General features: G+C 62.9%; 62 protein-coding genes (2 of these 62 only partly in view). 33 read left to right on the top strand and 29 right to left on the bottom strand.

Going from position 1 to position 53,474, the window contains the following annotated elements; all coding sequences use genetic code 11:
- Positions 1–488: the 5' portion of a class I SAM-dependent methyltransferase gene (locus WBQ96_RS24415; RefSeq protein WP_337035936.1), read on the bottom strand. 112 nt of this gene lie to the left of the window's left edge; 488 of the gene's 600 nt are visible here — the first part of the coding sequence; it begins with the start codon at positions 486–488; its stop codon lies beyond the left edge, outside the window.
- 317 nt (positions 489–805) lie between these two features.
- On the opposite strand from WBQ96_RS24415, the gene WBQ96_RS24410 reads away from it, so the two are divergent.
- Genes WBQ96_RS24410 through WBQ96_RS24395 form a run of 4 tightly spaced genes read left to right on the top strand, consistent with a single transcriptional unit; the run spans position 806 to position 4,247 of the window.
- A complete protein-coding gene (locus WBQ96_RS24410) occupies positions 806–1,480 on the top strand; it encodes a response regulator transcription factor (protein ID WP_165120536.1) in 675 nt (224 codons plus the stop codon).
- Positions 1,477–2,853 carry a sensor histidine kinase gene (locus WBQ96_RS24405; protein WP_336554494.1) on the top strand — a complete coding sequence of 459 codons (1,377 nt, stop codon included), beginning with the start codon at positions 1,477–1,479 and terminating at the stop codon, positions 2,851–2,853. The genes WBQ96_RS24410 and WBQ96_RS24405 overlap by 4 nt, the downstream gene beginning before the upstream one ends.
- Before the next feature lie 58 nt (positions 2,854–2,911).
- Positions 2,912–3,361, top strand: coding sequence for an RrF2 family transcriptional regulator (locus WBQ96_RS24400; RefSeq protein WP_336554496.1), 450 nt, complete (start codon positions 2,912–2,914; stop codon positions 3,359–3,361).
- Complete coding sequence (locus WBQ96_RS24395) at positions 3,351–4,247, top strand: NAD(P)/FAD-dependent oxidoreductase (protein ID WP_336554498.1); 897 nt, start codon at positions 3,351–3,353, stop codon at positions 4,245–4,247. The genes WBQ96_RS24400 and WBQ96_RS24395 overlap by 11 nt, the downstream gene beginning before the upstream one ends.
- Positions 4,248–4,252: 5 nt before the next feature.
- On the opposite strand, the gene WBQ96_RS24390 is transcribed toward WBQ96_RS24395, so the two are convergent.
- The gene (locus tag WBQ96_RS24390; protein WP_336554499.1) at positions 4,253–5,032 is read right to left on the bottom strand and encodes a DeoR/GlpR family DNA-binding transcription regulator; all 780 of its coding nucleotides are present in this window, start codon (positions 5,030–5,032) and stop codon (positions 4,253–4,255) included.
- A 242-nt stretch (positions 5,033–5,274) separates the two neighbouring features.
- On the opposite strand from WBQ96_RS24390, the gene WBQ96_RS24385 reads away from it, so the two are divergent.
- From WBQ96_RS24385 to WBQ96_RS24365, 5 genes are all read left to right on the top strand, one after another.
- Positions 5,275–6,249, top strand: a complete 975-nt coding sequence (locus tag WBQ96_RS24385; RefSeq protein WP_336554501.1) for an ABC transporter substrate-binding protein — start codon at positions 5,275–5,277, stop codon at positions 6,247–6,249.
- 79 nt (positions 6,250–6,328) lie between these two features.
- On the top strand, positions 6,329–7,348 hold the full coding sequence (locus tag WBQ96_RS24380; RefSeq protein ID WP_336554503.1) for a quaternary amine ABC transporter ATP-binding protein: 1,020 nt from the start codon (positions 6,329–6,331) through the stop codon (positions 7,346–7,348).
- A gap of 66 nt (positions 7,349–7,414) precedes the next feature.
- Complete coding sequence (locus WBQ96_RS24375; RefSeq protein WP_442920883.1) at positions 7,415–9,385, top strand: ABC transporter permease; 1,971 nt, start codon at positions 7,415–7,417, stop codon at positions 9,383–9,385.
- The gene (locus WBQ96_RS24370) at positions 9,385–10,278 is read left to right on the top strand and encodes a phosphotransferase family protein (protein ID WP_336554507.1); all 894 of its coding nucleotides are present in this window, start codon (positions 9,385–9,387) and stop codon (positions 10,276–10,278) included. The genes WBQ96_RS24375 and WBQ96_RS24370 overlap by 1 nt, the downstream gene beginning before the upstream one ends.
- Entirely contained in the window at positions 10,275–12,716 is a 2,442-nt protein-coding gene (locus tag WBQ96_RS24365; RefSeq protein WP_336554509.1) for a GcvT family protein, read from the top strand. The genes WBQ96_RS24370 and WBQ96_RS24365 overlap by 4 nt, the downstream gene beginning before the upstream one ends.
- Positions 12,717–12,719: 3 nt before the next feature.
- Here WBQ96_RS24365 and WBQ96_RS24360 read toward each other — a convergent pair whose 3' ends face one another.
- From WBQ96_RS24360 to WBQ96_RS24350, 3 genes are read right to left on the bottom strand one after another with little or no spacing between them, the layout of a single operon-like run.
- On the bottom strand, positions 12,720–13,571 hold the full coding sequence (locus tag WBQ96_RS24360; RefSeq protein ID WP_336554511.1) for a lipo-like protein: 852 nt from the start codon (positions 13,569–13,571) through the stop codon (positions 12,720–12,722).
- Positions 13,568–14,500 (bottom strand): CHAD domain-containing protein, encoded by a 933-nt coding sequence (locus tag WBQ96_RS24355; RefSeq protein ID WP_336554513.1) that lies wholly within the window; start codon positions 14,498–14,500, stop codon positions 13,568–13,570. The genes WBQ96_RS24360 and WBQ96_RS24355 overlap by 4 nt, the downstream gene beginning before the upstream one ends.
- Positions 14,497–14,967: a CYTH domain-containing protein gene (locus WBQ96_RS24350; RefSeq protein ID WP_336554515.1), complete on the bottom strand. Its 471-nt coding sequence runs from the start codon at positions 14,965–14,967 to the stop codon at positions 14,497–14,499. Before WBQ96_RS24350 ends, WBQ96_RS24355 begins: the two co-directional genes overlap by 4 nt.
- Positions 14,968–15,045: 78 nt before the next feature.
- On the opposite strand from WBQ96_RS24350, the gene WBQ96_RS24345 reads away from it, so the two are divergent.
- The 4 genes from WBQ96_RS24345 to WBQ96_RS24330 all read left to right on the top strand — a co-directional run bounded on the left by WBQ96_RS24345 (position 15,046) and on the right by WBQ96_RS24330 (position 18,884).
- Positions 15,046–15,744, top strand: a complete 699-nt coding sequence (locus WBQ96_RS24345; RefSeq protein ID WP_336554517.1) for a CerR family C-terminal domain-containing protein — start codon at positions 15,046–15,048, stop codon at positions 15,742–15,744.
- Positions 15,741–16,685, top strand: coding sequence for an HlyD family secretion protein (locus WBQ96_RS24340; protein WP_336554519.1), 945 nt, complete (start codon positions 15,741–15,743; stop codon positions 16,683–16,685). Before WBQ96_RS24345 ends, WBQ96_RS24340 begins: the two co-directional genes overlap by 4 nt.
- Positions 16,686–16,833: 148 nt before the next feature.
- Positions 16,834–17,751, top strand: a complete 918-nt coding sequence (locus WBQ96_RS24335; RefSeq protein WP_336554520.1) for an ABC transporter ATP-binding protein — start codon at positions 16,834–16,836, stop codon at positions 17,749–17,751.
- Positions 17,748–18,884: an ABC transporter permease gene (locus tag WBQ96_RS24330; RefSeq protein ID WP_336554522.1), complete on the top strand. Its 1,137-nt coding sequence runs from the start codon at positions 17,748–17,750 to the stop codon at positions 18,882–18,884. The genes WBQ96_RS24335 and WBQ96_RS24330 overlap by 4 nt, the downstream gene beginning before the upstream one ends.
- Before the next feature lie 12 nt (positions 18,885–18,896).
- Here WBQ96_RS24330 and WBQ96_RS24325 read toward each other — a convergent pair whose 3' ends face one another.
- A complete protein-coding gene (locus tag WBQ96_RS24325) occupies positions 18,897–19,214 on the bottom strand; it encodes a hypothetical protein (protein WP_336554525.1) in 318 nt (105 codons plus the stop codon).
- A gap of 165 nt (positions 19,215–19,379) precedes the next feature.
- On the opposite strand from WBQ96_RS24325, the gene mbfA reads away from it, so the two are divergent.
- Positions 19,380–20,363, top strand: a complete 984-nt coding sequence (mbfA, locus tag WBQ96_RS24320; protein ID WP_336554526.1) for an iron exporter MbfA — start codon at positions 19,380–19,382, stop codon at positions 20,361–20,363.
- A gap of 228 nt (positions 20,364–20,591) precedes the next feature.
- Here the strand turns inward: mbfA and WBQ96_RS24315 are convergent, their stop codons facing one another.
- From WBQ96_RS24315 to WBQ96_RS24305, 3 genes are all read right to left on the bottom strand, one after another.
- Complete coding sequence (locus tag WBQ96_RS24315; RefSeq protein WP_336554528.1) at positions 20,592–20,936, bottom strand: antibiotic biosynthesis monooxygenase family protein; 345 nt, start codon at positions 20,934–20,936, stop codon at positions 20,592–20,594.
- On the bottom strand, positions 20,933–21,265 hold the full coding sequence (locus WBQ96_RS24310; RefSeq protein ID WP_091917302.1) for an NIPSNAP family protein: 333 nt from the start codon (positions 21,263–21,265) through the stop codon (positions 20,933–20,935). The genes WBQ96_RS24315 and WBQ96_RS24310 overlap by 4 nt, the downstream gene beginning before the upstream one ends.
- 75 nt (positions 21,266–21,340) lie before the next feature.
- Positions 21,341–21,565: a DUF1127 domain-containing protein gene (locus tag WBQ96_RS24305; RefSeq protein ID WP_336554532.1), complete on the bottom strand. Its 225-nt coding sequence runs from the start codon at positions 21,563–21,565 to the stop codon at positions 21,341–21,343.
- A gap of 70 nt (positions 21,566–21,635) precedes the next feature.
- Here WBQ96_RS24305 and WBQ96_RS24300 point away from each other — a divergent pair, with 70 nt between their 5' ends.
- Positions 21,636–22,316: an ArsR/SmtB family transcription factor gene (locus WBQ96_RS24300; RefSeq protein WP_336554534.1), complete on the top strand. Its 681-nt coding sequence runs from the start codon at positions 21,636–21,638 to the stop codon at positions 22,314–22,316.
- A 66-nt stretch (positions 22,317–22,382) separates the two neighbouring features.
- On the opposite strand, the gene WBQ96_RS24295 is transcribed toward WBQ96_RS24300, so the two are convergent.
- Positions 22,383–22,889, bottom strand: a complete 507-nt coding sequence (locus WBQ96_RS24295; RefSeq protein WP_336554535.1) for a YciE/YciF ferroxidase family protein — start codon at positions 22,887–22,889, stop codon at positions 22,383–22,385.
- Between the two features lie 429 nt (positions 22,890–23,318).
- Between WBQ96_RS24295 and WBQ96_RS24290 the strand changes: the two genes are divergently transcribed.
- Positions 23,319–23,450: a hypothetical protein gene (locus WBQ96_RS24290; RefSeq protein ID WP_336554538.1), complete on the top strand. Its 132-nt coding sequence runs from the start codon at positions 23,319–23,321 to the stop codon at positions 23,448–23,450.
- On the opposite strand, the gene WBQ96_RS24285 is transcribed toward WBQ96_RS24290, so the two are convergent.
- From WBQ96_RS24285 to WBQ96_RS24270, 4 genes are all read right to left on the bottom strand, one after another.
- The gene (locus tag WBQ96_RS24285; RefSeq protein WP_336554540.1) at positions 23,444–23,815 is read right to left on the bottom strand and encodes a DUF1850 domain-containing protein; all 372 of its coding nucleotides are present in this window, start codon (positions 23,813–23,815) and stop codon (positions 23,444–23,446) included. The two genes, WBQ96_RS24290 and WBQ96_RS24285, sit on opposite strands and share 7 nt — an antisense overlap.
- Complete coding sequence (locus WBQ96_RS24280) at positions 23,812–25,923, bottom strand: TRAP transporter permease (RefSeq protein ID WP_336554541.1); 2,112 nt, start codon at positions 25,921–25,923, stop codon at positions 23,812–23,814. The genes WBQ96_RS24285 and WBQ96_RS24280 overlap by 4 nt, the downstream gene beginning before the upstream one ends.
- A gap of 216 nt (positions 25,924–26,139) precedes the next feature.
- A complete protein-coding gene (locus WBQ96_RS24275) occupies positions 26,140–27,099 on the bottom strand; it encodes a TAXI family TRAP transporter solute-binding subunit (protein WP_336554543.1) in 960 nt (319 codons plus the stop codon).
- A gap of 153 nt (positions 27,100–27,252) precedes the next feature.
- Positions 27,253–28,542, bottom strand: coding sequence for an MFS transporter (locus WBQ96_RS24270; RefSeq protein ID WP_336554545.1), 1,290 nt, complete (start codon positions 28,540–28,542; stop codon positions 27,253–27,255).
- 92 nt (positions 28,543–28,634) lie between these two features.
- On the opposite strand from WBQ96_RS24270, the gene WBQ96_RS24265 reads away from it, so the two are divergent.
- The 4 genes from WBQ96_RS24265 (at position 28,635) to WBQ96_RS24250 (ending at position 31,400) form a co-directional block, all read left to right on the top strand.
- Positions 28,635–29,093: a winged helix-turn-helix transcriptional regulator gene (locus tag WBQ96_RS24265; RefSeq protein WP_336554547.1), complete on the top strand. Its 459-nt coding sequence runs from the start codon at positions 28,635–28,637 to the stop codon at positions 29,091–29,093.
- Positions 29,094–29,233: 140 nt separating this feature from the next.
- Positions 29,234–29,596, top strand: a complete 363-nt coding sequence (locus WBQ96_RS24260; protein WP_336554549.1) for a YciI family protein — start codon at positions 29,234–29,236, stop codon at positions 29,594–29,596.
- On the top strand, positions 29,569–30,843 hold the full coding sequence (locus tag WBQ96_RS24255) for an RNA polymerase sigma factor (RefSeq protein WP_336554551.1): 1,275 nt from the start codon (positions 29,569–29,571) through the stop codon (positions 30,841–30,843). The genes WBQ96_RS24260 and WBQ96_RS24255 overlap by 28 nt, the downstream gene beginning before the upstream one ends.
- Positions 30,844–30,923: 80 nt before the next feature.
- Positions 30,924–31,400, top strand: coding sequence for a thiol-disulfide oxidoreductase DCC family protein (locus tag WBQ96_RS24250; RefSeq protein ID WP_336554553.1), 477 nt, complete (start codon positions 30,924–30,926; stop codon positions 31,398–31,400).
- A 28-nt stretch (positions 31,401–31,428) separates the two neighbouring features.
- On the opposite strand, the gene WBQ96_RS24245 is transcribed toward WBQ96_RS24250, so the two are convergent.
- The 3 genes from WBQ96_RS24245 to WBQ96_RS24235 all read right to left on the bottom strand — a co-directional run bounded on the left by WBQ96_RS24245 (position 31,429) and on the right by WBQ96_RS24235 (position 33,951).
- The gene (locus tag WBQ96_RS24245; RefSeq protein ID WP_336554554.1) at positions 31,429–32,049 is read right to left on the bottom strand and encodes a glutathione S-transferase family protein; all 621 of its coding nucleotides are present in this window, start codon (positions 32,047–32,049) and stop codon (positions 31,429–31,431) included.
- Between the two features lie 157 nt (positions 32,050–32,206).
- Positions 32,207–33,187, bottom strand: a complete 981-nt coding sequence (gene cysK / locus WBQ96_RS24240) for a cysteine synthase A (protein WP_336554555.1) — start codon at positions 33,185–33,187, stop codon at positions 32,207–32,209.
- 149 nt (positions 33,188–33,336) lie between these two features.
- A complete protein-coding gene (locus WBQ96_RS24235; RefSeq protein WP_119820984.1) occupies positions 33,337–33,951 on the bottom strand; it encodes a LysE family translocator in 615 nt (204 codons plus the stop codon).
- 160 nt (positions 33,952–34,111) lie between these two features.
- Here WBQ96_RS24235 and WBQ96_RS24230 point away from each other — a divergent pair, with 160 nt between their 5' ends.
- Together WBQ96_RS24230 and WBQ96_RS24225 are read left to right on the top strand one after the other, a co-directional pair.
- Entirely contained in the window at positions 34,112–34,714 is a 603-nt protein-coding gene (locus WBQ96_RS24230) for a cytochrome b (protein ID WP_336554558.1), read from the top strand.
- 2 nt (positions 34,715–34,716) lie between these two features.
- Positions 34,717–35,313, top strand: coding sequence for a YceI family protein (locus tag WBQ96_RS24225; protein ID WP_336554560.1), 597 nt, complete (start codon positions 34,717–34,719; stop codon positions 35,311–35,313).
- A gap of 13 nt (positions 35,314–35,326) precedes the next feature.
- Here the strand turns inward: WBQ96_RS24225 and WBQ96_RS24220 are convergent, their stop codons facing one another.
- The 3 genes from WBQ96_RS24220 to hrcA form a co-directional block, all read right to left on the bottom strand.
- Positions 35,327–35,524, bottom strand: coding sequence for a hypothetical protein (locus tag WBQ96_RS24220; protein WP_336554562.1), 198 nt, complete (start codon positions 35,522–35,524; stop codon positions 35,327–35,329).
- Between the two features lie 51 nt (positions 35,525–35,575).
- Positions 35,576–36,439, bottom strand: coding sequence for a DUF2189 domain-containing protein (locus WBQ96_RS24215; protein WP_336554564.1), 864 nt, complete (start codon positions 36,437–36,439; stop codon positions 35,576–35,578).
- 175 nt (positions 36,440–36,614) lie between these two features.
- Entirely contained in the window at positions 36,615–37,691 is a 1,077-nt protein-coding gene (gene hrcA, locus WBQ96_RS24210; RefSeq protein ID WP_165120497.1) for a heat-inducible transcriptional repressor HrcA, read from the bottom strand.
- Positions 37,692–37,841: 150 nt separating this feature from the next.
- On the opposite strand from hrcA, the gene rph reads away from it, so the two are divergent.
- The 6 genes from rph to WBQ96_RS24180 are packed head-to-tail and all read left to right on the top strand — an operon-like array spanning position 37,842 to position 41,575.
- Positions 37,842–38,558, top strand: a complete 717-nt coding sequence (gene rph / locus WBQ96_RS24205) for a ribonuclease PH (protein ID WP_091917344.1) — start codon at positions 37,842–37,844, stop codon at positions 38,556–38,558.
- Positions 38,559–38,566: 8 nt separating this feature from the next.
- Positions 38,567–38,977 carry a VOC family protein gene (locus WBQ96_RS24200; protein WP_336554567.1) on the top strand — a complete coding sequence of 137 codons (411 nt, stop codon included), beginning with the start codon at positions 38,567–38,569 and terminating at the stop codon, positions 38,975–38,977.
- Positions 38,978–39,625, top strand: coding sequence for an RdgB/HAM1 family non-canonical purine NTP pyrophosphatase (gene rdgB / locus WBQ96_RS24195; RefSeq protein WP_336554569.1), 648 nt, complete (start codon positions 38,978–38,980; stop codon positions 39,623–39,625).
- Between the two features lie 11 nt (positions 39,626–39,636).
- Complete coding sequence (hemW, locus tag WBQ96_RS24190; RefSeq protein WP_336554571.1) at positions 39,637–40,791, top strand: radical SAM family heme chaperone HemW; 1,155 nt, start codon at positions 39,637–39,639, stop codon at positions 40,789–40,791.
- A gap of 5 nt (positions 40,792–40,796) precedes the next feature.
- Positions 40,797–41,120, top strand: a complete 324-nt coding sequence (locus WBQ96_RS24185) for a low molecular weight protein tyrosine phosphatase family protein (protein WP_165120492.1) — start codon at positions 40,797–40,799, stop codon at positions 41,118–41,120.
- A gap of 17 nt (positions 41,121–41,137) precedes the next feature.
- Entirely contained in the window at positions 41,138–41,575 is a 438-nt protein-coding gene (locus WBQ96_RS24180) for an EamA family transporter (RefSeq protein ID WP_336554574.1), read from the top strand.
- Between the two features lie 70 nt (positions 41,576–41,645).
- On the opposite strand, the gene WBQ96_RS24175 is transcribed toward WBQ96_RS24180, so the two are convergent.
- Complete coding sequence (locus WBQ96_RS24175; RefSeq protein ID WP_336554575.1) at positions 41,646–41,813, bottom strand: hypothetical protein; 168 nt, start codon at positions 41,811–41,813, stop codon at positions 41,646–41,648.
- A gap of 166 nt (positions 41,814–41,979) precedes the next feature.
- On the opposite strand from WBQ96_RS24175, the gene rsmI reads away from it, so the two are divergent.
- The 3 genes from rsmI (at position 41,980) to WBQ96_RS24160 (ending at position 44,123) form a co-directional block, all read left to right on the top strand.
- Complete coding sequence (rsmI, locus tag WBQ96_RS24170; RefSeq protein WP_336554576.1) at positions 41,980–42,852, top strand: 16S rRNA (cytidine(1402)-2'-O)-methyltransferase; 873 nt, start codon at positions 41,980–41,982, stop codon at positions 42,850–42,852.
- The gene (locus tag WBQ96_RS24165; RefSeq protein WP_336554578.1) at positions 42,845–43,216 is read left to right on the top strand and encodes a YraN family protein; all 372 of its coding nucleotides are present in this window, start codon (positions 42,845–42,847) and stop codon (positions 43,214–43,216) included. The genes rsmI and WBQ96_RS24165 overlap by 8 nt, the downstream gene beginning before the upstream one ends.
- A gap of 79 nt (positions 43,217–43,295) precedes the next feature.
- Positions 43,296–44,123: a cyclase family protein gene (locus WBQ96_RS24160; RefSeq protein ID WP_336554579.1), complete on the top strand. Its 828-nt coding sequence runs from the start codon at positions 43,296–43,298 to the stop codon at positions 44,121–44,123.
- Here WBQ96_RS24160 and WBQ96_RS24155 read toward each other — a convergent pair.
- Entirely contained in the window at positions 44,120–44,404 is a 285-nt protein-coding gene (locus WBQ96_RS24155; protein ID WP_336554581.1) for an acylphosphatase, read from the bottom strand. The genes WBQ96_RS24160 and WBQ96_RS24155 overlap by 4 nt on opposite strands.
- Positions 44,405–44,415: 11 nt before the next feature.
- The gene (locus WBQ96_RS24150; RefSeq protein WP_336554681.1) at positions 44,416–45,786 is read right to left on the bottom strand and encodes a cytochrome P450; all 1,371 of its coding nucleotides are present in this window, start codon (positions 45,784–45,786) and stop codon (positions 44,416–44,418) included.
- A gap of 205 nt (positions 45,787–45,991) precedes the next feature.
- On the opposite strand from WBQ96_RS24150, the gene WBQ96_RS24145 reads away from it, so the two are divergent.
- Both WBQ96_RS24145 and gyrB read left to right on the top strand, forming a co-directional pair.
- The gene (locus WBQ96_RS24145) at positions 45,992–46,582 is read left to right on the top strand and encodes an NADPH-dependent FMN reductase (RefSeq protein WP_336554583.1); all 591 of its coding nucleotides are present in this window, start codon (positions 45,992–45,994) and stop codon (positions 46,580–46,582) included.
- A 197-nt stretch (positions 46,583–46,779) separates the two neighbouring features.
- On the top strand, positions 46,780–49,254 hold the full coding sequence (gene gyrB, locus WBQ96_RS24140) for a DNA topoisomerase (ATP-hydrolyzing) subunit B (protein ID WP_336554584.1): 2,475 nt from the start codon (positions 46,780–46,782) through the stop codon (positions 49,252–49,254).
- 108 nt (positions 49,255–49,362) lie between these two features.
- Here the strand turns inward: gyrB and WBQ96_RS24135 are convergent, their stop codons facing one another.
- The 6 genes from WBQ96_RS24135 to ubiB all read right to left on the bottom strand — a co-directional run.
- Positions 49,363–49,620: a hypothetical protein gene (locus WBQ96_RS24135; protein ID WP_336554586.1), complete on the bottom strand. Its 258-nt coding sequence runs from the start codon at positions 49,618–49,620 to the stop codon at positions 49,363–49,365.
- Between the two features lie 232 nt (positions 49,621–49,852).
- Complete coding sequence (locus WBQ96_RS24130) at positions 49,853–51,145, bottom strand: ArgE/DapE family deacylase (protein WP_336554588.1); 1,293 nt, start codon at positions 51,143–51,145, stop codon at positions 49,853–49,855.
- Positions 51,146–51,150: 5 nt separating this feature from the next.
- The gene (gene coaBC / locus WBQ96_RS24125) at positions 51,151–52,368 is read right to left on the bottom strand and encodes a bifunctional phosphopantothenoylcysteine decarboxylase/phosphopantothenate--cysteine ligase CoaBC (protein ID WP_336554590.1); all 1,218 of its coding nucleotides are present in this window, start codon (positions 52,366–52,368) and stop codon (positions 51,151–51,153) included.
- Positions 52,365–52,793 (bottom strand): type II toxin-antitoxin system VapC family toxin, encoded by a 429-nt coding sequence (locus tag WBQ96_RS24120; RefSeq protein WP_336554594.1) that lies wholly within the window; start codon positions 52,791–52,793, stop codon positions 52,365–52,367. The genes coaBC and WBQ96_RS24120 overlap by 4 nt, the downstream gene beginning before the upstream one ends.
- Positions 52,790–53,029, bottom strand: coding sequence for a FitA-like ribbon-helix-helix domain-containing protein (locus WBQ96_RS24115; protein WP_091917269.1), 240 nt, complete (start codon positions 53,027–53,029; stop codon positions 52,790–52,792). The genes WBQ96_RS24120 and WBQ96_RS24115 overlap by 4 nt, the downstream gene beginning before the upstream one ends.
- Positions 53,030–53,111: 82 nt before the next feature.
- Positions 53,112–53,474 carry the end of a 2-polyprenylphenol 6-hydroxylase gene (gene ubiB / locus WBQ96_RS24110; protein ID WP_336554597.1) on the bottom strand. 1,212 nt of this gene lie beyond the right edge of the window, so only the last 363 of its 1,575 coding nucleotides appear in the window; its start codon lies off the right edge, out of view; it ends in the stop codon at positions 53,112–53,114.

Genomic DNA, 53,474 nt, shown 5'->3' with positions numbered 1-53,474 from the left:
AGATGGTCAAGCATCGTCTGCTCGATCGGGCAGCGCCAGCTATAGGTGAACTGATAGAGCGCCCCACCGGGGCGAAGATTGGCAAAAACGCCTTCGAGGATGGCCTGCGTCTTTCGCGGCGGTATCGACAGGAAGGGCAGTCCGCTGATGGCAGCACCCAGTACCGGCCCCTCGAACAGGGCCAGATGACGCAAGCCCACGGCATCCATCTCGAAGACCCGCGCCTCGGGAAAGCGATGCCGAAGCATTCCGGCAAAGTCGGCACCTGCCTCGATCAGGGTAAGGTCCTCTTCCTTCACCCCGCGCGCCAGCAGCGCCCGGGTGAACGGACCGGTGCCGGGACCGAGTTCCAGCACAGGGCCGGTCGCAGCGTCTATCTCGCGCGTCATCAGCGCCGCGAGGCTGGGGCTCGACGGCGTGACCGAGGCGACCTGCAACGGCGCCGCAGCCCAGGCCATAAGAAAGGACAAAGTATCACTCGCAGGCATATCGACCCTCAATCCACATGTCGGCAGCAAGGCGAATCGACCGCCAGCTTTAATGAGGGCTGTTTGCGACGACTGGATTACACCGGCATTGCATGGCGCGATAGTGCGCCAAAAAAGCTGGGAATCCGGTGCCGGCGTCGCCATTTCAAATTCGCAATGTTTCTGCAATGTTGGCGCATTAGATCGCCATGCGTCCGCTCGGACGCATAAAGGACGATCTAACACTTTGAAGGAGCATCGGAATATTCCGAAAACCGGATTCCACTTTTCGGTCCGATGCTCTAGCGGGCAGGGTTTAGCCGTCGCAAGGATGTCGAATGCGCATATTACTGGTCGAAGACGAGCCGGAGATGGTTTCGGCTTTGCGCGCAGCTTTGAAGCGGCATGACATGGTCATGGACCATGCCGGTTCGCTCAAGGCGGCGGAAGGCTTCGTCGCCATCGATACCTATGACGCGATCCTGCTCGACCGGCGGTTGCCGGACGGAGACGGCCTGTCGCTGGTGTCGAAATTGCGTGCCGAGAAGAATGCCACGCCGGTTCTCGTTCTGACCGCGCTTGGCGACCTTGCAGACAAGGTCGCCGGCCTCGATCTCGGTGCCGACGACTATCTGGCGAAACCCTTTGCCTTCGAGGAGCTTCTGGCACGCCTGCGGGCCTTGCTGCGCCGCCCGGCAACCGTGCAGGCACAAACCTTCCGTGCCGGCCACGTCGCCTTTGACGTCGGGCATCGCGAGGCTTCCATTCGTGGCGAGCCGCTGACCTTGCCGCGGCGCGAATTGCTGGTGCTGGAGACCTTGATGCGGCGCACCGGCCGCATGGTTCAACGCTCCTCGCTCATGGAAGCGGTGTTCGGCATGGACGACGAGATCCAGTCCAACGCACTCGACACCCACATCTCCCGCCTGCGCCGCAAGCTGGCGGATGCCGAAGGCGGCGTGACGATCAACGGCATTCGCGGCGTCGGCTATCTGCTGCGCGAGACGCCATGACCAAACGCTGTCATTATTCGCTGAAGTGGCGTCTCATTTTTCGCATCGCGCTGTTGCAGGGCGTGATGGTGACGCTGTTCATCCTGCTCATATTCGCGGCCATGATCGTTACCGGCGCCATTCCGCATGAATATGAGGGCGGGACGATGGATGTCCTCGTTGATGCCATGGACCGTGATGCGAACGGCAACCTTGTGCTCAAGGAGACGCACGAACTCACCAATTTACGGTCAAAAGTGCCTGACCTCTGGTTCATAGCCCGAGACAAGGATGGACACAGACTGGAGGAAGGCACCGTGCCGCCGGAATTCAGGCAGTTCGTGCCATTGCTCGACAATCTCAGCGACGCGCGCATCGACAGAACCCCTGGCGAGGGATCGCCACCCGCGGTCAGGATACGCTGGACGGATACCGCTGCCGGCAATGTCCAGATCATGACCGGAACAAAGGGCGAGCTTTCGCTTCTGCGCCTGTTGATGGAAGCGCCGCACTTCTTCCTCAAGGGTATCCTGCCGATCACCGGCCTGATGGGGCTGGCCACCCTGTTTGCCACGCCCTGGGTCGTGCGCGGGGCGCTTTCGGGACTTGGACTTGTCGCTGCCGAAGCCGAGCGCATCGACATCCACAAGCGTGGCGTGCAATTGCCGGTGAAGGATATTCCGCAGGAAATCGTTCCGCTGGTCAACGCCGTCAACGACGCCTTGTTGCGGCTGGACAGCGGCTATGAGCGCCACAAGCGTTTCCTGTCCGACGCAGCCCATGAACTGCGCACGCCCGTCGCCATCCTCAGCACGCGCATCGCCTCGCTTCCGCCGACGCCGGAACGCGCGAGGCTGCTGCAGGACACGGCGAGACTCGCAACACTGACCGACCAGCTTCTCGACCTGCGCCGTCTCGACCAGCATCGGCCCAAGAGTTTCTCGCCCATCGATCTGGTCGAGATCGCGCGCAATGTCGTCATGGACCTTGCGCCAATCGGGTTCGCCGCCGGCTACGAAATAACATTCGAGCCATCTGCCAAGACGCTCTTCATCCACGGTGACAGCGTTGCGGTAGAGCGGGCCGTGACCAACCTCGTGCAGAACGCGATCGAACATGGCGGCAATTCCGGCAAGATCAGCGTCGCCGTGTCGGCACCCGCGATCATCGAGGTTTCCGACGAAGGCACAGGCGTGCCGGAGAACGAAAGAGAGCGTATCTTCGAGCCTTTCTATCGCTCCGTCCCGCAAAACCGCGGCGCGGGTCTCGGCCTGACACTGGTTCGGGAAATCATGGAACTGCACGACGGGCATATCGAACTGGCCGCGGCGAGCAGGGTCGGCGCCTGCTTCCGCATGATCTTTTCGCCGAGCGCCCTTCCCGCCCAGGCTTGAAAACCGGCGTGTTTCGACGGCCATTGACGACGGTCAGATTCGTAACTAAATAAGTTACATGAAACGAAACAGCAAACTTTCCTCGACCCTGCACATCCTCGTTCACATGGCCGAGGCGCGGGAAGGCGTTCAAACCTCCGAGCAACTCGCCTCCTTCATCCACACCAATCCGGTCGTCGTGCGCCGCACCATCGCGGGCCTGCGCGAAGCCGGCATCGTCGCCTCGGCGCGCGGCCATGGCGGCGGCTGGCAGCTTGCGCGGGCACCGGAGACGATCTCGCTGGCCGAGATCTGCTCAGCACTTGGCGAAACGCTGCTGCCTTTCAGTACGGAGCCGGAAAGCCCCGGCTGCCTGGTCGAGCAGGCGGTGATTGCAGTGCTCGACGACTTTCGCGCCGAGGCGGAGCGCCTGCTTCTGCAAAAGCTCGCCCGCGTAACGCTTGCCGACATCGCCGCAGATTTCCGCCGCCGCTATGCCGCACTTGGAGTGACCGAACATGCCATATGACATCATCATCGTTGGCGGAAGCTTTGCCGGATTGGCCGCAGCCACCCAGATCGCACGGGCGCGGCGGCGGGTTCTGGTGATCGACGCCGGCCTGCCGCGCAATCGTTTCGCCGAGCATTCGCACGGTTTTCTTGGGCAGGATGGGCGAGCGCCGGCAGAAATACTCGGAGACGCGCTCAGGCAGCTTCTTGCCTATCCGACGGCAGAAATCGTCGATGGCATGGCAGACAATGCGGAAGCGACGGATTCAGGCTTTCGCGTCGGGATCGGAAGCGGCGAAACGTTCGAAGCATCACGGCTGATCCTGGCCACCGGCGTGCTCGACACACTGCCGGACATTCCCGGCCTTGCCGAGCAGTGGGGCAAGACGGTGCTGCACTGCCCCTATTGCCACGGTTACGAAGTAGCCGGCGGCACGCTCGGGGTTCTTGCAACCGGCCCGATGGCCATTCATCAGGCGCAGATGATTGCCGACTGGGGCGATGTGACGTTGTTCACCAACGGCGTTTTCGTGCCGAATGCGGAACAATTGCAGGCGTTGAAAGCACGCAATGTGGTGGTCGAGCCTGCCAGCGTGATCCATGTCGAGGGCGACACCGCCAGCGGTCTCCTCCTCAGGCTTGACGATGGCAGCACGCGAAAGATCAAGGCGCTGTTCACCGCCCCGCGCACCAGTATGGTGAGCCCGCTCGCCGAACAGCTGGGCTGCGAATTCATCGATGGTATCTTCGGGCCGGTCATCAAGGTCGACGAGCGGCAGCAGACGACGGTGCACGGCGTCTATGCCGCAGGCGATGCCGCGCGCGAGCCGCACAATGTGGCCTTTGCGGTCGCCAATGGCACCTGGGCCGGGGTGGCGGCCCACCAATCGCTCATCTTTGGATAATTGGCTCAGGCCACTTCGCGATGGTCGCCGGCGATCCTCAACCGCGTCCCGGCGGTATTGAGCGCGGCCACGATCTCGCGCGGCGGCATACGGTCCGTCGCCAGCTCGCCGAAGCCGGAGAAGTTGCAGACCTGAACGAGCCCCTGCCGGCCGAATTTGGTGTGGTCAGTGATGACCACGGTTCGCGTGGCGCGCGAGAGAACCATGCGGGCGAATTCGGCTTCCTCGAGATCGTAGTCCATCACACCCATCTGGGCATCGATGGCGCCGGTCGAAATGACGGCGTGGTTGACGCTGAACCGGCTGACGAACTCGATGGCCGAGACGCCGAAGGCCGCGCCTGAATCGCTGCGCAGCTCGCCGCCGGCCATATAGACCTTGTTGCCGTTGACGGTGGCCAGCGTGCGGGCGATGTCGGAAGAATTCGTCACCACGGTCAGCCGGCGATGGCCGAGAAGCTCGCGGGCGAGATAGCTCGTCGTCGTGCCGGTATCGAGCATGATCGACTCGCCATCGCGGATGGTTGCGGCAACCACCTGCGCGATCGCGCGCTTGGCCTCGGCGTTGTCGCGCATGCGCCGCTCGAAGGGCGCCTCGCCGACCAAGGTGGGCAGGCCGATGGCGCCATGCATCTTGATGACCGTGCCTTCGCTGGTCATCGGCTTCACGTCGCGCCGTATCGTCTCCAGCGACACGCCGAGCTTTTCAGCAAGCTCGGCGACGCTGATCGTGCCCTCTTCCTGAATGATCCGCAGTATCTCGCTGTGCCGTTTTGAATGGTTCATGGATCGCCGTGTCAGATGCCATCATCTATGCCCGCTTATTAAGCAATTTTGTGGCATTTAACAACTAGCTTGCTTTAATACGGTCAAAAAAACACAAAAGACCACAAATTTCCGTTGACAGCCACCTTACGTTGCGTGACACTCATCATCAGGGAACAGACCTGAAGCCGGCTGAGAAACACAGGCAACCGCAGCTTCGGGCGCATAAAACGAATACGAAAACGATGAGCAGGAGGGTCAGCATGCCATTGGGCACCCGCACCATCAGTTCCGCGTTCGGCGCGTTAGCGCTATCGGCGGCTGCCCTCCTCTCATCGTCGCAGTGGGCGGGGGCCCAGGAGTCGACCGATCCGATCAAGCTGACGCTGCATGACTGGACCGGACAGCTCATCACCACCCAGATCATGGGCGAAGTGCTGAAAAAGGCAGGCTACAGCGTCGACTACGTGCAGGCCGATTATCTGGCCCAGTTCGCCGGCCTCGAGACGGGCGATCTCGATGTGGCAATGGAAATGTGGGAGACCACCGGCCGCGATGCCATGGACGCCGCGACCGCCACCGGAAAGGTCGAGAATTTCGGCCCGACCGGCATGAAGGCCAAGGAAGAGTGGTGGTTTCCGGACTATATGAAGGAAAAGTGCCCGGGCCTGCCCAATTGGGAAGCGCTGAAGGACGAGAAATGCGCCGAGGCGTTCTCGACCGCCGAAACCGCGCCCAAGGGGCGCTATCTCGGCGGCCCGGTGACCTGGGGCGGCTTTGACGACGAACGCGTCGAGGCGCTCAATCTGCCTTTCGAAGTCATTCATGCCGGCACGGACGCGGCACTCTTTGCCGAGCTCGAAAGCGCCTACCAGCGCAAGGCGCCGATCCTGCTCTGGATCTACGCGCCGCACTGGGCGCCGGCCAAATACAAGGGCGAGTGGATCGAATTCCCGGAATACACGAAGGAGTGCTACACCGACCCGAAATGGGGTTCGAACCCGGACGCTCAATATGATTGCGGCAAGCCGCATGGCGAGATCTGGAAAGTCGGCTGGGCCGGCGTGAAGGACAAATGGCCGGGCGCCCACAAGGCGATCACAGCCTTCACCCTCAACAATGACGAGATGGGCCAGATGATTACCAAGGTCGACCTCGACGGCAAGAAGGTGGACGACGTCGTCGCCGAGTGGATGGGCGGCAACGAAGCGCGCTGGTCGGAGTGGATCAAGAAATAGGATAGAAATTGCCCCTGCCCGCCGCCCTCGTGCGGCGGGTTTTTTTTGCTTTCACAGACACCCCCAGACCGGACGGATGATGACCGCATCGGAACCAAAACTCATCTGTCGTAATGTCTGGAAGGTTTTTGGTGCCGGGGCCGGGGAATTTCTGGGCGTAAAAGATGCCGACACATCGCTGGTAAGCCTCGGCAAGGCCGGGCTGGTCGGGGCGGTGCGCGACGTCAATCTCGAAGTCCACACCGGCGAAATCTTTGTCATCATGGGGCTTTCCGGCTCCGGCAAGTCGACGCTGGTGCGCTGCCTGTCGCGGCTGGTCGAGCCAACGTCCGGCGAAATCCTGTTCAATGGCGAAAACCTGCTGGCGGCGAGCGACAGCCGCATGATCGAAATTCGCCGTCACCAGATGGGAATGGTGTTCCAGCATTTCGCGCTGCTGCCGCATTTGACCGTGCTGGCCAATGTCGCCTTCCCGCTCGAAGTTCAGGGCGTCGACCGCGGGACGCGCGAGGCTCGCGCGAAGAAAATGATCGACCTCGTCGGGCTCTCGGGCAAGGAGAATTTCTTCCCGCGCGAGCTTTCCGGCGGCCAGCAGCAGCGCGTCGGCATTGCGCGATCCCTGTCTGTGGAACCGGAGCTGTGGTTCCTCGACGAGCCGTTTTCGGCGCTCGACCCGCTGATCCGGCGCGAGATGCAGGACGAATTCATGCGCCTGCAATCGGTGCTGAAGAAGACCATCGTCTTCATCACCCATGATTTCGACGAGGCGATAAGGCTGGCCGACCGCATCGCCATCATGAAGGACGGCGCCATCGTGCAGGCCGGCACGCCGGAAGACATCGTGCTCAACCCGGCAACGCCCTATGTCGCGGAATTCACGCGCAACGTGCCCAAGGCCAAGGTGGTCAAGGTCGGCTCCATCATGCGCGCCGCCAAGTCTGCTTCCGGCACGGGTGCTACCGTGCGCGAACGGGCAACGATCGCCGAAGCCGCCCCCATCTTCGCCAATGTCGACCGGATCGGCGTGGTCGACAGCACCGGCAAGCCGGTCGGCGTGCTGCATCGCGACGATGTCGTCGAACTGATGATGCGGGGGTGAGCGATGAGCATGCCCGCCCGCCCTATAGAAACACCCGCGCCGGCGCAGCACCGGCCGCGAGAGGCTATGGGTGCCGCGCATCTCACGGCCTGGTTTGCGGCCTTGGCCATATTCGTCCTGCTATGGCAATTCGGCCAGCCGATCTCGAAATGGGCCTTCGACTACCCGAAATCATGGCAGATTCCGCTGGCGCGCTGGATCAGCGAGGCGATGAAATGGCTGGTCAACGAAGCGAGTTTTGGCCTCTTCACTTTCACCGACCTGACCCGATTCATCGCCGATATCGTCAACCTGCCCTACCGGCTGGCGCTTAGCCTGCTTTCGACCGGCTTTCTTTCCGGACAGGGTTCGAGCGCGGTACAGATCCTGCCGCCGCTGTCGTGGATCGCGGTGATCGCCGTCGTCACGCTGATCGGCTACCATGCCGGTGGGCGCAGGCTTGCGGCAATCGTCGCCATCTGCTTCGGCTTCCTCGCCGTCTTCGGCCAATGGCAGAGTGCCATGGTGACGCTGGCGTCCATCCTCGTCGCCGTGCCGCTCGGCGTCGTTGGCGGTTTGCTGCTCGGCATTGCCGCCTATCGCTGGCCGCGTTTCGAGGCGGCGCTGACGCCCATTCTCGACCTGATGCAGACCATTCCGGTCTTCGCATATCTAGTGCCGATCCTGTTCCTGTTCGGCTTCGGGCCGACGGCGGCAATCGTGGCTACGCTGATCTACGCCATGCCACCGATGACACGCATCACCGTAATGGCGCTGCGCGCGGTGCCGTCGGAATTCCGCGATCTCGGCAACATGATCGGCTGCACCCGCCGGCAGATGACCTGGCGCGTGCTGGTGCCCTCGGCCAAGGACAGCCTGATGGTCGGCGTCAACCAAGTGATCATGCTGTCGCTAAACATGGTCATCATCGCCTCGATGATCGGCGCGGGCGGTCTCGGCTTCGACGTGCTGGCGGCGTTGCGGCGGCTCGACATCGGCGCCGGGTTGGAAGCGGGCCTTGCGATCGTCGCCCTTGCCATCGCGCTCGACCGGCTGAGCCAGGCCTATGCCGCACGCGCCGGCGCGCCGGTTGCGCCCGCCGCTACCGGAGGCTTCGTCGCCCGCCATCCCTATACGATTGCCGCCGTCGCGGTGATCCTCATCACCGGGGTCTTCGGGCTCGTGCTGCCAGCGATGCAGACCTATCCCGATGCACTGAAACTCTCGACCGGCTCGTTCTGGTCGAATGTCGTCGGCTGGATCAACGTCAACTTCTTCGACACGTTCGAGGCGATCAAGAATGCCGTTCTGCTCAACATACTGATCCCGTTCAAGCGCCTGCTCGGCGGCCTGCCCTGGCTCGGCGTGACCGGCATTCTCGCCTTCGCCGGCTGGCGGCTCGGCGGCTTGAAGCTCGCCGCCATCGTCGGCGTGCTCGCCTTTCTCATTGCCGCCACCGGCCAGTGGGAAAAAGCGATGATCACCACTTACCTCTGCGGCATCTCGGCGATCTTCGCCGCCCTTCTCGGCATTCCGATCGGCATATTGTCGGCTGAGCGGGCGCGGCTGTGGAGCTGGGTGCGCGTCATCATCGACACGCTGCAGACACTGCCGTCCTTCGTCTATCTGATGCCGGCGGTGATGCTGTTCCGCGTCGGCGACTTCACCGCCATGATCGCGGTCGTCGCCTATTCGATCGCCCCGGCGATCCGCTACACCGTGCACGGCCTGATGAAGGTCGACCCGCGCCTGATCGAGGCCGGCCGCGCCATGGGCTGCACGCCGTTCCAGATCCTCACCAAGATCAAGCTGAAACTGGCGCTGCCGGAAATCATGTTGGGGCTGAACCAGACGATCATGTTCGCGCTTTCGATGCTGGTCATCACCGCGCTCGTCGGCACGCGCGACCTCGGCCAGGAGGTCTATATCGCGCTGACCAAGGCTGATACGGGGCGCGGATTGGTGGCGGGGTTTGCCGTCGCCTTTATCGCGATCATTGCCGACAGGCTGATTTCTTCGGGGGCGGCGCGAACCAAAGCAAGGCTGGGGTTGGTGTGATGGGAACGAAAACCGAAGACCGCATCCGCGCCATGCCCTGCTGGAATGGCGGCATCGCCATCGAGCCGCTGAAGGGCGGGCTGAGCAATGAGAATTTTCTCGTCACCGACGCTGCCGGAAAGCATGTCGTGCGCTTCGGCAAGGATTATCCGTTCCACCATGTCTACCGCGAGCGCGAGATCATGACCGCGCGGGCGGCGTACGAGGCCGGCTTTGCGCCTGAACTCCAATATGCCGAACCGGGCGCGATGGTCACCGCCTATCTCGGCGCAAAAACCTTCGGGCCGGATGATGTGCGTGAAAACCGGGTCCGCATCGCCGAACTGGCGCGGCGTTTCCACGAGGAGATGCCGAAGCATATCTCCGGTGCCGGCTTCATGTTTTGGGTGTTCCACGTCATTCGCGACTATGCCCGCACGCTCGAAGCCGGCGGCAGCCGCATGACGGCCGAGCTGCCCCACTATGTCGCGCTGGCCGACGAACTGGAGCGCGCGCAAATGGCGCTGCCGGTGGTGTTCGGCCACAACGACCTGCTGCCGGCCAATTTCCTCGATGACGGCAACAGGCTTTGGCTCATCGATTTCGAATATGCCGGCTTCAACACCGCAATGTTCGACCTCGCCGGCGTGGCCTCCAATGCCGGCATGTCCGAGCAGGAATCGGAAGACCTGCTTGGCGCCTATTTCGGCCACGCGCCGAACATCCCGCTGCGCCGCGCCCATGCGGCCATGCAATGCGCTTCACTTCTGCGCGAGGCGATGTGGAGCATGGTTTCGGAACTGCACCTGACCGCGCCCGGCGCGGACTATGTCGCCTACACCGCTGAAAATCTCGAACGGCTCGATGCCGCTCTCGAGCACTACCGCATGATATATGGAAAGACCGCATCATGACCTTGCCATCCCATGCCCAGATCGTCGTCATCGGCGGTGGCATCATCGGCTGCTCGACAGCCTACCATCTGGCGCGCGACCACAAGGCCGATGTCGTGCTTCTGGAGCAAGGCAGGCTGACCTCCGGCTCGACCTGGCATGCGGCGGGTCTCGTCGGGCAGTTGCGCTCGTCGGCGTCGATCACGCGCGTGCTCAAATATTCCGTCGACCTCTACAAGCGGCTGGACGAGGAAACCGGGCTCGCCACCGGCTGGAAGATGACCGGCTGCCTGCGGCTTGCCACCAACCAGGACCGCTGGACCGAATTCAAGCGGCTGGCAACCACGGCCAAAAGCTTCGGCATGGAAATGCATCTTATCTCGCCCGAGGAGGTCAAGCGCATGTGGCCGCTGATGGAAACCTCCGACCTCGTCGGCGCAAGCTGGCTGCCGACCGACGGTCAGGCCAGTCCCTCGGACATCACGCAATCGTTGGCCAAGGGCGCGCGCATGCATGGCACCAAGCTTTTCGAGGAGGTGCGCGTCACCGGCTTCGAAATGAAGGATGGCCGCATCACCGCGGTGAAGACCAGCAAGGGCGACATTGCCTGCGAAAAGGTGGTGAACTGCGCCGGCCAGTGGGCGCGGCAGGTGGGCGCCATGGCCGGCATCAACGTGCCGCTGCAGCCGGTGAAACACCAGTACATCATCACCGAGAAGATCGACGGGCTTTCCACCGACGCGCCGACGATCCGCGACCCCGACCGGCTGACCTATTTCAAGGAAGAGGTCGGCGGCCTCGTCATGGGCGGCTATGAGCCGAACCCGCAGGGCTGGACGACGGGCGACGTGCCGAACGACTGGGAATTCCGTCTGTTCGACGACGATTTCGACCATTTCGAGCAGCATATGACGCAGGCCATCGCGCGGGTGCCGGCACTGGAGAAGGTTGGCGTCAAGCAGATGATCAACGGACCGGAAAGCTTTACGCCGGACGGTAATTTCATCCTCGGCGTCGCGCCGGAATGCTCGAACATGTTCGTCGGCGCCGGCTTCAACGCCTTCGGCATCGCCTCCGGCGGCGGTGCAGGCTGGGTGCTGGCGCAGTGGGCGGTCGACGGCGAAGCGCCACTCGATCTGTGGACCGTCGATATCCGCCGCTTCTCCGGCCTGCACCGCGACCGGCAATGGGTGTCAGACCGCACGCTGGAAGCCTATGGCAAGCACTATACGATCGGCTTTCCGCATGAGGAATATCAGTCCGGGCGGCCGCGCATCGTCTCGCCGCTCTATGAGCGGCTGAAGAAGCATCGTGCCGTCTTCGGCTCGAAACTCGGCTGGGAACGGCCGAACTGGTTCGCGCCGGCAGGCATCGAGCCGAAGGACATCTATTCCATGGGCCGGCAAAACTGGTTCGAGCCGGTGGGCAACGAGCACCGCCATGTGCGCGAAGCCGTCGGCATCTTCGACCAGTCGTCATTCGCCAAATACGAAATGGCCGGACCGGACGCGCTGAAGGCGCTGGACTGGATCTGCGCCAACGACGTCAACAAGCCGGTCGGGCGGCTGACTTACACGCAGCTTCTCAACACGCGCGGCGGCATAGAGGCCGATATCGTGGTGGCGCGGATTGCCGAGGAGAAGTTCTACATCGTCACCGGCACCGGCTTCCGCACGCATGACCTGTCGTGGATCAGCGACCACATTCCCGCCAGCCTTGACGTGACACTGACCGACGTAACCGAAGATTTCGGCACGCTGTCGCTGATGGGACCGCGAGCGCGGGACGTTCTGGAGGCGGTGACGGACGCAGATGTCTGCAACACCGCCTTCCCCTTCGGCCATGTCCGCGAGATTGTCATCGCCGGCCACACGGTTCGGGCCTTGCGCGTTACCTATGTCGGGGAACTCGGCTGGGAACTGCATGTGCCGATAGGTGCTGCCGGTGAAATCTTCGATGCGCTGATTGCGGCGGGAAAGCCGCACGGCATCCGCCCGGTCGGCTATCGCGCGCTGGAATCGCTGCGGCTGGAAAAAGGCTACCGCGCCTGGGGCGCCGACATCACGCCCAACGACACGCCACAGGAAGCCGGGCTGGGCTGGGCGGTGAAGCTGAAGAAGAACACCGATTTCCTCGGCCGGCGCGCCCTGGAAGGGCTGAGCGGCGAGCCGTTGAAGAAGCGCTTCGCCGGTTTCACGGTCGATGACCCGGACATCGTGTTGCTCGGCCGCGAGACCATCCTGCGCAATGGCGAGCCGGTCGGCTACCTCTCCAGCGGCGGCTTCGGCTACACGCTCGGCAGGCCGGTGGGCTACGGTTACGTCCGCAACGCCGATGGCGTCAGCGACGAGTTTTTGACCAGTGGCGATTATGAATTGGTGGTGGCCATGGAGCGGACCAAGGCGCGCATCCATCTCAAGCCGCTTTATGATCCGGCAATGGCGAAGGTGAAGGCTTAAGCGCTAGGGCAATTTCGCGGTGGTAATGTCCCGGCGGCTCGCCTCCGCAGCCGCCGCCGGTTCTTCCTCGGCCGGCCGCGGCTCGTCCCCCCAGGTCACTGTCTTGTAGTCGAAACCATATTCCAGCGTCGGCTTGACGATCTGGAAATAGGGCGACAGGTCGAAGTCGCGCGGGGTGTAGAGCGAGTGATGGCGGATGTGCAGGATTTCCTGGCGCATATAGGTCGACTGTGCCGAGGCGCGGCCGGGGGCGCGGGTGATTTCGGGCAGGATCGGGTAGCGGATCTGGCCATAGGCTTCGGCGATCATCGACGAGCAGATGGCCCGCGTCGGATCGCCCGACCCGAAGGCTATCAGCCGCCGGCGCCAGCGCACCGGTATGGGCGGCGTCGGCATGAAATAGCGCAACATGTCGGTGATGTTCTTCAGATCGTATTTCAGGCCGAGTCGCTCGATCATGAACGCGACAACCTTGCTGCGGTCGTCCGGCGTCAGCCCGCGGGCGCGGCAGATGCGGGTGTTGTAGGTGCGGTATTTCGACAGTGGCACCGCCACGCAACCCTCACCGAGATTGACCTCGATTAGCCGCGGCCGCTCCGAGCCATCCTCCGGTTCAGGAAGCGCATCGCCGACATAAAAGGCCGAATGCGACCAGGTCGATTGGGTGAGATATTTGATAACGGCCGAAATCCGCTGGTTGCCCTCGATGAGCAGGATATCGCCGGGCTCCAGCACGCGTCGCAGCGTTTCGGGATCGGACGGCGTGTAAGGCTGATAGCCCGAAGATTCCTGCTGCAGCCGGCCGGCCAGCCAATGACCGATCCGATCGAGCAGCGTGTCCCTCGGCCCCGTCATTGGCCTGTCGCGGGGCGCTCTTCATCAGCCCCGGCCTGGTAGTTCTTCACGATCCGGCGGGCCGTTTTGTTCGGCGCGTCGTCGAAAAGCCGCGCGGCTTCGCGCAAGGTTTCCTTCTTCAGCGCCTTCTCGGAGCGCTTGATCAGCCGGCGCAGCAGCGCCAGTTCCCTGCCATTGCCCAGCGCCTTGCCTTCCTCGTCGACCAGCCGGCGCAGCACGAAAAGGTCGTTCAGTTCGCCAAGCCGCTCGCCCAGCTCGTCCACCGCCTTGCGGCGCGGTTTCAGCGGGCGCGGCCAGAAGGCATGCAGCAGCAGAAGATGCATCCAGTGCGTCTTCACGCATTTGCGCAATTCGTGGAAATCTTCCGCCGCGCCATGCCTTTGCGCCTTTTCGAGCGCGCGCGACGCCTGCCGCATAGCCTTGCGGGCACCGTCGGCAAGGAGGTCGGCGGCAGCCTCCGGCTCGTATGGCAGCACGAAAGTGCCAAGGGCCATGCGCCCGCGTTCGCAGTCGGCGAGCGCCTCGTCGATATCGGCCTCCAGTCCGGCGCCATTGGTAGAGTTCGCAGCGCGGCGCGCGACGAGAACGCCGCGCGGGCCGGCAAGCGCGCCATAGGCCGTGTCCTGCGGAAACGCCTTGACCAGCCGGTCGATCGTTTCGATCAGCGCCGTTGCCTCACGCGCGCCGGCCAGGCTGCGGCCAAGATCGCGATAGCGGGCATTTTCGCTGCGGCAGAAATCCTCGTCCGCATCCCGCACCAGCCGGAACAGCGCGCGCAAGCGCTTGAAGCGGCGGCGCGACTGGTGAAGCTTGACCTCCGGCTCGGTACGGGCCGCCGCAAGGTCCTCCATCGCCGTGCCAATTTCCTCGGTGGCGATGCGCCGTATCTCAGCGGTGAGCGGCAGGCGCGGATCGATGCGAAACTTCATGCAACCTCTCCCGGCCGGCCGCGCAGCGCCAGCGAAGCGTTGTAGAATTCCGTTTGCCCGGTCACCTCGCGGCCGAGCCAGGCGGGCAATGCACTATCCGGGACATCCTCCGGCGTTTCGAGCTCCGCCATGACCAGCCCGGCCAGATCGCCGCCAAAGACGTCGACCTCGTAGAGATGTTCGCCGTGGCGGACATTGTAGCGGGTCTTTTCCACGATGCACCCGACGGCAAAGTCCAGCATTTCTTCCGCATCCGCCAGCGGGATCGCATATTCGAACTCGTCGCGGACGCGCGCATGGACACCGAATTTGAGCGTGAGCAGCGCCGCACCCTCGCGGATGCGCACGCGCACTGAGCGATCCGGCTCGGCATCGAGATAGAACTGGCGCATCGAAACGGAGGCTTCCGCCAAGGCACGCCAGCCTTCGCCAGTCACCAGGAATTTGCGTTCGATTTCCTTGGCCATGGCGCGAGAATAAAGCCTACCCGGCCCTCCGGGGCAAGCCGTATTGACTTTAATCATTCGATTGATTAAATTGTTTTCATGAACAGACGACCAAAAGACATTCCAGCGCTGCCGGCGTCCTCCCCGTCCGCCGACCAGACGCGGACCGCGCTCATTCGCGCCGCCCTGACGCTTTTCGGCGCCAAGGGCTTCGAGGGCACATCGACGCGCGAAATCGCCGCCCAGGCCAACGCCAATATCGGCTCCATCGCCTATCATTTCGGCGGCAAGGAAGGGCTGCGGACGGCGGCGGCTGACTATATCGTCGCCACCATCCAGGGCATTGCCGGCCAGGCGCTGGGCAATTTCGAGGCTGCGAGCGGGGCAAAGATCACGCCGGAAGACGCACATGCCCAGCTTCGGGCAGCACTCGAGCGCATGGTCGCCTTCGTGGTCGTCCAGCCCGAGGCTGGCGAGATCGTGCAGTTCCTGCTGCGCGAACTTGCCCATCCGACCGCCGCACTCGACCGCATTTACAATGGCGTGTTCGAGCCGACCCACCGGCGGCTTTGCGCGATGTGGGAGGCGGCCACCGGAGAACCCGCCGAGAGCGAGGAGACCAAGCTCGTCGTCTTCACCCTGATCGGCCAGGTCGTCTATTTCCGCATCGGTCGCGAGGCCGTGAAGCGGCGCATGGGCTGGAATGAAATCGGCCAGGCGGACGCGGCCAAGATCGCAGCGGTCGCCGGGCATAATCTTGATGCAATCCTGAACTCCCGGAAAGGCAGGAAGCCATGAGCTTTCTCTGTGCCATCCCTCTTGCCGCCTCGCTGTTTTCGTCCTGCGCGGGCGAAGCGCCGCTGGCCGTCGGCTATGTCGAGGGTGACTATGTCCTGCTGGCCCCGATCGAAGTCACGCAGGTGCGCTCGATCGCGGTGAAGCGTGGCGATCGGACCGAGACAGGCAAGCCAATAGCGATGATGGAAGATGCCGACGCGAAGATCGCGGTGGCGCAGGCGGAAGCCGCACTCGCCCAAGCGCAGGCCGAGCTTGCCGACCTGCAGATCGGCAAGCGGCCGGAAGAAATCGCCGTGCTGGAGGCCTCGGTGCAATCGGCCAAGGCGCAGGCCGACGACGCGCAGCGCACATTGAGCCGAACTCAGGACCTGACGAAGCGCGGTGTCGCCACGCAGGCGCAGCTGGACGATGCGACGACGAAGATGGAGGTCGCGGCAGCAGCAATCGGGCAGAGCACGGCCAATCTTGCAGTCGGCCGCCTGCCGGCACGGCCCGAGGCGATCAAGGCCTCGGAGAACGCGGTGAAGGTCGCGCAAGCCAAACTCGAGCAGGCGCAATGGCAGCTTTCCAAGCGGACCATCGAAGCGCCTGCACCGGGCCGCGTCAGCGACGTCATTCGCAATCCCGGCGATGTCGCCGGACCCTCCGCGCCGGTGATTTCCATGCTGCCGGACGGGGCGGTGAAGCTGAAGGTCTACGTGCCGGAAGCGCAGTTTTCGTCGGTCAAGATCGGCACCGAGCTGTCGGTGCGCTGCGACGGCTGCCGGCCGGATTTGAAGGCGAAGGTCAGCTATGTCTCACCCGACCCTGAGTTCACGCCGCCGGTCATCTACTCGCTGGAGACGCGCCAGAAGCTGGTCTACCTCGTCGAGGCACGGCCGGAAGGCGATGCGACGCCGTTGCAGCCGGGGCAGATCGTGGATGTGAGTTTAGGGCAGTAGGGCAGTAGGGCAGTAGGGCAGTAGGGCAGTAGGGCAGTAGGGCAGTAGGGAAAAGGTCCGTTCGTATGGAAGCGATGTCAAAACCAGTCTGTTCTCTTCCCCTACTCCCTTACTGCCCTACTCCCCTACTGCCTTGCCGGAGGCCACAATGAACGCCATCGAAGTCCACAACCTCGTCAAGCGATTCGGCACGAAAACCGTCGTCGATCACGTGACGATGAGCGTGGCCGAAGGTGAGATCGTCGGCTTTCTCGGGCCGAATGGCTCTGGCAAGACGACGACGATCCGCATCATGTGCGGGCTGCTGACGCCCGACGAGGGCGACGGCCAGGTGCTTGGCTACGATCTTCTGACCGACAGCCTGAAGATCAAGCGCGAGGTCGGCTACATGACCCAGAAATTCTCCTTCTATGAAGACCTGACCATCGGCGAAAACCTCGAATTCGTCGCCAGGCTCTACCAGCTGAAGCCGGTGGAAGAGCATGTCGCACGCACGCTGGAAGAGCTGGGGCTGACGACGCGGCGCGACCAGCTGGCCGGCACGCTTTCCGGCGGCTGGAAGCAGCGGCTGGCGCTGGCAGCCTGCATCATGCACAAGCCGAAGCTGCTGCTGCTCGACGAGCCGACCGCCGGCGTCGACCCCAAGGCGCGGCGCGAATTCTGGGACGAAATCCACCGGCTGGCGCGCGAGGGGCTAACCGTTCTGGTCTCGACCCATTACATGGACGAGGCCGAGCGCTGCCATCGCATCAGCTACATCTCCTACGGCAAGCTGCTGGCCACCGGCACGGTGGATGAGGTGATCGCCAATGCGGGGCTGTCGACCTTCGTGGTCAGCGGGCCGAGGCTGAACGAGGTGGCGGCAGCACTTGAAGGCAAGCCCGGCGTCGAGCAGGTGGCGCCCTTCGGCACGACGCTGCATGTCGTTGGCTCCGATCGCAAGCTGCTCGAAGTGTCGTTGAAGGAGATCAAGGCGCGCAAGGACACGAAGGTCGAGCCGGGCGAAACCAGCCTGGAAGACGTGTTCATCCAGTTCATGGCCGGGTCGAAGGACAATATGGCATGAACGCGGTGTTTTCCTTCGCCCGCCTCGGCGCGCTTTTGATGAAGGAATTCATCCAGATGCGCCGCGACCGCATCACCTTCGCCATGATGCTCGGCGTGCCGCTGATGCAGCTGGTGCTGTTCGGCTTCGCCATCAACAGCGACCCCAAGAGCCTGCCGGCGGCCCTCGTCGCAACCAGCAACGACCAATACACCCGCGCCATGGTGTCGGCGCTGCAGATGACCGACTATTACCGCTTCGACTATGTCGCGCAGAGTGCTGAGGAGGCCGAAGAACTGATGGCCAAGGGCGCTGTCTCTTTCGTCGTCACCATTCCGTCGGACTTCGCGCGGCGCGTCGAGCGGCGCGACAGCCCGCAGATCCTGATCGAGGCAGACGCCACAGATCCATCGGCGGCGAGCGGCGCGGTCTCGACGCTGAGCACGGTTGCAAGCCAGGCGCTGCTGCGCGAACAGGGCATGCAGGCCGAAGCCGCCGAAACCGCCAAGACCCAGCTTCAGGTGGTCGTGCACAAGCGCTACAACCCCGAAGGCATCTCGCAATACAACATCGTGCCCGGCCTGCTCGGCGTCATCCTGCAGATGACCATGGTGATGATGACCTCTATGGCGCTGACGCGCGAGACCGAACGCGGCACGATGGAGAACCTGCTGGCCATGCCGGCAAGCCCGGCAGAGATCATGCTGGGCAAGGTGCTGCCCTTCCTGGTGGTCGGTGCGGTGCAGGTGGCGGTGGTGCTGGTGGCGGCCAAACTGCTGTTCGCCATCCCTTTCATCGGCTCGCTGACGCTGCTTTTGTCGGCCGTGCTGGTGTTCGTGCTGTCGCTGGTGCTGCTCGGCTACACGATCTCGACCATGGCGCGCACGCAGATGCAGGCGATGCAGCTCACCTTCTTCTTCTTCCTGCCGTCGCTGCTCCTGTCGGGCTTCATGTTCCCCTATCGCGGCATGCCGGACTGGGCGCAGGTTCTGGGCGAGATTTTCCCGCTCACCCATTTCCTGCGCATCGTGCGGGCCGTGATGCTGAAGGGCGCGGATTTTCAGGCGATTGCGGGAGAGGTCAGCGCGCTGGTGCTGTTCGTGTTCCTGTTCGCAGGACTGGCCCTGTTCCGTTTCCGGCGGACGCTGGATTGAGGGCTTTTCTCCTCACCCCAATAACACGCTCTTGCGCTTGTCGCCGCCGGCCTTGCGCCAGGCGTTGAGGCGATGCGTGGCGGCAGCGAAGGAGATCTTCATTGCCTGCGCCACCGAATAGCGGCTCTTGCCCTCGTCGAACAGGCGATAGCAGCATTCGACGCCGTCCACGGTCAGCTTGCCATCGCAGGTCTTGTTGCGCGGATCGGCGGGGTCGAATTTTTGTGCCGGCGGCTGGAGCATGCCCTTGAGACGTTCGAGATCGGACTCAATGCTGGCGATAAGTTCGAGCACGGGCTTAGGATCGAGGGGCTGCTTCCTGGCCGACATCGCGACTTCCTTCTTATGAGTATAGCTTAGCCTATATAGGTGAAGGTATGGCTATAAAAAGGCCGAGCCAGCTTTTTTGTCGCGGTGGTCCACCCTGCCCCGGCCATTGACCACGGCGGGACATGATCCTAGTTTAGAACTATTCTAAACTAGGTATTTGCACTCATGCTTTCCCGCGTCTTCGGCTTTGGCCGCCGCCCCTTCGAATCCCTGTCGGAACAGGAAATCCTCGCTTTGGCGATCTCTTCGGAAGAAGACGATGCGCGCATCTACCGCGCCTATGCCGACGGCCTCGCGGAGCAATATCCAGACTCGTCCAAGGTGTTCGAGGAAATGGCGGAGGAAGAAGACGGCCACCGCGCCGTGCTGATCGAACTCCACCGCAAACGCTTCGGCGAGCGCATTCCGCTGATCCGGCGCGAGCATGTGCGCGGCTGGTATGAACGCAGGCCCGACTGGCTGGTGCGGCCGCTCGGCCTCGACAAGGTGCGGGCCATGGCCGAGCAGATGGAGGACCAGGCCTACCGCTTCTATATCGAGGCGATAAAGCGGACCTCCGATGCTTCGACGCGCAAGCTGCTCGGCGATCTGGCAGCGGCCGAAAAGGTGCATGAATCGCTGGCAGTTCGGCTTGGCCAGAAGCACCTGACCGACGACGTTAAATCGCAGGAGGCTGCGACCGAGCGGCGGCAATTCATCCTGACCATGGTGCAGCCGGGACTGGCCGGCCTGATGGACGGTTCGGTGTCAACGCTGGCGCCGATCTTTGCCGCAGCCTTTGCCACCGGCGACACATGGCAGACATTTCTGGTCGGCCTGTCAGCTTCCGTGGGTGCCGGCATTTCCATGGGCTTCACCGAAGCAGCGCATGACGACGGCAAGATTTCCGGTCGCGGCTCGCCGATCATCCGGGGGTTGGCTTCCGGCATCATGACGGCGATCGGCGGGCTTGGGCATGCTCTGCCCTATCTGATCAGCGATTTCTGGACGGCAACCACGATCGCCGCGATTGTGGTCTTCATCGAGCTCTGGGCCATCGTCTTCATCCAGAACCGCTTCATGGAAACGCCCTGGCTGCGCGCCACGCTGCAGGTCGTGCTCGGCGGCGCGCTGGTGCTGGCGGCGGGCGTGCTGATCGGGAATGCTTGATTTTCTCGACTAAGTTCGCGCTCGACGTTGCCCCCTCTGGCTTGCCGGCCATCTCCCCCACAGGTGGGGAGATTAGCAGCGTCGGTCGTCCCGCCCATTCTGCGACACCGAAGATTGGCGAAAGTCGTGGTGACAGCTGATCTCCCCACCTGTGGGGGAGATGGCCGGCAGGCCAGAGGGGGGCACGAAGGAACGCGACCGTGGAGATTTCAATCACGACCGCGGCGTTTACCCATTCACCACCAGACTATCCGCCGGCGCTTCCGCCCGCTCATGCAGCCCATAGTCTCGCACGACATGAGCGATGCGCAGGCGGTAACCTTCAAAAAACCCACCCCGCCCGGCCTTCTGCGCCTGCCGATGCTCGTCAGTGTTTCGCCACGCCTTGATCGCCTCCTCGTCGCGCCAGAACGACAGCGACAGCATGCGGTCGGGATTGGTCAGGCTCTGGAACCGCTCGACCGAGATGAAGCCGTCCATGCTCTCCAGCAGCGGCTTGAGGTTGCCGGCGATGCCGAGATAGGCGTCGCGTTTACCTTCCGCGGGCGTGACTTCGAAGATGACTGCGATCATGGCAAGACCTTTGCGGCGTGCGGCCCCGAGGCCAGTTTCAGGAAGATGCGGTCTTCGCGGCGGATGAATTTTTTCTCCTTGGCGAAAGCGTAATTTTCTCTCCCGAGCGGGTCGGCAGTCAACCGGGCGCGGTAAGCCTCGTAGGCGGCGAGATTTTCGATGTTGTAGACGCCGTAGGCCGTCGTTGCCGAGCCCTCATGCGGCGCGAAATAGCCGATGAGATCGGCGCCGCAGCGCGGGATCGCCTGACCCCAGTTGCGGGCATATTCCTCGAAATCGGCCTTGCCGAACGGGTCGATCTCGTAGCGGATGAAGCAGGTGATGGTCATTTTTCTTTCCTCATGATTGCGGGAGGGGAATGGTTCGATCTTCATCGAAACATCCGGTCGGTCGATCTGTCATGCTCAACGCCGCCAGAACGGCTTGGCGCATTCGCGCGTCACGTCGCGCGGCGAGATGCCGATATCGCGCAGCAGGTGGTCCTCGAGTTCGGCAAGGTCCTGGCGCTGAAGCCAGCGCTCGTAGAGGGAAACGATGCAACGGCAGCAACGGAGAAATGGCGCGAAGGCAGAGCCGGGCCTCTCGGGTTGCTCCAAATTCGCAGCTTCTCGAAGGGCGGTATCGGTCATGTTCTTCTCCATTGTCATGCAACAGAGAATACAGCTTGCAGCACATCAATGCTTCGACTAGCATCGAACTATGAAGAACGGTCCCGACATAGCGCGCATTGCCAGTCTCGTAGGCGATCCGGCCCGCGCCAACATGCTGACAGCACTGATGGGCGGCGGCGCGCTGACCGCCAGCGAGCTGGCGCTGGAAGCCGGCGTCACCGTGCAGACGGCGAGTTCGCATCTGTCGAAGCTGATGGAGGGCGGGCTGCTTTCACTCGCGGCACAAGGCCGCCATCGCTATTACGGCCTCGCCAGCACGCAGGTGGCGGCGATGCTGGAATCGATCATGGGCGTGGCCGCCACGTCCGGGCCGCAGCGCGTGCGCCCCGGCCCGCGCGACGCGACGATGCGGGAAGCGCGCATCTGCTACGACCACCTCGCCGGCGACCACGCCGTGGCGATGCTCGATGGGTTCCTGGCGCGCAAGATTCTTTTACGCGACGGCGACAAGATCACGATGGGAAAGGCCGGCGCCGGTTATTTCCAGGCGGTCGGCATCGAACCGGAAACGCTGAAGAAATCCCGCCGGCAGGTCTGCCGCGCCTGCCTCGACTGGAGTGTGCGGCGCTCGCATCTGGCCGGCACACTGGGTGCGGCGATCTTTGACAAGATCCTTGCCGAAAAATGGGCGCGCCGCGACGCCGAAAGCCGGGCGGTGGTGTTTTCGCCTACCGGCAAAAAGGAATTCGAGAAGGCTTTTCTCGGTTAAGGCAAGCCGTTCTTGCAACGCAAAAAGGCCGGCAACCGCCGGCCTTTTTGCACCTTGCTTTTGCTACTACTCGGCGGCCTGAAGGTTGACATTGCTCTCGGCAAGCGTCGTCAGCTTCTTGTCGGTCGCTTCCTCTTCCCTGAGGTTCTTCACCAGCACGGCGGCGCAGTCGTCGCGGCCAAGTTGCTTGGCCCAGGCGGCCAAGGTGCCGTAGCGCGTGATTTCGTAGTGCTCGACCGCCTGAGCGGACGCGATAAGCGCCGCGTCCAGAACCTGCTTGTCATCGATGTCGCCGCTGACTTCGTCGGCCTCTTCCAGAATGCCGTCAATGGCCGGGCAATTGACCCCCTTGGCCGTGACCCCGTGCATCTCGAACACCTGCTCGACGCGTTCGATATGACCCTTGGTTTCCTGGAGATGCTTCTGGAAGCCGACCTTGAGGTCGGCGTTCGTTGCCTTGTCGATCATCTTCGGCAATGCCTTCTCGATCTGCTTTTCGGCATAATAGATGTCCTGCAGCGTGTGCACGAAAAGATCGTCGAGTGTTTTGATGTCTTTCGAAAAAAAGCCCATGGTTTTGGCCCTTCCTGTTTCACGTTGATGTGGGAAGTTTTTGAGCATGTGTGCTCGTGCTCGAAGGAGGCCGGTCGAACCGGTGCTCCTTCAGCCGGGTCTCCCCGGTCCATTAGCCAACGTGCCGATACCGGCACGGTTCCTTCAAATCGTCATCGGAACGGAAAAACTTTGTCTCGCAGCGAGGCAGATTGGCTTTTGCGCGGTCGGCCGATTCAACGCAAAATATGTGGCGCAAAAGGCACAGTCGGCGGAATCACGACGGCTGCCGGCAAAACACCGCTAAACCAACGCTTTTCGGCCATGATCGGGGCCGGTTTTGTGAAGAAGTTAACAGCGCATTCACCGTCTATTCACGACAATAGCCTAACAATCGCGTCCATATTCGGAAGGGACATCCGAGGGACTTGGGACTTGGGACTTAAGAAAATGACACTCTGGCACCGCATCACCAACTACGCAGTAGCGCTCCGCGAATTCGTCGCGCCGACCTACCGCCCGGAGCGTCATTACATGCGCGGACCCGGCCCTGCCTGCGCCCGCCGCGCTGCGTTTCATTGAGCAGATTCTTCACACGGCTTGATCATAACCGGCGCGCCTGCGGCAGCGCCGACGATGGCGCATTGGCCGTTCGCGCATAGCGACCAGCCCTCGCCCGTCGCGCCTGAAGCGGCAAGCATAAGCTCCGGCCGCGCCGGCAGCTTCGGCGCATAGACCCACCAGCCATCCTTCAGCACGGCATCCGCGGGCGGCTCCATGCCAGCGCCCGAACCCTTGATACGCGCCTCGACGATTTCGAGCCCGGCTGGCGTTACCCGCCAATCCTCCTCCCAACGCGTCTTCTGGACCGAGTGGGTCCACGACAGCGTGAAGGCGGTCGCCGCCATTACCGTGACCTTGCCGGCGGCGAGGATACAGAGGCTCATGCCGGTGCAGGCGCGTCACCCGCCTTGCGCGCCCGCCACCAGTGCCAGCCGATCCACAAAGCAGCGAGTGCGAAGCCTGCCTCGTCGGTCAGCGGCAGTGCGACGACCAGCAGGACGCCGGCCGCGAATGCGATCAGGCGCTCCCACAGCGCCATGCGCACGACCAGAAAGCCGACGACCGCTGCACCCCACAGGCCAATGCCGAGGCAGGCCTTGAATACGATGTAGACGACCTCGACTGGATAGCCGTAGGCAGCTGCCATCGGCCCGGCATCCTGCAGCATCAGCGCCGGCGTATAGACCGCCATGAAGGGCACGACGAAACCAGCGACGGCAAGCTTAGTTGCCTGGATGCCGATCTTGAGGCCGGATTCCTTGGCCATGGGTGCTGCGGCAAAGGCTGCCAGCGCCACCGGCGGCGTCAGGTCGGCCATGATGCCGAAATAGAAGACGAACATGTGGCTGACGATGAGCGGCACGCCGAGTTCCAGCAGCGCCGGGCCGGCCAGCGACGAGGTGATGATGTAGTTGGGGATGGTCGGGATGCCCATGCCGAGCACGAGGCAGGTGAGCATGGTCAGCACAAGCGACAGGAACAGGTTGTTCTCGCCGATGGAGATGATCCAGCCTATGAAGGTCGACGCGATGCCGGTCAGCGTCAGCGTGCCGATGACGATGCCGACGATGGCGCAGGCGATGCCGACCGGCAGCGCGTTCTTGGCGCCTTCCGCCAGCGAGTCGATGCAAATGACCAGCGTTTCGCGACCGCCCTTGAACAGCGCGCAGGCGATGACCAGCGCGCCAATGACCAGCGCCAGGATGTTGACGCCGAATTTCATGAAGGCGGCTGCCGCCAGTCCAAGCGCGATCCAGAAGACGACGCGGAAGGCGAAGGGACCGATAAGGGCGGCCAGCGGCGTGCCGAGAATGAGCACGACCGTCAGCGCCAGGCCCATCGTGCCGGCGAAGATCGGCGTGTAACCGGCAAAGAGCAGATAGACGAGAGCCGCCAGCGGCAGCACCAGCGGCCAATGCTGCTTCACCGCTTGCCATGGGTTGGGCAGCGTCGCCTTGTCCATGCCGCGCAGATTGGCCTTGCCAGCTTCGAGATGCACTTGCCAGAAACAGGCGCCGAAATAGAGGATGGCCGGGATGATCGCTGCCTTGACGACGGCCGCATAGGGCACGTTCAACGTCTCGGCCATGATGAAGGCGACCGCACCCATGACCGGCGGCATGATCTGCCCGCCCATGGACGACGTCGCCTCGACGCCGCCGGCAAAGGCGGCACGGAAGCCGAAGCGTTTCATCAACGGAATGGTGAACTGGCCGCTGGCCACGACATTGGCAACGCCGGAGCCCGAAATCGTGCCCATCAGCGCCGACGACAGGATGCAGACTTGCGCCGGCCCGCCGCGCCAGCCGCCGACGAGCCCGAGCGCGAAATCGTTGAACAACGCGATCATGCCGGCGCGTTCGAGGAATGCGGCGAAGACCACGAAGATGAAGATGTAAGCCGCCGAAACATAGATCGGCGTGCCGTAGATGCCCTCTGTGCCGTAGGCGAAGTTTTCGATGATCTGGTCGAAACTGTAGCCGCGATGCACGAAGGGATCGGGCAGGTAATTTCCGAAGAAGCAGTAGGCGAGGAAAATGCCGGCGATGATGGTGAGCGGCAGGCCCATTAGCCGGCGCGCGCCCTCGAACACCAGCGCGATCAGCACCACGCCGACGAAGAGGTCGACATGGGTGAGGAAGCCGCTGCGTTGGATCAGCGGCACATATTCGACCCAGTTGTAGATGCCGGTGAGGAAGCCGACGATGCCGAGCAGCCAGAACCAGGCTTTTCCGGCCGTCGTCTTGGCGCGCAGATTGGCAATCAGCGCAAAGCCAAGCAGCAGCAAGAAGCCGACATGCATGGCACGCACCACCTGGCTCGGCAGCGCGCCATAGGCGGCGGTGTAGAGCTGGAAAGCCGAAAACGCCACCGCGATCCAGAAGGCGATTTTTCCGGCGATGCCCTCGCCGAAGCCCGGCGGCAGGCCTTCGATCGGCTCCTCGACGCTGGGGGAAATGACGGTGGTGGTTTGGTGCTGCGTTTCAGTCATGGAGGGGACTTTCATGAGCGGGACGGCGACGCATCTACCCTCCCCCTTGAGGGGAGGGTGCCGAGCCCCCGGGTCTTGCCGAAGGCAAGCCCGAGGACAGGCTCCGAGAGGCGGGTGGGGTCATCGCGGCAGCGCAAAGGGACGTCGAGCACTGCCGCAACGACCCCACCCGGCCCTACGGGCCACCCTCCCCTCAAGGGGGAGGGAAACTCCCGCCTACTTCAACAGCCCCTTTTCCTTGTAATAACGCTCGGCACCTGGATGCAGCGGCACCGGCATGCCATCCAGCGCCTTGGCGGGGTCAATCGCCTTGGCGGCGGCATGGGCTGCCGTCAGCTTGTCGAGATTGTCGAACAGAAGCTTGGTCATCTGATAGGCGGTCTCGTCGGAGACGCCGTCATGGGTGATGAGGAAATTGCCGACGGCCGCCGTTTCGACATCGGTCTCCTGGCCGTCATAAGTGCCGGCCGGAATGATGACCGACAGATAGGGCGTGCCGATCTTTTCGACATCGGCCTTCGGCACCGCCACGACGTTGATCTTGAGCGACGTCGCAAGATCGCGGATCGAGGCGACGCCAAGGCCGGCAGATTGCAGCGTGGCGTCGAGCTGGCGGTTCTTGATGAGTTCGACGGATTCGGCGAAGGGCAGATATTCGACCTTGCCGAGATCCTCATATTTCAGGCCCGCAGCCTCGAAGATCGCCCGCGCATTGAGCTCGGTGCCGGACGCCGGCGCGCCGACCGACAGGCTCTTGCCCTTCAGGTCGGCCAAGGTCTTGATGCCGGAATCGGCACTCGCCACGATCTGGATGTAATTCGGATAGATGGCGGCAATGCCGCGCAGTTTGTCGAGCTTGCCGGGGAAGCCGGCTTCCTTGTGGCCCTCGACAGCAAGCTTCACCGAATCGCCCAGCGAAAAGCCGATCTCGCCCTTGCCCTGCTGGAGCAAATTGAGGTTTTCGACCGACGCTTTGGTAGCCTGCACCTGCGTGCGCGCGCCCTCGATGCCCTTGCCATAAATTTCCGACAGCGCCACGCCGAGCGGATAATAGACGCCCGAGGTGCCGCCGGTCAGGACATTGATGAACTCAGCCGCCTTGGCCGAGACGCTTCCCATGCTAAGCGACAGCACGACAGCGCCGGCGGCCAGAATCTTCGTTTTCAGATTAAGCATGCAATTTCCTCCCTCGAGTTTTCCTTGCCGCGCCACCGCTCCACCCGGCACAACCGGCGCGAGTTTAGACAGCGGGCGCGAAATGCCAACCCGCAATCTTCGCTTGTGCGACGAAGGGTTTAGAGAGGGGCCTGGCAGTTCTCCCGCGTAACGTCAGGTGTTCCCTATCGCCTGCGTGGCGGTTGCGGGCGTCGCGCTCAGCGTTGCGGCCCAGAAGGCAATCGCCAGAGCGCTGATGCCGGCTCCAAGCAGGCAGACGCCGGTCCATCCGGCGTAGGCATAAACCATCGTCGACAGCGACGAGCCAAGAGCGCTGCCGATCGAATAGAAAACCATATAGGCCGCAGTCAGCCGGCTCTGCGCTTCGGGCCGGACGCGATAGATCATGCCCTGATTGGTGACGTGCACCGCCTGCAGCCCGAAGTCGATGATCAGAACGCCGGCGATCAGCCACAGGATCGAATGCGGCAGCAGCGCAATCGGCAACCAAGCGACAAGCATCAGCGTCAGCGCAATGCCCGTCGTGCGCTGGCCATAGCCGCGATCGGTCCAGCGTCCCGCCCGCGCTGCGCCGAGCGCCCCTGCAGCTCCTGCCAGCCCGAAAAGGCCGATGGCTGTGTGCGACAGCGAGAAAGGCGGCGCGCTCAGCGGCAGCACGAGCGGCGTCAACAGCGTCGTGATATCGGCAAAGATCAGCATGGCGATGATCGCCCGGATGCGAAGCACCGGCTCTTCAACAAATAGCGTGAAGAGCGAGCCGATCAGGCGCGGATATGCCATGCGCTTGTCCCGCGGCTCCTGCGCCGGCAACACCTTGTAGAGCAGTGCGGCAATGATAAGCGTCAGCACGGCAGAAACGAAGTAGACCGTGCGCCAGCCCGAGAGATCGGTGAGCGTTCCTGCCACGGTGCGCGCGAGCAGAATGCCAAGCACGATGCCGCTAGTGACGACGCCAACCACCTGCCCGCGCTCGGCCGGCCGCGCCAGGCTTGCGGCATAGGCGACGAGCGCCTGCGTGACGACAGCCATCAATCCCATCGCGGCCATCGATGCCAGCAGCATGGCGCCCGTTGTCGAGAACCCCACCGAGACGAGCGCCAGCACCGAAAGAAGCGACTGGCCGACCACCAGCTTGCGCCGGTCGACGAGGTCGCCGAGCGGCACCAGCAGCACGAGCCCCAGCCCGTAGCCGAGTTGGGTGAAGCCGACAATCAGCCCGGCGGTGGCGCGGGCAATGCCGAGATCGTCGGCCATCACGTCGAGCAGCGGATGGGCGAAATAGGCATTGGCGACGGCAAGCCCGCTCGCCATGGCAAAAAGCAGCACGACAGGGCGCGACAGGCTGGAGGAATGCCGCTCGTTGCCCTTGTCGAGTTCGCTTGCCTGAAGACGCGCGCCAGCGCTCGCGACGCCGGCGGACGCCACCTCGTTTGTCGATCGCATTGTAAGCTCCAATTATGAAATCGGTTTAATTATGAAACCATTTGCTCGATAGCAAATGAGGTTTTATAATGCAACCAAAAATCGGAGATGGCATGGTCAAGCGGAGAAGCCTGAAGGGAGATTACTGCCCGAGCGCCAGATCACTGGATGTGATCGGCGACTGGTGGTCGCTGCTGATCGTGCGCGACGCGTTCGACGGGCTGACGCGTTTTGGTGAGTTCCAGAAGAGCCTCGGCATTGCCAAGAACATCCTTTCCGAACGGCTGCGCACGCTGATTGCGCGCGGAATTCTGGAGGCGGTTCCAGCGGTGGATGGCGGTGCGCATCAAGAATACCATCTGACCGCAATGGGACGCGACCTCTTCCCGGTGATGGTGGCGCTGAGGCAGTGGGGCGAGCAGCATCTGTTCGCACCCGGCGAAGAGCATTCCAAGCTGGTCGAGCGTGATACCGGACTGCCGGTTCGGCTGGATGTCCGTGTCAACGACGGACGGCCTGCCGGACCGGACAACACTGTTATCCTCAAAGTGCCCGAGCTGGATCAAGACTGATCCCGCCCTGCTGAACCGGCCCCTTGCGCGATATCGTATCGAGGACGAAAGATTTTTCAGACGCCTGTCGAAATCGGGCGAGGCCGCGCGACATTGGTTCGGCACGCAACGGTGCGGCCCCGAAACAAGAGGAAACGACCATGCGCTACATGCTTTTCATTCACCTCGACGAAAGCCAGATGCCGAAGAGCCCGGCGGACAAGGGCTATGAAATGCTCGCCGCCTACGGCGCCTATAACGAGGCGCTGAAGAATGCAGGCGTCTATCTCGCCGGCGACCGCCTGACGCCGAGCACAACAACCACGCAGGTGCGCATTGCCGACGGCAAGACGAGTGTGCTCGACGGGCCTTACGCCGAAACACGCGAGCAGATCGGCGGTTACTACATCATCGAGGCAGAAGACCTCGATTCCGCAATCGCCTGGGCTGCGCGCTGTCCCGGTGCGAACCACGGCACCATCGAGGTTCGACTAATATGGGAAGCGACATCGGTCGCGCAGTGAAGCAGCCGGCACTCGAAACCGACGGACGCGCGGCGGCAGAGGCAGCCGCGCGCCGAAGCTACGGCAAGCTGGTCGCCATTCTGGCCTCGCGCAGCGGCGATGTCGCGGGTGCCGAGGACGCGCTTGCCGATGCCTTTGCGGCAGCGCTCGAACAATGGCCGGCAAGCGGCGTTCCCGCCAATCCCGAGGGCTGGCTGATGGCGGTGGCGCGGCGGCGCGGCGTCGATGCTATCCGCCGGCGCAGGACCAGTGCCGAGGGTGCCGCACATCTGCAACTGATCGCCGCGGAAATCGAGGCATCATCCATGGAAGACGACCTGCCCGACGAGCGGCTGCGGCTGATGTTTGCCTGCGCCCATCCGGCTGTCGAGCCGAGCATCCGCGCGCCGCTCATCCTGCAGACGATCCTCGGCTTCGACGCCGCCGCCATCGCCTCGGCCTTCCTCGTTTCACCGGCGACGATGGGCCAGCGGCTGGTGCGCGCCAAGAACCGCATTCGCGAGGCCGGTATTCCGTTCAGCATCCCCGAGCGCGACGCGCTCGACGAGCGGCTGGACGCAGTGCTGGAGGCGATCTATGCCGCCTTCGCCGAGGGCTGGGCCGACCCGACCGGCGCGGAAAGCCGGCGCAGGAACCTTGCGACCGAAGGCATATGGCTCGGGCGGCTGACGGCGTCACTGATGCCGGATGAACCGGAGACGCTGGGATTGCTGGCGCTGATGTTGTTTGCCGAGGCGCGGCGTGCGGCACGGCGCAATGAGAATGGCGACTATGTGCCCCTGGCCGAGCAGGATACGAAGCTTTGGGATAGCGGGCTGATCGACGAGGCCGAAACGCTGCTGCGCCGCGCCGGCGCGATGGGCAAAATCGGGCGCTACCAGTTGGAGGCGGCGGTGCAATCGGCGCATGTCGCGCGCCGCCTGACCGGCGAAACCGACTGGCAGGCTATAGCGCGATTTTACGAGGCGCTGTCACGCATGACGCAGTCACCGGTCGTGTCGATCAACCACGCGGTCGCGCTGGCACATGCGGGCGACACAGGCTCCGGCCTGACGTTGCTGGAGGCGCTTGCCGACGACAAGCGTCTGCTGACATATCAGCCTTACTGGGCCGCGCGCGCCGAACTGCTGACCCTGGCGCAAAAGCCATCCGAGGCGCATGAGGCCTATGGCATGGCGATCGGCCTCGAGACCGACCCGGCTATCCGCAAGTTCCTGCAGGACCGCCGTGCGCGGCTTAGAAACTGAAGCCGGCAATCGCTGAAGCGATCACATTCCCGTTGCCCGACGCGTGACGGCTTGCAACGGCGCGTAGGCTGCATAGCTTGATGCTGATGCGACACGAGACTGATATCAGCCAGGACGACACCGGCGCGACAACGCCCTTCCTCAACACCGTTTACGACGAGCGACAACCGCTGATCGTCTTTGACGGCGTGTGCGTGCTCTGCTCGGTTTTTGCGCGCACGGTGGTGCGGTTCGATCGGCAAAAGCGCTTTCGCTTCGCCACCGCGCAGTCGCCGCTCGGCCAGGCGCTCTATGAGAAGCACGGGCTGCGCACAGATTTCTACGAAACGAACCTCGTCATCATCGATGGCGTGGCCTATCAGCGGCTGGACAGCCTGATCGCCACGGCGGATGCATTGGGCTGGCCGTGGCGGGCGGCTCGCGTCTTGAGAATCCTGCCTCTTTCGCTACGCGACCGCCTTTACCGGCGGATCGCGCAAAACCGCTATGCCCTGTTCGGCCGCAAGGACAGTTGCGAGATACCGTCCGGCGAGCTCAGGAATCGGATCATCGACTGAGCGGACGGACCTTCGCCGGCAAGAGTCGTCACCAGAGCTCGTGCGTGATGTTCAGCTTCAGGATCACCGGGTGCTGCCGCAACGCTGCGCAGATCCGCTCGATGTTCGGCCAGACGATATGAGTGTCGGCCCATTGCGGATGCCAGTGGGCCAGCATCAACAGATAGATATCGGCCGTGGAAAATTCGTCGCCGGCCAGCCAGTCGCGCCCTTCGAGCCACTCGTCCATGATCGAGAGACCGCGCTCGAATTCGGCGATTGCCGCTTCCTTGACGACGTCGGCGCCATCGGCAGCAGCCGTGTAGCGCGGAGCGTAATAGTAGCGCAGGACCGCCGGATACATGACCGAGGACAGGAAAGCCATCCAGCGCAGGAAGTCGGCCCGTGCCGGCGAACCCGCCACCGGTGCAAGGGCGGCGTCGGCATGGCGCTCCGCCAGCAGGATGCACATCGCAGCCGATTCCGTCATCGTCTGCCCTTCCGGCAATGTCAGGACCGGGACCTGGCCGAGCGGACTGATTTCCAGAAAGCGGGGGTCAGGCAGCGCGGACTTGATGACATTGACCCGCTCGAATGGTGCTGCCGCCAGTTCGAGCGCTGCCTCGACCACGAAGCCGCCGCTGCCGGGACGCGTATAGAGTTTGTACATGGTATCTCCGCCAACCGGCACAGCGCCGGTCGGCAGGGATATGACAGGCAAACCGGCGGATTCTCAACCGGCCGACGCCTGCGCCACGCAGTTTTTTCGCCGGTCCAGAAAACGCTCGGCCATCGGTAGTGAGATCAGGCCGCCGTCACCCGAATTCTCAGCCGCCCAGCCCCTCGAACAGGATCGTCGACAGATACCGTTCGGCGAAGGACGGGATGATGACGACAAGATTCTTGCCGGCATTTTCCGGACGCGAGCCGACGACGATTGCCGCCTGAAGGGCCGCTCCCGACGATATGCCGACCGGCACGCCTTCGAGGCGGGCGACGAGGCGGGCATTGGCGATGGAATCGTCGTTGGAGACCTGCACGATCTCGTCATAGATCGTGGTGTCGAGGATTTTCGGCGCGAAGCCGGCGCCGATGCCCTGGATCTTATGCGGGCCGGGCTGGCCGCCCGACAGAACGGGCGAAGCTTCCGGCTCGACCGCGATGACCTGCACGCCGGGCTTGCGCTTCTTCAACACCTGGCCGACGCCGGTGATGGTGCCGCCGGTGCCAATGCCGGAAACGAGGATATCGACCTCGCCATGGGTGTCGTTCCAGATTTCCTCGGCCGTCGTCTGGCGATGGATTTCGGGGTTGGCCGGGTTCTCGAACTGCTGCGGGATGATCGCGTCAGGTAAAGTCGCGGCCAGTTCGTCGGCCTTGGCGATGGCGCCCTTCATGCCCTTTGGCCCCTCGGTCAGCACCAGTTCGGCGCCGAGCAGCGCCAGCATCTTGCGGCGCTCGAGCGACATGGTTTCGGGCATGGTCAGGATCAGCTTGTAGCCCTTGGCGGCGGCGGCGAAGGCAAGCGCAATGCCGGTATTGCCGGAGGTCGGCTCGATCAGCGTGGTCTTGCCGGGCGTGATCTTGCCGGCGGCTTCCAGCGCCTCGACCATGGCGACGCCGATGCGGTCCTTGACGCTGGCGATCGGGTTGAAGAATTCGAGCTTGGCGATGAGGTTGGCGACGATGCCCGTTTCCTTGGCGAATTTGTCGAGGCGCACCAGCGGCGTGTCGCCGATCGTCTCGGTGATCGAGTTGTAGACGCGGCCACGGCCGGGGGCGCGCGCGCTGGTGACGGGCTTGTTCATCGATATGGCTCCAACATTGAAATTCGGACGCAACAATAGGCGCGCCGCCCGAAAAAACCGAGTGGGCGGCGTGCTTAAAATGCCGGAACTCCAGAAAAACGTTTTCTATATACGCCGTATTGGAGAACAATTTGGCGCGAAATGGGCTTTCAGCGGGAGGCGATGGCTGCGGCGGCACCCGCCATGAAAACAGCGGCAGTGCGGTTCAGCGTCCTTAGCGCACGCGGTGTCTTCAACAGCCAGCGCGCCTTCGCCGCCAGCGCCAGATAGGGCACCAGAACGACGAGCAGGACCAGCACGGTCACCACCGCCAGAATGCCGTAGTCTGCGACCGTTATCGTACGCAGATCGACCAATGTCGGCGTCAGCGCCAGATAGAAGATCATCGTCTTGGGGTTGCCGAGCGTCACCGTCAGCCCAGCCAGGAAGCTGGTGAACAGCCCGCCCTTGCCCTTCCGCGCCTCGATGTTTTCAGGCGTGATACCGCTCGTCCAGAAGGTCCAGGCGAGATATGCGAGATAGGCGACGCCGAGCCATTTGATGACGAGGAAGACGGTGCCGAAGGTCTGCGCCACCAGAGCCAGACCCAGCACGACGGCGGTGAGATAGGTAAGATCGCCGCAGATCAGCCCGAGCGACATGGCAAGCGACGAGCGGAATCCCGAGCCGAGGGCACGCGCCACCAGCGCGGTGACGCCGGGTCCGGGGATCGCGGCGGCAATGGCCAGCGCGCCGGCATAGGTAACGAAGCCTGCAAGGGTCATGGATCGAACTCAAAAACTTTCGGGAGCGGACATTCGCATGAACGCCCTGCTCTGCAAATAGGCCAGAAATCGGCAACGGCCTATGAATTTATTCGGCCACGGAGGAAGATATCCCAACGCGCAACGTTGTCTGTCGTAACCGCCGCGTGCCGAGACGCCGATGCTTCGCAACAGAGACAATGCCTACGGGCTTATCACGATCCTGTTTCACTGGACGATCGCGGCGCTGTTCGTCGGCCAGATACTGCTTGGCTTTGCGACGCAGTGGGTGGCGAGCATGGCGCTGCAATTCACGCTGATCCAATGGCACAAATCCTTCGGCTTCCTCATTCTGGCGCTGGCGGCGCTGAGGCTGTTGTGGGCGCTCGCCAACCGACGACCCGCGCGGCCAAGGGGTTTCAGCCGGACCGAATGGCTGGCCGCGAAGGCCGTACAGACATCGCTCTACTTGCTGATGCTTGCCGTGCCTCTGACCGGCTGGGCGCTGGCTTCTACCTCGACGCTCGGAATACCCAGTTTTGCCTTCAATCTGGTCGTGGTCCCCCATCTGCCGCTCGCACCTTCAGAGGCGTCGGAGAATTTCTGGCGAGACGTTCATTGGTGGCTTGCCTACGGCACGGCCGTTGTCGCCGCAGGCCACATGCTGGCAGCCCTTCGCCATCACTTCTGGCTCGGCGACGGCATTCTCAAACGCATACTGCAACCGGGCGCAGAAAGCCCAAACCGCGGGACCGTCAAAGGTCAGAAAGCCGCCGGGAGATGACAATGTCAACGCATGTCTGGAAATCGCCACGCAATGCAGTCCTGAGCGCCGGTCTGGCCTCAATTTTGGCCGGCCTTCCCTTCACCGCCCATGCCGATCCGCTGGCGGAAGCCGCCGGCAAATACAGCATCGCGCCCTCCTCGCGCATCGCCTTCAGCGTCGCGCAGGTCGGCGGCGGCGGCATCGCCGGTGATTTCGGAGAATTTCGCGGCATATTCCGCATCGATGGCAAGGATATCGGGCGGTCGAATGTCAGCTTCACGCTGCTGCCGGCAAGCGTGCGCACCGGTGAGGCGCGCGTGGAAAACTTCCTGCGCTCCGACGCGGTGTTCGATGTCGCGAATTTCCCCGAGATTTCGTTCCGTTCCACCGGGATCACGCAAACGGGCGCCAGCAGCGCCCGGATTGATGGCGTGCTGACGGCGCGCGGCAAGACGCGCCCGGCGCAGTTCGACGCCAGCGTCAGCGACCGCACCAAGCGCAAGATAACGTTCCGCGTGCAGGGGAAAATCCTGCGTTCGCCCTACGGCATGGATGTCGGCACGCCGATCTATTCCAACGTCGTCAAGTTCGACATGGTGCTACAGGGAACGCGTTGACCGGCACGAAAGGTCAACTGCCCTCTTCGTAGAAGCCGGCGTCCAGCTTCTTTTCGAGCTCGACGAGATCGGCCGGCAGCGGCATGCCCATGGCGCGCAATTCGTTCAGCTTTTCGCGAAGACGCTCATGCACTTCATGAGCGTCTTCGGGCTGTTCGATCATCTGCTCGAGCAGGAGGCTTATCTGCGCCTTGAGTTGTTCCAGTGCCATCCGTGCCTCCTGTGATCGATGCCACAGCCTACACCCGATGGCGCGCAGGTACTACGCTCGCTTTGCGACTGGCTTGGTCGAACGCCGACGCTTTTCGGCGGCTTTCGAGCTCGCAGTCACGCTCGGCTCCACCACCTTGCGGTAGAGATGCCATGTCGCATGGCCGAATATCGGCATGACCACGGCAAGTCCGGCAAACAGCGGTATTGAGCCAATGACCAGTCCTACAGCCACGAGAAGCCCCCAGAACAGCATGGGCAGCGGATTGACGATGAGCGCGCGGGCGGAAGCTTCCATCGCTGCAATCACGCCGACATCGCGATCGAGCAGCAGCGGGAAGGCAATGACCGTGGTGGCGAGCGCGACGATGGCGAACACCAGTCCGACCAGATTACCCCACAGGATCAGCGACCAGCCACGATCAGTCGTCAGCACGTCCCTGATGAAGGTGCCGATCGACGCCGGCGGCTCGGTGCCGAAGGTCATTGCATAGATCGCCTGGGCCACGAGCAGCCAGGCAATGAACAGCGCAAACAGCCATATGCCGACGGCGACGATCGACGGCAGTGCCGACGAATGGCGAACGTCGAAGGCGTGAACCCATGACGTATCCATGCCGAGTTCGCGGCGGCGGCTTATCTCATAGAGTCCAATCGCGGCAATCGGCCCAAGCAGGGCAAAGCCGGACATCAGCGGAAACAGCAACGGCAAGGCATTGTTGCCGGAAGTCCAGGTCGCCAGCACGACGCCGACGATCGGATAAATTACACATAGAAACACGTAGTGAGACGGTTTTTCCCAAAAATCCTCGGCGCCCTGTCTGAGCGACGTGGTTACGTCTGAAAAGCTGATCTTGCGCACGGCGACATGATTATAGGTCTCGCCGGCGCCTGCCATGACATGAAATTGTGCCATTCTCATACCTCCGCTGCTTGAAAGTCGCGGTGGTTAGGGAGCCGTCGAAACATGCCGCTCGACGAGCCGCGACCTGCAGTGACCGAACTATACACAGCCTGAGCCATTTTGTCGCATCACAAGGGTGAAAGCGATTGTCAGAGAGCTTTTGCAAATCCGGGGTGCGCTAGCAGCCTCAACGCAGCATGCGTGAAATGAGCTGTGCGGTGTAATCCACCATCGGCACGATGCGGGCGTAATTCAGCCGCGTCGGGCCGATGACGCCGAGCGCGCCGACGACGCGGGCATCCTTGTCGCGATAGGGCGCGACGACCAGCGAGGAACCGGAGAGCGAAAACAGCTTGTTTTCCGAACCGATGAAGATGCGCACGCCGGAGCCGGCCTCTGCAAGGTCGAGAAGCTGGACCATGCCCTCCTTTGTCTCAAGATCCTCGAACAGATGGCGAAGCAATTCGATATCGGCCTGCGCCGTCACGTTTTCCAGCAGATTGGCGCGGCCGCGCACGATGAGCCGTGACGGCAAGCCGCTCTCGACGCCTCCGCCTCCCCACACGGCGAGGCCCTTTTCGACGAGGTCCTGCGACAGCGTGTCGAGTGCTGCCTTGGTCTCTTCCTTCAGCCGCGCGATCTCAGTTTTCGCCTCGGCCAGCGTGCGCCCGCCGATATGGGCATTGAGATAGTTCGACGCCTCATGCAACTGCGAGGTGGTGACGCCGGGCGGCAGTTCCACGACCCGGTTCTCGACATCGCCGTTCTGCGAGACCATCACCGCCAGCGCGCGCTGCGGCTCGAGCTGGATGAACTCGATATGCTTCAGCGGCACCTCGTTCTTGGTCGCCAGCACCAGGCCCGCGCCCCGCGACATGCCCGACAGCATCTGGCTGGCTTCCGTCAGCATCTGTTCCAGCGTGGCGCCGCTGCCCGACGCCTTGACCTGCGCATCGATGACCCGGCGCTCTTCGTCCGAGAGGTCGCCGAGTTCCATGAAGGCATCGACGAAAAAACGCAGGCCCTTCTGCGTCGGCAGGCGGCCGGCCGAGATATGCGGCGCATAGACGAGGCCGAGATGCTCCAGGTCGCTCATCACATTGCGCACGGTGGCCGGCGACAGCGACGACGGCAGCATGCGCGACAGGCTGCGCGAACCGACAGGCTCGCCGTCGAGCAGATAGGAATCAACGATGCGGCGGAAAATATCCCGCGAGCGCATGTCGAGCGATTGCAATGTCGGATCCAGCACAGGTTTCGTCATGGTTTCACCAAACCTCCGGAATCAAGATATAGATGGCTCGCGCTGGAACACAACATGGGGTCATGAGGCCAACCCGGTTTTCCTTTGCGCCGGAAACGGCATGGCGTTACAAGCCGCGACGACTCCACCAATTTTCACAGAAAGAACCGTATGCGCCCTTCCAAACGCCAATTCGACGAAATGCGCGCCATCTCCTTCGAGCGCAACGTCTCCAAACATGCGGAAGGCTCGTGCCTGGTCAAATTCGGCGACACCCATGTCTTGTGCACCGCAAGCCTTGAGGAAAAGGTGCCCGGCTGGATGCGCAACACCGGCAAGGGCTGGGTGACGGCCGAATACGGCATGCTGCCGCGTTCGACCGGCGACCGCATGCGCCGCGAAGCCTCTTCCGGCAAGCAGGGCGGCCGCACGCTGGAAATCCAGCGCCTGATCGGCCGCTCGCTTCGCGCCGTGGTCGACATGCAGGCGCTCGGCGAAATGCAGATCACGGTCGACTGCGACGTTATCCAGGCCGATGGCGGCACGCGCACGGCCGCCATCACCGGCGGCTGGGTCGCGCTGCACGATTGCCTGCGCTGGATGGAAGCGCGCCAGATGGTCAGCGTTTCCAAAGTGCTGAAGGACCATGTCGCCGCCATTTCCTGCGGCATTCATGACGGCCAGCCCGTGCTCGACCTCGACTATCTCGAGGATTCGTCGGCCGGCACCGACTCCAATTTCGTCATGACCGGCAAGGGCGGCATCGTCGAAATCCAGGGCACGGCCGAAGGCGCCCCCTTCACCGAAGAAGAATTCGCCGCGCTGATGGCGCTGGCCAAGAAGGGTATTTCCCGGCTGGTCAGCCTGCAGCAGATGGCGGTGGCCTGAGGTTCGCCATGCAGCCCTCCGCCATCCTCGAATCCGCGCTCTACGTCACCGACCTCGACGAGGCTGAGCGGTTCTATGGTGGCGTTCTCGGGCTGGAGCTGATCTTGAAAGCCGAAGGGCGGCACGTCTTCTTTCGCTGCGGCAAGGGCGTGCTTTTGCTGTTCAACGCAGAAGCAACCAGAAACCAGCTGGCGGCCGGCGCGAAACTGCCTATCCCGCCGCATGGCACGACGGGTGAAGGACATTTGTGCTTCGCCGCGACCGCAAACGAGATCGTGCAGTGGAAAGCCCTGCTGGAAGGCAAGGGCATCGCCATCGAGGCGGATTTCGAATGGCCCAACGAAGGCCGCTCGATCTACATCCGCGACCCTTCAGGCAATTCGATAGAATTTGCCGAACCACGCATCTGGGGACTTTGAATGCGCATTCTGACCGAACGGGAAATCGTCGTCGCCAGCCACAATGAAGGCAAGCTGCGGGAATTCGCCGACCTGATGGCGCCCTTCGGCTTCAAGGCCAAGTCGGCCAAGGAATATGGCCTGCCTGAGCCGGACGAGACCGGCACGACCTTCGAGGAAAACGCGCTTATCAAGGCATTCGCGTCGGCCAAGGCGACCGGCCTGCCGGCACTGTCGGACGATTCCGGGCTCGTCGTCGACGCACTCGGCGGACAGCCGGGCGTCTACACCGCCAACTGGGCCGAAAAGCCGGATGGAACGCGTGACTTCGGCATGGCCATGCAGCGCACGGAAGTGGCCCTTCACGAGGTCGGCGCGACGGAGCCTGAAAACCGCAAGGGCCGTTTCGTCGCCGTCATCTGCCTTGCCTGGCCGGACGGACATGCCGAGTATTTCCGCGGCGAGGCCGAGGGCACGCTGGTGTGGCCGCCGCGCGGCGAGAAGGGTTTCGGCTACGATCCGGTCTTCATGCCGGAAGGCCACGATATTACATTCGGCGAAATGACGGCCGAGCAGAAGCATGGCTGGAAGCCGGGCCAGGACGAGGCGCTTTCGCATCGCGCCCGCGCCTTCCAGAAATTCGCCCGCGCCATGCTCGGCTCGGCGTGAAGGACAAGGCATTGACGGGCAGCGAACCGGGATTTGGCGTCTACATCCATTGGCCTTTCTGCGCGGCCAAATGCCCTTACTGCGACTTCAACAGCCATGTCCGCCACCAGCCGGTCGACCAGGAGCGCTTTGCCAGCGCCTTCGAGACAGAGCTTGCGACGATGCGCGAGCGCACCGGCCCGCGCGACGTCACCAGCATCTTTCTCGGCGGCGGCACGCCCTCGCTGATGAAGCCTGAGACAGTGGCACGCGTGCTGGACGCCGTGGCGAAGAACTGGACCGTACCGGATGGCATCGAGATCACGCTGGAGGCCAACCCCTCGTCAGTCGAAGCCGAGCGCTTTCGCGGCTATCGCGCTGCCGGCGTCAACCGCGTCTCGCTCGGCGTGCAGGCGCTGAACGACACCGACCTGCGCTTTTTGGGCCGCCTCCACAACGTGTCCGAAGCGCTGCACGCCATCGGGCTGGCGCGCGAAATCTTTCCGCGGCTTTCCTTCGACCTGATCTATGCCCGCCCTGGCCAGACGCCGGAAGCGTGGAGCGCCGAGCTTGAGCAGGCGATCGGCCATGCCGCCGACCACCTGTCGCTCTACCAGCTCACGATCGAGGAAGGCACGCGCTTCCACACGCTCTATGCCGCACATAAATTCGAACTGCCGGACGCCGAAGCATCTGCGGAGCTCTATGCGATCACGCAGGAAGTGACCGCCGCGCGCGGGCTTCCTGCATACGAGATTTCCAACCACGCCCGCCCCGGCGCGGAAAGCCGGCACAATCTAACCTATTGGCGCTATGGCGAATATGTCGGTGTCGGCCCCGGCGCGCATGGCCGCTTCATCGAGGATGGCCGACGCATCGTCACCTTCACCGAGAAGATGCCGGAAAACTGGCTCGATCTCGTCGAAACAAAAGGGCACGGCGTGATCGGCGGCGAGACGCTGACGCGTTCCGAGGAAGCCGACGAGTTCCTGCTGATGGGGCTGCGGCTTGCCGAGGGCATCGACCTCGACCGCTTTGAGCGGCTTTCCGGCCGCGCGCTTTCTTCGCCGCGCATGTCGATCCTGCAAGGAGAAGGTCTGATCGCGCCCGTCGGCAATTCACGCCTGCGCGCCACCGCCTCGGGCATGATCGTGCTGGATGCTGTCGTGGCAGATCTGGCGCGGTAGCGGCTGTGAAGAATGTTCTCTTCGTCTGTAGCCAAAATCGTTTGCGAAGCCCCACCGCCGAGCAGGTGTTTTCTACACGCAGAGATATCGAAGTCGCCTCCGCCGGCACAAACCATGATGCCGACAACCCGTTGACGGGAGAACTCGTCGCATGGGCCGACATTATTTTCGTGATGGAAAAAGCCCACAGGGCGAAGCTGCAGAAGAAATTCAAGGCAAGCCTGAAGAAGGCGCGGATCATCTGCCTCGATATCCCTGACGACTATGAATTCATGGACCCAGCGCTGGTTCGCCTTCTCGAAGCGCGCGTTCCGAGATATCTCGGTTAGACAACGAGGGTTAAGAGATGAATTCCGCTTTCGCGTCCTGGCAGTTCTGGGCCGTCCTGTCGGCAATGTTCGCCGCACTCACCGCGATCTTCGCCAAGGTCGGCATCGAGAACATCAATTCGGATTTCGCCACGCTGATCCGCACCGTCGTTATCCTTCTGGTGCTGGCGGGAATCGTTGTCGCCACCGGACAGTTCCAGAATCCGGGCGAGATCTCGGGAAAGACCTACGGCTTCCTCGTCCTGTCGGGACTGGCGACGGGGGCGTCGTGGCTGTGCTATTTCCGCGCGCTGAAGCTGGGCAACGCCGCCCAGGTCGCGCCTATCGACAAGCTAAGCGTGGTTCTTGTCGCGGTGTTTGGCGTGGTGTTTCTCGGCGAGCGGCTGAGCGGTGCCAACTGGCTTGGCGTCGCGCTGATTGCCGCGGGTGCTGTTCTGGTCGCCTACCGGGCCTGAGGGCCGCTCGTCGGCGTGCCGTTTTTCCAGACGCGGCAGGAAGGCGTCGAAGTGAATGGGCATTGTATCTTCAGGCCTTTTTCGAGTTAGGCTCTGGCGTGGCCGGCTTTTTATCGCCGGTCTCGTCGCTATCCTTGCGCTCGGTTTTCGGAGCCGGCGCCATTGCACCGTCAGCGAGAAAACTCCTGCGGTCGGCATAGTAGGGCTGGAACACGTCCTGTAGCTGAAGGCCTTGCATGGGATCCTCCCGAATGAACATGCCAAACCCGACGCACTTGGTTTCGTTCCCGATTGCGGCAAAATTTACGTAAGGGCCGAAAGGTTTTTTGCAAGGCGCCCAGTGGCGTGCCAAAGAGGGAGCTCAAGGAGAATACGGCGTGCGGGCAGACGGCAGGAAGAGTTTCATGATCGGGCAGACGGAGGTGGCCGCCCGTCCGATGGAAGCTGCGCTCTATCTCGTCGCCACGCCCATCGGCAATCTCGGCGACATCACGCTGCGCGCGCTGGAGACGCTGGCCGGCGCCGATATCCTCGCCTGCGAGGACACCCGCGTCACCCGCATTCTGCTGGAACGCTACGGCATCCGCCAACGCCCGACGCCCTATCACGAGCACAACGCCTCGGAGGCCGGCCCGCGCCTGATCGAGGCGCTGGAAAGCGGGCAGAGCGTGGCGCTAGTCTCCGACGCCGGCACGCCACTGGTTTCTGACCCCGGCTACAGGCTGGTCGGGCAGGCGCTGGAAAAAGGCCTCCGCGTTGTGCCGATACCCGGCGCTTCGGCGGTTCTGGCGGCACTTACCGCATCGGGCCTGCCGTCCGATGCGTTCCTGTTCGCCGGCTTCCTGCCGGTCAAGGACGGTCAGCGGCGCACCCGGCTTTCCGAACTGACGGCAGTTCCGGCGACGCTTATCTTCTTCGAATCGCCGCGGCGGCTGGCCGACACGCTTGTCGCCATGGCCGACGTCTATGGCGACCGCCATGCCGCCATCGGCCGCGAACTCACCAAGAGATTCGAGGAGATGCGCACCGGCACGCTGTCGGCGCTCGCCGCACATTATGCCGAAGCGCCGACGCCCAAGGGCGAGATCGTCATCTGTGTCGGCCCGCCGGAAGAACAGGCTGTGACCGGGCCTGAAGACATCGACCGCCTGCTGCTGTCGCTGGCCAAGGAAATGCCGGCCTCCAAGGCTGCCGCCGAAGCCGCGCGCATGACCGGCGGGCAGAAGCCCGCGCTCTATCGCCGCCTGCTCGAACTCAGGGAAGGTGCGGGTGACTGACGCGAGCGCGCGGATCAAGGCCTACAAACGCGGCCATCGTGGCGAATGGCTGGCCGCGCTCGCCCTGATGCTCAAAGGCTATCGCATCGTCGCCCGGCGCTACCGAACAAAACTCGGCGAAATCGACCTGATCGCGCGGCGCGGCAACCTCGTGCTGATCGTCGAGGTCAAGGCGCGGCCGACACTCACTGCCGCGATGGAAGCCATCGCCTACAGCTCCGAGCGCCGTATCGAGGGCGCGGCCGATCTGTGGCTGTCGCGCCAGCCCGACTATGGAAAACTGTCGGTGCGTTTCGACATGGTGGCGGTACTGCCGCGCCGCTGGCCGGTGCATATCGAAAACGTTTTTCACGGGCGCAACTAAACGCGCAAGATCAGGCACTTGCCGTTGCGGCAACCGTGTAACAAACTCCCTTCGTCAACCAGAATGAAGAGGGGTTATCATGTGCCATCACTGCGTAATGGAATCCGTCAAGGCGGGCATGCTCAGCCGCCGCAGCTTCTTCAAGGGAACGATTGCGGCAGCCGGCGCCGCCGCCCTTGCCACCACCTTGCCGTCACGGCCGATTTTCGCCGCCGAAGCGCCAAAGAAAGCCGAGGATCTCACCCATGAAATCTGGGAGCAGTTCCCGACCTATTTCGGCGGGCAGCAGCTTTTCATCGACCAGAAATTCAGCCACGCCAAGGACACGTTCAACCTGAACGAATGGCGCATCAGCGAGCACACCGGCACCCATATCGACGCGCCGCTGCATTTCACCGCCGACGGCAAGTCGGTGGCCGAGCTGCCGGTCGAGGACCTGATCGCTCCGCTAGTGGTGATCGACATCCGCGCCAAGGCGGCGGAGAACCCCGACGCGCAGGTCACGCCCGACGACATCAAGGCCTGGACGAGCGCCAATGGCGACCTGCCGGAAGGCGCGGTGGTGGCGCTGCTATCGGGCTGGGGCGATCATGTCGCGACCGAAAAATTCCGCAATGTCGGCGACGACGGCAAGACCATGCATTTTCCGGGCTTCCACGTCGAAACCGCGCAACTGCTGATCGAGCAGCCGTCGATCAAGGCGATCGCCGTCGACACGCTGTCGCTCGACCACGGCCCCTCGCCCGACTTCATCGTGCATAATACCTGGCTGCCCAGCGGCCGCTACGGCATCGAAGGCGTCGCCAATCTCGACAAGGTGCCGGTGAAGGGTGCAACGATCGTGGTCGGCGCGCCGAAGATCAAGGGCGCGACAGGCGGGCCTGCGCGGATTTTTGCGCTGGTCTAGCCGGTGATTTCGAAGCCGGCAGGTGCGGCTTCCGCACTTGCCGGCTGGATGTCCACATTCGACACCACCGCCCCGCGCGGTCCGGTCCATAGCAACTTCAGCATGACCGCGGTCGCCTTGCCGGAACCGGCAATCATCGCCGTGACAGAGCCGTCGCGCTCATTGCGCACCCAGCCGCGCAGCCCGAGCCTTTCGGCCTCCTCCTGCGTCCACATGCGAAAGCCGACGCCCTGGACCCTCCCGGTTATCCGCACCAGAAAGGCCGAAGGAGCTTCGCTCACCGTTCCCTCCTCTAGCGCCGGCTCACCCGCATAGGCAGGCCGCCTTGCGGCTGCGTCGTCAGCTTCTGCACCGGCCACGGCTTGGTCTCAGCAACGGTGTCGAAGCGGAAGCGCGACAGCATGACCGCCAGCGCGATGATCGCCTCCTGCATGGCGAAGCTGGCGCCAATGCAGACGCGCGGGCCGGCACCAAAAGGCAGATACTGGAAGCGGTCGATCTTTTCGCGGTTTCCGGGATGGAACCGCTCCGGCATGAAGGCGTCGGGCTGGTCCCAAAGCTTGCGGTGGCGATGCACCACCCAGGGCATGACCAGCACAGCTGCATGCTTCGGAATGTAGAGGTCCTTGTAGGTTTCCGGCTCGATCGGCTCGCGGTTGATCGACGGTGCCGGCGGATAGAGCCGCAGCGCCTCATCGAAGGCGGCACGCGTCAGCGGCATGGCGTCGAGCCATTTGGTCGGGTCCGGCTCGCGCGCCAGCACGGCGTCGATCTCGGCCTCGACCTTGTCGCGCTCCCAAGGCGCTTCGGCAAGGCAGTAGACGGCCCAGCCGAGCGCGCGGGCCGTGGTCTCGTGGCCGGCACCGATGAAGGTGATGATGTTGTCCTCGATCTCGGCGCGCGTCAGGCCGTTCGGCCCCTCGGCTCGCAGGAGAAGTGTCAGGAAATCCTCCGGCACATTGCCGGGGTCGCGCGACAGCCGTTCCGTGCGCATCGACACCGTGTCGGTCACAATCTTGCGGAAATAGGCCATCGTCTTGCGGCCGCGAATGCGGGTAAGGCGCGGCATCCAGTCGGGCGCGCGCAGGAGATCGAGCGGGTCGACCCGGCCCATCGTCTCGAACAAACGATCGATTTCGCGGGCAAAACTGCCCGGTTCGCCGGCGATTTCACCGGAAAACAGGGTTTCTGCCAGAATATCGTAGGTCAGCAGGGTCATGTCGTGGGCGACATCGACCGTGCCCGGGTCTTCCTCGTAGCGCGTGACGAATTCCTGCGTGCGCTTCAGCATCGGGCCGGCAAAGCCGAAGATGTGGCGCGGCGTGAACACCGGCGCCATCGCCTTGCGCGAGCGCTTCCAGACGTCGCCTTCCGCCGTCAGCAGCCCGTCGCGCAGGATCGGCCGCAGGATCTTCTGGCGCACCGTCGCCATCTTGTAGTTCTTGGCATTGTCGACCAGCACGTGGCGGATCAGGCCGGGATCGTTGGCAATGACCAGCGGCCCGCCAACACCGTTTACCGAAATCCACGGCTCGTTGTAGGAGGGCTCGCCCCACAATTCGAGCGGATTGCGGTAGACGATACGGATCATCTCCAGCGTCGAAGGCGGCGAGGTGCGCGGCTTCGGCGCGGGCGGGATGAAAGGCGAAGGCGCGATATCCATCAATTGCTCCATTCGGGTCCTTCCTATGTAGGCACGCCTGTGGCCAGCGTCCATGCGAGGGCATTGTCGCACCGTGTTTGGTGAACGCTCTGTCACCAAAACCTTCCCCAGTTACCGAAAGGTGCCCCCTTGTGCACTGCACACAAGAGCGCCTATTTGCACTCGGTCACCATTGTATACCTAATCCTCCCACAGGATCACGACTATGACACAGAAACTCAACATCATCATCGGCAGCACCCGCCCCGGCCGCGTCGGCCCGGTTTTTGCGAAATGGTTCGCCGATTTCACCCGCAAGCACGGCAAATTCGAGCCGGTTCTGGTCGACCTGGCCGATTTCAACCTGCCTATCTTCGACGAGCCCAAGCATCCGCGCCTCGGCCAGTATGAGAACGCCCACACCAAGAAGCTGTCCGAAGCGATCGATGCTGGCGACGCCTTCGTCTTCGTGACGCCGGAATACAATTATTTCGCGCCGGCCTCGCTCATCAACGCCATCACCTATCTGTCGGCCGAGTGGCGCTACAAGCCCGCCGGCTTCCTGTCCTATGCCGGCGTCTCCGGCGGCCTGCGTGCCGTGGAGTCGATCAAGCCGCTGCTGATGGCGCAGAAAGTGGTGCCGCTTCAGGAAGGCGTGCCGGTGCCGAACTATCCGCAGTTCCTCAAGGACGGCGTGTTCGAGCCCAGCGAGCTCATCACCACCGGTGCGACCGCCATGCTTGACGAGCTCGACCGCTGGGCCGGCGCGCTGAAGGTGCTGCGTCCGTCCAAGGCCGTAGCCGACAAGGCTGCTTAGCACGCACGGGCAGCACCCCCAGCAAACATGATTACCCGGCTCTCGAGCGGCGCTTTCCTTCCTCTCCCTTTTCCCCGGCAAAATCCTTGGAAAACTTGGAAAAAAGCCATGAAGCGCCTATATCTAGGACATGATCGGGCGCGCGATTCGGAATGGAATTGCGCGCCTGTCCCGCGATAGAGAGACGAAAGCACTTCATGAGCGATACGACCGAAAACCAGGCCGATGCGCCGGCTGAGTATGGCGCCGATTCCATCAAGGTTCTCAAGGGCCTTGATGCGGTGCGCAAGCGGCCGGGCATGTATATCGGCGACACTGACGATGGCTCGGGCCTGCACCACATGGTCTACGAGGTCGTCGACAACGCCATTGACGAGGCGCTGGCCGGCCACGCCGATCTGGTGACGGTAACGCTCAATCCCGACGGTTCCTGCACAGTTATCGACAATGGCCGCGGCATTCCGACCGATATCCACACCGGCGAAGGCATTTCGGCTGCCGAAGTCATCATGACGCAGCTTCATGCCGGCGGTAAGTTCGACCAGAATTCCTACAAGGTTTCCGGCGGCCTGCACGGCGTCGGCGTTTCCGTCGTCAACGCGCTTTCGGTCTGGCTGAAGCTGAAGATCCGCCGCGACGGCAATATCCACGAGATGAGCTTTACCCACGGCAACTCGGATGCGCCGCTCAAGGTGACCGGCACCTATGTGCCGAACAAGCTTCCCGCCACCTATGAAGGGCGTAGCGGCAGCGAAATCTCCTTCATGCCGTCGACCGACACCTTCACCATGGTGGAGTTCGACTACAACACGCTGGAACACCGGCTGCGCGAACTGGCGTTCCTGAATTCCGGCGTACGCATCGTGCTGACCGACAAGCGCCATGCCGACATCAAGACGCAGGAACTGCTCTACGATGGCGGTTTGATCGAGTTCGTCAAATATCTCGACCGGGCCAAGAAGCCGCTGATTTCCTCGCCGATCGCCATCAAGGCCGAGCGCGACGGCATCACCGTCGAAGTGGCGATGTGGTGGAACGACTCGTATCATGAGAACGTGCTGGCCTTCACCAACAACATCCCGCAGCGCGACGGCGGCACCCATCTGGCCGGCTTCCGTGGCGCGCTGACGCGCCAGGTCACGGGCTATGCCGAATCCTCGGGCATTTCCAAGAAGGAAAAGGTTTCCATCACCGGCGATGACAGCCGCGAAGGGCTGACCGCCGTTCTTTCGGTCAAGGTTCCCGACCCTAAATTCTCCTCGCAGACCAAGGACAAGTTGGTTTCGTCGGAAGTGCGTCCAGTGGTCGAAAGCCTCGTCAACGAGGCCCTCGGCACGTGGTTCGAGGAGCATCCTTCGGAAGCCAAGATACTGATCGCCAAGGTGGTTGAGGCCGCCGCCGCTCGCGAAGCCGCGCGCAAGGCGCGCGAGCTGACCCGGCGCAAGGGCGTGCTCGATATCACCTCGCTCCCCGGCAAGCTTGCCGACTGCCAGGAGCGCGATCCGGCCAAGTCCGAAATCTTCATCGTCGAGGGTGACTCGGCAGGTGGCTCGGCCAAGGGCGGGCGCTCGCGCCAGAACCAGGCCATTCTTCCGCTGCGCGGCAAGATCCTGAATGTCGAGCGCGCGCGCTTCGACCGCATGCTCGGCTCCGACATGATCGGCACGCTGATTACCGCGCTCGGAACTTCGATCGGCAAGGACGAGTTCAACGCCGACAAGCTGCGCTATCACAAGATCATCATCATGACTGACGCCGACGTCGACGGCGCCCACATCCGCACCCTGCTGCTCACCTTCTTCTTCCGGCAGATGCCGGAGCTGATCGAGCGCGGCCACCTCTATATCGCGCAGCCGCCGCTCTACAAGGTTTCGCGCGGCAAGAGCTCGCAATACATCAAGGACGAAAGCGCCTTCGAGGCATTCCTCATCGGATCTGGCCTTGAAGAGGCTTCTCTCACCCAGTCGACAGGCGAAGTCCGCACCGGGCAGGATCTGCGCGGTGCGGTAGACGACGCGATGGCGGTGCGTACGCTGCTCAACGGTCTGCACACGCGCTACTCGCGAACCGTGGTCGAGCAGGCGGCAATTGCCGGCGCTCTCAACCCGGACATTTTCTCCAATCTCGGCCGCGCCGATGCCATGGCCGCGACCATAGCCCAGCGCCTCGACGCCATCGCCGAGGACACCGAGCGCGGCTGGCAGGGCCGTACTTCGACCTCGAACGAAGGTCCGGGCGGGTTCATCTTCGAGCGCACCGTGCGCGGCGTTAAGGAATATGCCCATCTCGACATGGGCCTCATCAACTCGGCCGACGCGCGCGCGCTGGACCGCTATGCCGCCCGCCTGCACGAGGTCTACGCCCAATCGCCCGTGCTGCGGCGCAAGGAAGTGTCCGAGACGATCTCGGGGCCGATGGCATTGCTCGACGCGATCTTCGCGACCGGCCGCAAGGGCTTGACCATGCAGCGCTACAAGGGTCTTGGCGAAATGAATGCCGAGCAGCTCTGGGAAACCACGCTCGACCCGAACGTGCGCTCGCTGCTGCAGGTCAAGGTCCACGACGCCACCGACGCCGACTCGCTGTTCTCGCGGCTGATGGGCGACGAGGTCGAGCCACGGCGTGAATTCATCCAGGAAAATGCGCTCAGCGTCGCCAATCTGGACGTTTGACGGGTTGGGTTTTCAAGCGTCGGCGCGGGCGTAGTTCCGACCTTCGCTAGATCGTAGCGGATGTTTCTGAACTGCTGCTACGATCCGTCCGTATCACCAGCAACGATTTCACGCGCTGCCGGCCGATGAAGCAGCACGCTGGTCCGGTGATGCTTTCAGTGCGGTCGGCTCGGCATCGCTCGAGGCCCGTGCAAGGCTTATGCCCTCTGCGGAAGCGCGCGTACGGACCGCTCCGACCGTGCGGTTGAGACGCCGCGCGATCAGGGCGACGCTTTCGTTCTTGCGCGCAAGCCGTTTCAGAAGGTTGATATCGTCCTTCGACCAGTGCTTGTACCTGCCGGCATATTCACTTTCGTATCGGACCATTGCCACGCTCGTCAGCGAGTAGAATCGGCGAAATTTTGAAGCCAGCGGACCGCATCGCACATCACCCGGACGGGTAGAAACGACGGGTTTGAGGTACCAAATTCGCGGTAGATTCACCTTTGAGATGAACCGACAGCTGTAGAAAACATGCCCTCGCCTACGCCATCTGGATTAGACCACTTAGCTTTTGGATGATGCCTGTCACGGGCTCCGGCCTGACGGGACCTCGATCCTACGATCGTATCCCGCACCAGCCGGCAGCAAACAGTGCGATGGTCTTGGTGACACGCTTGAGCGACGACAGGCTGACGCGCTCGTCCACGGCATGGATGTTTTCCGCGACCGGCCCATAGACCAGCGACGGGATGTTGCCATGTACGGCGAAGACCGCAGCATCGAGATAGCAGGCCATGACATAGGCTTCCAGCGGCCCGCTGCCATCGCGCGCGGCCTGATGCGCCAGCGCCAGCATGGCTTCGGCATCGGAGCCAGGCTCCAGCGCGTAGCCGGCATGCATGACGCCGACCCATTCCACACGCGGTGGCGGGCAGTTGCGAAAACCCGGATCACCGGCGACGGCTTTTGCCACGAAAGCCTCGAATTCGCGTGCCCGCTGTTGCGGATCATCGCCGGGATAAAAACCGATGCGCCCTTCGAAGCGGCATGAGGACGGCACCGAGGCAATCCATTCACCGCCCGCGATGGTGCCGATGGTGAGTGCGGCGGGGTTTTCCACCCCGTCGAAGAACGGCTTTGTCGGCCCTTCGGCGTTCCATTTCGCTTCCAGCTTGCGCAAATGGCCGATCAGCCGCACTGCCGCGTCGATGGCGCTGATGCCCTGGTCGATCTCGCGCGGATGCGCCGGCACGCCGTCTACCGTGATGGCGAATTTGTTGACGCCGGAATTGGCCCTCACCAGCTTTTCGTCGGTCGGCTCGGGAATGAGGATTGCGTCGGCGACGTAGCCCTTGACCAGCGCCATGGCCGTGCCATTGCCGGTGATCTCCTCCTCGACGACGGACTGAAGCTGGACATCCGCTGTCAGTTCGAACCCTGCCGCCCTTATCGCATCGAGCGCAAACAGCGCCGCCGTCAGGCCGGCCTTCATGTCGCCTGCGCCGCGGCCATAAAGCCAGTCGCCGCGCCTCACCGCGTCATAAGGCGGAAATTCCCAGCGCGCCGGATCGCCCGTCGGCACGATATCGACATGGGCATTGAGCGCCAGCGATCGGCCTTTCGGAGCATTGGCTTTACGGACGCCGACGACATTCGCCATCTTGTCGTAGGGCACCGTCACCGGCGAAAAGGCCGGGTGCTTGCCGACCATATTCGGATCGATCAGGAAGCGGTCGACATGATAGCCGCGGTCCCGCAAGGCGGCCTCGACGATATCCTGCACACCGGTTTCCGCGCCCCGTTGCGAAGCGCAACGGACAAGGCTCGCCAGGAAATCGACCTGCTTATCGAAAGCCGCGTCAACGGCATCCAGAATGCGTTGGCGCGCGGTGTCATCGATGGGTTGCAAGGGGGTCAAACCTCGATCGTCTTGAGACGTTCGGCGATCAGCGCTGCCAGCCTGCTTGCTACCTCATCCTTGCCCATTTCGGGCCATTCCTCGACGCCGGCGCTGGAGACGATCTTCACCCGGTTGCGGTCACCGCCCATGACGCCGCCTTCATGCGACACATCATTGGCGACAATGAAATCGGCACCCTTCTTCTTCAGCTTGGCCTGCGCGTTCCTGACCACGTCCTGCGTTTCGGCGGCAAAACCGACGACCAGATAAGGTCGTTTCTTGTGGTGTCCGACGCCGGCCAGAATATCGGGGTTTTCGACCATTTTCAGTGCCGGCGGCCCCTCACCTGCCACTTTCTTGATCTTCTCGCCGGCGGAATCCGCCGTGCGCCAATCAGCAACCGCCGCCACGAAAACCGCGCCGTCAGCCGGCAGCAACTGCTCGACGGCGTCCTTCATCTCGCGGGCGCTTTCGACGTGAACGGTCTTGACGCCAACTGGATCGGCAAGCGTCACCGGGCCGGAAACGAGGCGTACGTCCGCGCCGAGCTTGGCCAGAGCCGCTGCGATGGCATGGCCCTGCTTGCCGGAAGAGCGATTGGCGATGTAGCGCACCGGGTCGATCGGCTCATGTGTCGGGCCGGAGGTGACGATGATTTTCCGCCCCGACAGCGGCTTGGCGCCGGCATCGAAAAAGGCTTCGACAGCGGCCGCGATCTCCAGCGGTTCGGCCATGCGGCCCTCCCCGGCTTCCGCACTTTCGGCCATCTCGCCCCGGTTCGGGCCGATGAAGGCAATGCCGTCCTTTTCCAGCGTGGCGCGATTGCGTCGCGTCGCCGGATGCGCCCACATTTTCGGGTTCATCGCCGGCGCCATCAGCACGCGTTTGTCGGTGGCGAGCAGCGCTGTGGATGCGAGGTCGTTGGCCAGCCCATTGGCGATCTTGGCCATCAGATCGGCGGTGGCCGGCGCAACGACCACCAGATCAGCCTCTCGTGACAGGCGGATATGACCGATATCGTGCTCGGCCTGCCGGTCGAACAGGTCAGTGAAGACATGATCGGCCGAAAGCGCGCCGACCGACAGCGGGGTGACGAATTGCTGTGCCGCCTCGGTCATGATGCAGCGCACCGCCGCGCCGCGCTCGCGCAGGCGGCGGATGAGGTCCAGCGACTTGTAGGCCGCGATGCCGCCGCCGATGATGAGCAGTATGCGTTTGCCAGAGAGGGTCATGCCTTGCCTGCCGTTGAGGCCGGCTTCAACGCCGGTTCGATGTCGGTATGGATGAAATCGTCGCCCTTGAAAAGCAGCGGCAGGTTCCGCGTCCTGGCAAGCGCGTAGGAAAAGCAGTCGCCCATGTTGAGATTTGCCTTGTGGCCGGAGCCACGGCCATAGCGTGAATAAGCGCGGCGGGCCACGATCAGTTGATCGAGATCGAAAGCGATCATTTCAGGTTCTACCAAGGCAAGCAGATCGTCGACCTGTCGCGCCTTTTGCGGAAAGCTTTCACGTGTCGAAACGCAATAGGCTTCGTGCAACGTCGCCACGCTGATCATCGGCGACAACTGTTGATCCAGATAGAGCCTGAAATGGTCAGCGTCATGCTCCCTCAGCAGAATTGCGATAATCGCGGACGTATCGATGACAAAGCCGCTCAAAGCAGGCCTTCATCCCACATTTCGTCACTAATCCTCTTCTGATCGAATGGCTTGTCGGGATTGGCACCCAAGCGCCTTAGATCCTCAAGGATGGATTTTCTCTGCCGAGGTCCGGCAATGCGATCGGCCAACGCATCGCGCACCTCCTGCTCCATCGAAACGCCACGCTCGGCGGCGCGCTTGCGCAGTTCCTGTTTGACGCTGTCGTCGAGGTTTCGGATCGTGATGGTGCTCATGGCTTCGCTCCTGCATTCACAAGATAGCGCACCAAGCTACTGCTTTCAATGACAGCACTGCTAGCAATGCTGTCATTGCCTTCTACAAAAGCTTCCACGCGATATAGACCAGCGTCAGTGCGATCACCCACAGCGCCACGCGGCCGGAACGCGTATGCCGCGCTTCGGCCTTGCCGATGGCCTTCGCCGTTTCGTCGTCGAAGCGCAGGCCGTGCTCGGCCATCTTGTCGATCTCGCGCGACAGGCGCTCGGTGCGGGCGGCGAAGTCCGGTGCCTGGCAGGCCAGCGACAGCAGCGCCTTCACGCCGTCGCGCGCGTCGGTCAGCATACCGCGCGGGCCGAGATTGCTGGCGATCCAGTTGCCGACGACGGGTTCGGCCGTCTTCCACATGTTGAACGCCGGATCGAGCGTGCGGGCGACGCCCTCGACTACCACCATGGTCTT

This window comes from Mesorhizobium sp. CCNWLY176 (genome assembly GCF_037153935.1).
Lineage (GTDB): Bacteria > Pseudomonadota > Alphaproteobacteria > Rhizobiales > Rhizobiaceae > Mesorhizobium_M > Mesorhizobium_M zhangyense.
This window is presented reverse-complemented; position numbering and strand designations above follow the sequence as displayed.

Bases quoted from the DNA above. Each gene is read 5' to 3' on its own strand.
- WBQ96_RS24280 (WP_336554541.1), bottom strand. From the start codon at position 25,923: ATGACTGAAACGCAGCACCAAACCACCACCGTCATTTCCCCCAGCGTC.
- WBQ96_RS24265 (WP_336554547.1), top strand. From the start codon at position 28,635: ATGGTCAAGCGGAGAAGCCTGAAGGGAGATTACTGCCCGAGCGCCAGA.
- WBQ96_RS24335 (WP_336554520.1), top strand. From the start codon at position 16,834: ATGAACGCCATCGAAGTCCACAACCTCGTCAAGCGATTCGGCACGAAA.
- WBQ96_RS24115 (WP_091917269.1), bottom strand. From the start codon at position 53,029: ATGAGCACCATCACGATCCGAAACCTCGACGACAGCGTCAAACAGGAA.
- WBQ96_RS24245 (WP_336554554.1), bottom strand. From the start codon at position 32,049: ATGTACAAACTCTATACGCGTCCCGGCAGCGGCGGCTTCGTGGTCGAG.
- WBQ96_RS24300 (WP_336554534.1), top strand. From the start codon at position 21,636: ATGAAGAACGGTCCCGACATAGCGCGCATTGCCAGTCTCGTAGGCGAT.
- WBQ96_RS24250 (WP_336554553.1), top strand. From the start codon at position 30,924: ATGCTGATGCGACACGAGACTGATATCAGCCAGGACGACACCGGCGCG.
- WBQ96_RS24230 (WP_336554558.1), top strand. From the start codon at position 34,112: ATGCTTCGCAACAGAGACAATGCCTACGGGCTTATCACGATCCTGTTT.
- WBQ96_RS24355 (WP_336554513.1), bottom strand. From the start codon at position 14,500: ATGAAGTTTCGCATCGATCCGCGCCTGCCGCTCACCGCTGAGATACGG.
- rsmI (WP_336554576.1), top strand. From the start codon at position 41,980: ATGATCGGGCAGACGGAGGTGGCCGCCCGTCCGATGGAAGCTGCGCTC.
- WBQ96_RS24315 (WP_336554528.1), bottom strand. From the start codon at position 20,936: ATGATCGCAGTCATCTTCGAAGTCACGCCCGCGGAAGGTAAACGCGAC.
- WBQ96_RS24305 (WP_336554532.1), bottom strand. From the start codon at position 21,565: ATGACCGATACCGCCCTTCGAGAAGCTGCGAATTTGGAGCAACCCGAG.
- mbfA (WP_336554526.1), top strand. From the start codon at position 19,380: ATGCTTTCCCGCGTCTTCGGCTTTGGCCGCCGCCCCTTCGAATCCCTG.
- WBQ96_RS24145 (WP_336554583.1), top strand. From the start codon at position 45,992: ATGACACAGAAACTCAACATCATCATCGGCAGCACCCGCCCCGGCCGC.
- coaBC (WP_336554590.1), bottom strand. From the start codon at position 52,368: ATGACCCTCTCTGGCAAACGCATACTGCTCATCATCGGCGGCGGCATC.
- WBQ96_RS24255 (WP_336554551.1), top strand. From the start codon at position 29,569: ATGGGAAGCGACATCGGTCGCGCAGTGAAGCAGCCGGCACTCGAAACC.
- WBQ96_RS24400 (WP_336554496.1), top strand. From the start codon at position 2,912: ATGAAACGAAACAGCAAACTTTCCTCGACCCTGCACATCCTCGTTCAC.
- WBQ96_RS24360 (WP_336554511.1), bottom strand. From the start codon at position 13,571: ATGACGGGGCCGAGGGACACGCTGCTCGATCGGATCGGTCATTGGCTG.
- WBQ96_RS24225 (WP_336554560.1), top strand. From the start codon at position 34,717: ATGTCAACGCATGTCTGGAAATCGCCACGCAATGCAGTCCTGAGCGCC.
- gyrB (WP_336554584.1), top strand. From the start codon at position 46,780: ATGAGCGATACGACCGAAAACCAGGCCGATGCGCCGGCTGAGTATGGC.
- WBQ96_RS24160 (WP_336554579.1), top strand. From the start codon at position 43,296: ATGTGCCATCACTGCGTAATGGAATCCGTCAAGGCGGGCATGCTCAGC.
- WBQ96_RS24370 (WP_336554507.1), top strand. From the start codon at position 9,385: ATGGGAACGAAAACCGAAGACCGCATCCGCGCCATGCCCTGCTGGAAT.
- WBQ96_RS24310 (WP_091917302.1), bottom strand. From the start codon at position 21,265: ATGACCATCACCTGCTTCATCCGCTACGAGATCGACCCGTTCGGCAAG.
- WBQ96_RS24350 (WP_336554515.1), bottom strand. From the start codon at position 14,967: ATGGCCAAGGAAATCGAACGCAAATTCCTGGTGACTGGCGAAGGCTGG.
- WBQ96_RS24290 (WP_336554538.1), top strand. From the start codon at position 23,319: ATGACACTCTGGCACCGCATCACCAACTACGCAGTAGCGCTCCGCGAA.
- WBQ96_RS24135 (WP_336554586.1), bottom strand. From the start codon at position 49,620: ATGGTCCGATACGAAAGTGAATATGCCGGCAGGTACAAGCACTGGTCG.
- WBQ96_RS24395 (WP_336554498.1), top strand. From the start codon at position 3,351: ATGCCATATGACATCATCATCGTTGGCGGAAGCTTTGCCGGATTGGCC.
- WBQ96_RS24235 (WP_119820984.1), bottom strand. From the start codon at position 33,951: ATGACCCTTGCAGGCTTCGTTACCTATGCCGGCGCGCTGGCCATTGCC.
- rph (WP_091917344.1), top strand. From the start codon at position 37,842: ATGCGCCCTTCCAAACGCCAATTCGACGAAATGCGCGCCATCTCCTTC.
- WBQ96_RS24200 (WP_336554567.1), top strand. From the start codon at position 38,567: ATGCAGCCCTCCGCCATCCTCGAATCCGCGCTCTACGTCACCGACCTC.
- WBQ96_RS24260 (WP_336554549.1), top strand. From the start codon at position 29,234: ATGCGCTACATGCTTTTCATTCACCTCGACGAAAGCCAGATGCCGAAG.
- WBQ96_RS24295 (WP_336554535.1), bottom strand. From the start codon at position 22,889: ATGGGCTTTTTTTCGAAAGACATCAAAACACTCGACGATCTTTTCGTG.
- WBQ96_RS24215 (WP_336554564.1), bottom strand. From the start codon at position 36,439: ATGGCACAATTTCATGTCATGGCAGGCGCCGGCGAGACCTATAATCAT.
- WBQ96_RS24220 (WP_336554562.1), bottom strand. From the start codon at position 35,524: ATGGCACTGGAACAACTCAAGGCGCAGATAAGCCTCCTGCTCGAGCAG.
- WBQ96_RS24325 (WP_336554525.1), bottom strand. From the start codon at position 19,214: ATGTCGGCCAGGAAGCAGCCCCTCGATCCTAAGCCCGTGCTCGAACTT.
- WBQ96_RS24270 (WP_336554545.1), bottom strand. From the start codon at position 28,542: ATGCGATCGACAAACGAGGTGGCGTCCGCCGGCGTCGCGAGCGCTGGC.
- WBQ96_RS24180 (WP_336554574.1), top strand. From the start codon at position 41,138: ATGAATTCCGCTTTCGCGTCCTGGCAGTTCTGGGCCGTCCTGTCGGCA.
- WBQ96_RS24275 (WP_336554543.1), bottom strand. From the start codon at position 27,099: ATGCTTAATCTGAAAACGAAGATTCTGGCCGCCGGCGCTGTCGTGCTG.
- WBQ96_RS24175 (WP_336554575.1), bottom strand. From the start codon at position 41,813: ATGCAAGGCCTTCAGCTACAGGACGTGTTCCAGCCCTACTATGCCGAC.
- hrcA (WP_165120497.1), bottom strand. From the start codon at position 37,691: ATGACGAAACCTGTGCTGGATCCGACATTGCAATCGCTCGACATGCGC.
- WBQ96_RS24390 (WP_336554499.1), bottom strand. From the start codon at position 5,032: ATGAACCATTCAAAACGGCACAGCGAGATACTGCGGATCATTCAGGAA.
- WBQ96_RS24150 (WP_336554681.1), bottom strand. From the start codon at position 45,786: ATGGATATCGCGCCTTCGCCTTTCATCCCGCCCGCGCCGAAGCCGCGC.
- WBQ96_RS24285 (WP_336554540.1), bottom strand. From the start codon at position 23,815: ATGAGCCTCTGTATCCTCGCCGCCGGCAAGGTCACGGTAATGGCGGCG.
- WBQ96_RS24330 (WP_336554522.1), top strand. From the start codon at position 17,748: ATGAACGCGGTGTTTTCCTTCGCCCGCCTCGGCGCGCTTTTGATGAAG.
- rdgB (WP_336554569.1), top strand. From the start codon at position 38,978: ATGCGCATTCTGACCGAACGGGAAATCGTCGTCGCCAGCCACAATGAA.
- WBQ96_RS24385 (WP_336554501.1), top strand. From the start codon at position 5,275: ATGCCATTGGGCACCCGCACCATCAGTTCCGCGTTCGGCGCGTTAGCG.
- WBQ96_RS24380 (WP_336554503.1), top strand. From the start codon at position 6,329: ATGACCGCATCGGAACCAAAACTCATCTGTCGTAATGTCTGGAAGGTT.
- WBQ96_RS24345 (WP_336554517.1), top strand. From the start codon at position 15,046: ATGAACAGACGACCAAAAGACATTCCAGCGCTGCCGGCGTCCTCCCCG.
- cysK (WP_336554555.1), bottom strand. From the start codon at position 33,187: ATGAACAAGCCCGTCACCAGCGCGCGCGCCCCCGGCCGTGGCCGCGTC.
- WBQ96_RS24365 (WP_336554509.1), top strand. From the start codon at position 10,275: ATGACCTTGCCATCCCATGCCCAGATCGTCGTCATCGGCGGTGGCATC.
- WBQ96_RS24375 (WP_442920883.1), top strand. From the start codon at position 7,415: ATGGGTGCCGCGCATCTCACGGCCTGGTTTGCGGCCTTGGCCATATTC.
- WBQ96_RS24410 (WP_165120536.1), top strand. From the start codon at position 806: ATGCGCATATTACTGGTCGAAGACGAGCCGGAGATGGTTTCGGCTTTG.
- WBQ96_RS24405 (WP_336554494.1), top strand. From the start codon at position 1,477: ATGACCAAACGCTGTCATTATTCGCTGAAGTGGCGTCTCATTTTTCGC.
- WBQ96_RS24340 (WP_336554519.1), top strand. From the start codon at position 15,741: ATGAGCTTTCTCTGTGCCATCCCTCTTGCCGCCTCGCTGTTTTCGTCC.